The sequence below is a fragment of the Acinetobacter sp. 802_lipA genome, from assembly GCF_058242885.1.
In genome coordinates, this window is the sequence record NZ_JBZAYP010000001.1 from 1 (window position 1) to 57,671 (window position 57,671).

50 protein-coding genes, 2 tRNA genes, 3 rRNA genes, 3 pseudogenes and 1 riboswitch (1 of these 59 running past the window's edge) are annotated in these 57,671 nt (G+C 40.7%); of the genes and pseudogenes, 20 read left to right on the forward strand and 38 right to left on the reverse strand.

The features are described 5' to 3' along the window. Nucleotides 1–69 precede the first annotated feature (69 nt). From AC4CU3_RS00005 to tssM, 3 genes and pseudogenes are all read right to left on the reverse strand, one after another. Entirely contained in the window at nucleotides 70–786 is a 717-nt protein-coding gene (locus AC4CU3_RS00005; protein WP_418655282.1) for an OmpA family protein, read from the reverse strand. Between the two features lie 54 nt (nucleotides 787–840). After that, entirely contained in the window at nucleotides 841–1,797 is a 957-nt protein-coding gene (tagF, locus tag AC4CU3_RS00010; protein WP_005399434.1) for a type VI secretion system-associated protein TagF, read from the reverse strand. A gap of 36 nt (nucleotides 1,798–1,833) precedes the next feature. Then, a pseudogene (gene tssM / locus AC4CU3_RS00015) lies at nucleotides 1,834–5,424 on the reverse strand (type VI secretion system membrane subunit TssM); the annotation flags it as partial. A 3-nt stretch (nucleotides 5,425–5,427) separates the two neighbouring features. On the opposite strand from tssM, the pseudogene AC4CU3_RS00020 reads away from it, so the two are divergent. Continuing rightward, nucleotides 5,428–5,757: pseudogene (locus tag AC4CU3_RS00020) on the forward strand (M15 family metallopeptidase); the annotation flags it as partial. Here AC4CU3_RS00020 and AC4CU3_RS00025 read toward each other — a convergent pair. From AC4CU3_RS00025 to AC4CU3_RS00060, 8 genes are all read right to left on the reverse strand, one after another. Beyond that, nucleotides 5,758–6,531 carry an alpha/beta fold hydrolase gene (locus AC4CU3_RS00025; RefSeq protein ID WP_336000027.1) on the reverse strand — a complete coding sequence of 258 codons (774 nt, stop codon included), beginning with the start codon at nucleotides 6,529–6,531 and terminating at the stop codon, nucleotides 5,758–5,760. 232 nt (nucleotides 6,532–6,763) lie between these two features. Continuing rightward, nucleotides 6,764–7,633, reverse strand: a complete 870-nt coding sequence (locus AC4CU3_RS00030; RefSeq protein WP_336000028.1) for an MBL fold metallo-hydrolase — start codon at nucleotides 7,631–7,633, stop codon at nucleotides 6,764–6,766. Continuing rightward, nucleotides 7,630–8,052: a DUF6691 family protein gene (locus tag AC4CU3_RS00035; protein WP_078426329.1), complete on the reverse strand. Its 423-nt coding sequence runs from the start codon at nucleotides 8,050–8,052 to the stop codon at nucleotides 7,630–7,632. Before AC4CU3_RS00035 ends, AC4CU3_RS00030 begins: the two co-directional genes overlap by 4 nt. A 2-nt stretch (nucleotides 8,053–8,054) precedes the next feature. Beyond that, nucleotides 8,055–8,471, reverse strand: a complete 417-nt coding sequence (locus tag AC4CU3_RS00040; RefSeq protein ID WP_078426330.1) for a YeeE/YedE family protein — start codon at nucleotides 8,469–8,471, stop codon at nucleotides 8,055–8,057. Between the two features lie 473 nt (nucleotides 8,472–8,944). Continuing rightward, nucleotides 8,945–9,670 carry an ATPase gene (locus AC4CU3_RS00045; protein ID WP_336000072.1) on the reverse strand — a complete coding sequence of 242 codons (726 nt, stop codon included), beginning with the start codon at nucleotides 9,668–9,670 and terminating at the stop codon, nucleotides 8,945–8,947. Nucleotides 9,671–9,703: 33 nt separating this feature from the next. Next, a complete protein-coding gene (locus AC4CU3_RS00050; protein WP_205666668.1) occupies nucleotides 9,704–9,955 on the reverse strand; it encodes a hypothetical protein in 252 nt (83 codons plus the stop codon). Nucleotides 9,956–10,090: 135 nt separating this feature from the next. Continuing rightward, on the reverse strand, nucleotides 10,091–10,393 hold the full coding sequence (locus tag AC4CU3_RS00055) for a hypothetical protein (protein WP_336000032.1): 303 nt from the start codon (nucleotides 10,391–10,393) through the stop codon (nucleotides 10,091–10,093). Nucleotides 10,394–10,510: 117 nt separating this feature from the next. Beyond that, nucleotides 10,511–10,879: an immunity protein Imm33 domain-containing protein gene (locus tag AC4CU3_RS00060; RefSeq protein WP_004979554.1), complete on the reverse strand. Its 369-nt coding sequence runs from the start codon at nucleotides 10,877–10,879 to the stop codon at nucleotides 10,511–10,513. Between the two features lie 186 nt (nucleotides 10,880–11,065). Between AC4CU3_RS00060 and AC4CU3_RS00065 the strand changes: the two genes are divergently transcribed. The 5 genes from AC4CU3_RS00065 (at nucleotide 11,066) to AC4CU3_RS00085 (ending at nucleotide 15,217) form a co-directional block, all read left to right on the forward strand. Beyond that, nucleotides 11,066–12,010 carry an ABC transporter permease gene (locus AC4CU3_RS00065; RefSeq protein ID WP_336000034.1) on the forward strand — a complete coding sequence of 315 codons (945 nt, stop codon included), beginning with the start codon at nucleotides 11,066–11,068 and terminating at the stop codon, nucleotides 12,008–12,010. Beyond that, nucleotides 12,010–12,906 (forward strand): ABC transporter ATP-binding protein, encoded by an 897-nt coding sequence (locus AC4CU3_RS00070; RefSeq protein ID WP_336000036.1) that lies wholly within the window; start codon nucleotides 12,010–12,012, stop codon nucleotides 12,904–12,906. Before AC4CU3_RS00065 ends, AC4CU3_RS00070 begins: the two co-directional genes overlap by 1 nt. Nucleotides 12,907–12,978: 72 nt before the next feature. Continuing rightward, nucleotides 12,979–13,989, forward strand: coding sequence for an isopenicillin N synthase family dioxygenase (locus AC4CU3_RS00075; protein ID WP_336000038.1), 1,011 nt, complete (start codon nucleotides 12,979–12,981; stop codon nucleotides 13,987–13,989). After that, entirely contained in the window at nucleotides 13,986–14,870 is an 885-nt protein-coding gene (locus AC4CU3_RS00080) for a hypothetical protein (protein WP_336000040.1), read from the forward strand. Before AC4CU3_RS00075 ends, AC4CU3_RS00080 begins: the two co-directional genes overlap by 4 nt. A gap of 17 nt (nucleotides 14,871–14,887) precedes the next feature. Beyond that, a complete protein-coding gene (locus AC4CU3_RS00085) occupies nucleotides 14,888–15,217 on the forward strand; it encodes a DMT family transporter (RefSeq protein ID WP_004979541.1) in 330 nt (109 codons plus the stop codon). A gap of 111 nt (nucleotides 15,218–15,328) precedes the next feature. On the opposite strand, the gene AC4CU3_RS00090 is transcribed toward AC4CU3_RS00085, so the two are convergent. The 4 genes from AC4CU3_RS00090 to AC4CU3_RS00105 form a co-directional block, all read right to left on the reverse strand. Next, nucleotides 15,329–16,351, reverse strand: a complete 1,023-nt coding sequence (locus AC4CU3_RS00090) for an ABC transporter substrate-binding protein (protein ID WP_336000042.1) — start codon at nucleotides 16,349–16,351, stop codon at nucleotides 15,329–15,331. Between the two features lie 75 nt (nucleotides 16,352–16,426). After that, nucleotides 16,427–16,882: a CopG family ribbon-helix-helix protein gene (locus AC4CU3_RS00095; protein WP_281963666.1), complete on the reverse strand. Its 456-nt coding sequence runs from the start codon at nucleotides 16,880–16,882 to the stop codon at nucleotides 16,427–16,429. Nucleotides 16,883–16,886: 4 nt separating this feature from the next. Beyond that, nucleotides 16,887–17,009, reverse strand: coding sequence for a hypothetical protein (locus AC4CU3_RS00100; RefSeq protein ID WP_262471258.1), 123 nt, complete (start codon nucleotides 17,007–17,009; stop codon nucleotides 16,887–16,889). A 318-nt stretch (nucleotides 17,010–17,327) separates the two neighbouring features. Then, nucleotides 17,328–17,819, reverse strand: a complete 492-nt coding sequence (locus AC4CU3_RS00105; RefSeq protein ID WP_114837062.1) for a hypothetical protein — start codon at nucleotides 17,817–17,819, stop codon at nucleotides 17,328–17,330. A 329-nt stretch (nucleotides 17,820–18,148) separates the two neighbouring features. Here AC4CU3_RS00105 and AC4CU3_RS00110 point away from each other — a divergent pair, with 329 nt between their 5' ends. The 4 genes from AC4CU3_RS00110 (at nucleotide 18,149) to AC4CU3_RS00125 (ending at nucleotide 23,532) form a co-directional block, all read left to right on the forward strand. Beyond that, complete coding sequence (locus AC4CU3_RS00110) at nucleotides 18,149–19,228, forward strand: zinc-binding metallopeptidase family protein (RefSeq protein WP_336000047.1); 1,080 nt, start codon at nucleotides 18,149–18,151, stop codon at nucleotides 19,226–19,228. Between the two features lie 133 nt (nucleotides 19,229–19,361). Next, nucleotides 19,362–21,302 (forward strand): esterase/lipase family protein, encoded by a 1,941-nt coding sequence (locus AC4CU3_RS00115; RefSeq protein ID WP_336000049.1) that lies wholly within the window; start codon nucleotides 19,362–19,364, stop codon nucleotides 21,300–21,302. 173 nt (nucleotides 21,303–21,475) lie between these two features. Further along, complete coding sequence (locus tag AC4CU3_RS00120) at nucleotides 21,476–22,237, forward strand: 3-oxoacyl-ACP reductase (RefSeq protein ID WP_286406127.1); 762 nt, start codon at nucleotides 21,476–21,478, stop codon at nucleotides 22,235–22,237. A gap of 140 nt (nucleotides 22,238–22,377) precedes the next feature. Further along, the gene (locus tag AC4CU3_RS00125; RefSeq protein WP_336000052.1) at nucleotides 22,378–23,532 is read left to right on the forward strand and encodes an MFS transporter; all 1,155 of its coding nucleotides are present in this window, start codon (nucleotides 22,378–22,380) and stop codon (nucleotides 23,530–23,532) included. A gap of 55 nt (nucleotides 23,533–23,587) precedes the next feature. Here the strand turns inward: AC4CU3_RS00125 and AC4CU3_RS00130 are convergent, their stop codons facing one another. The 8 genes from AC4CU3_RS00130 to AC4CU3_RS00165 all read right to left on the reverse strand — a co-directional run bounded on the left by AC4CU3_RS00130 (nucleotide 23,588) and on the right by AC4CU3_RS00165 (nucleotide 32,615). After that, nucleotides 23,588–25,078, reverse strand: coding sequence for an amidase (locus AC4CU3_RS00130; RefSeq protein ID WP_336000054.1), 1,491 nt, complete (start codon nucleotides 25,076–25,078; stop codon nucleotides 23,588–23,590). 54 nt (nucleotides 25,079–25,132) lie between these two features. Then, on the reverse strand, nucleotides 25,133–26,563 hold the full coding sequence (locus tag AC4CU3_RS00135; RefSeq protein WP_336000056.1) for a GGDEF domain-containing protein: 1,431 nt from the start codon (nucleotides 26,561–26,563) through the stop codon (nucleotides 25,133–25,135). A gap of 254 nt (nucleotides 26,564–26,817) precedes the next feature. Beyond that, nucleotides 26,818–27,045, reverse strand: coding sequence for a hypothetical protein (locus AC4CU3_RS00140; protein ID WP_078426344.1), 228 nt, complete (start codon nucleotides 27,043–27,045; stop codon nucleotides 26,818–26,820). Nucleotides 27,046–27,227: 182 nt separating this feature from the next. Beyond that, entirely contained in the window at nucleotides 27,228–28,472 is a 1,245-nt protein-coding gene (locus tag AC4CU3_RS00145; RefSeq protein WP_005399403.1) for a D-amino acid dehydrogenase, read from the reverse strand. A gap of 132 nt (nucleotides 28,473–28,604) precedes the next feature. Beyond that, a riboswitch (glycine riboswitch) is annotated at nucleotides 28,605–28,691 on the reverse strand. Between the two features lie 246 nt (nucleotides 28,692–28,937). Next, a complete protein-coding gene (locus AC4CU3_RS00150) occupies nucleotides 28,938–29,741 on the reverse strand; it encodes a hypothetical protein (RefSeq protein ID WP_005399402.1) in 804 nt (267 codons plus the stop codon). Between the two features lie 261 nt (nucleotides 29,742–30,002). After that, on the reverse strand, nucleotides 30,003–31,094 hold the full coding sequence (gene aroC, locus AC4CU3_RS00155; RefSeq protein WP_490737884.1) for a chorismate synthase: 1,092 nt from the start codon (nucleotides 31,092–31,094) through the stop codon (nucleotides 30,003–30,005). A 15-nt stretch (nucleotides 31,095–31,109) separates the two neighbouring features. Continuing rightward, nucleotides 31,110–32,120 (reverse strand): 50S ribosomal protein L3 N(5)-glutamine methyltransferase, encoded by a 1,011-nt coding sequence (gene prmB, locus AC4CU3_RS00160; RefSeq protein WP_010326759.1) that lies wholly within the window; start codon nucleotides 32,118–32,120, stop codon nucleotides 31,110–31,112. 105 nt (nucleotides 32,121–32,225) lie between these two features. Next, nucleotides 32,226–32,615 carry a lysozyme inhibitor LprI family protein gene (locus AC4CU3_RS00165; protein WP_228254625.1) on the reverse strand — a complete coding sequence of 130 codons (390 nt, stop codon included), beginning with the start codon at nucleotides 32,613–32,615 and terminating at the stop codon, nucleotides 32,226–32,228. Between the two features lie 226 nt (nucleotides 32,616–32,841). On the opposite strand from AC4CU3_RS00165, the gene AC4CU3_RS00170 reads away from it, so the two are divergent. The 5 genes from AC4CU3_RS00170 to AC4CU3_RS00190 all read left to right on the forward strand — a co-directional run bounded on the left by AC4CU3_RS00170 (nucleotide 32,842) and on the right by AC4CU3_RS00190 (nucleotide 38,687). Continuing rightward, the gene (locus tag AC4CU3_RS00170) at nucleotides 32,842–33,147 is read left to right on the forward strand and encodes a hypothetical protein (protein WP_004979505.1); all 306 of its coding nucleotides are present in this window, start codon (nucleotides 32,842–32,844) and stop codon (nucleotides 33,145–33,147) included. Between the two features lie 157 nt (nucleotides 33,148–33,304). Further along, nucleotides 33,305–34,678, forward strand: coding sequence for an ABC1 kinase family protein (locus AC4CU3_RS00175; RefSeq protein WP_058869652.1), 1,374 nt, complete (start codon nucleotides 33,305–33,307; stop codon nucleotides 34,676–34,678). A 231-nt stretch (nucleotides 34,679–34,909) separates the two neighbouring features. Further along, nucleotides 34,910–36,196, forward strand: a complete 1,287-nt coding sequence (locus tag AC4CU3_RS00180) for an acyl-CoA dehydrogenase family protein (protein WP_490738451.1) — start codon at nucleotides 34,910–34,912, stop codon at nucleotides 36,194–36,196. A 17-nt stretch (nucleotides 36,197–36,213) separates the two neighbouring features. After that, complete coding sequence (locus AC4CU3_RS00185) at nucleotides 36,214–37,413, forward strand: acyl-CoA dehydrogenase family protein (protein WP_490737885.1); 1,200 nt, start codon at nucleotides 36,214–36,216, stop codon at nucleotides 37,411–37,413. Nucleotides 37,414–38,126: 713 nt separating this feature from the next. Further along, nucleotides 38,127–38,687 carry a lytic transglycosylase domain-containing protein gene (locus AC4CU3_RS00190; RefSeq protein ID WP_005399395.1) on the forward strand — a complete coding sequence of 187 codons (561 nt, stop codon included), beginning with the start codon at nucleotides 38,127–38,129 and terminating at the stop codon, nucleotides 38,685–38,687. 175 nt (nucleotides 38,688–38,862) lie between these two features. Here the strand turns inward: AC4CU3_RS00190 and rrf are convergent. From rrf to ftsY, 9 genes and pseudogenes are all read right to left on the reverse strand, one after another. Further along, nucleotides 38,863–38,977, reverse strand: a 5S ribosomal RNA gene (gene rrf / locus AC4CU3_RS00195). A 175-nt stretch (nucleotides 38,978–39,152) separates the two neighbouring features. Further along, nucleotides 39,153–42,046, reverse strand: a 23S ribosomal RNA gene (locus AC4CU3_RS00200). 410 nt (nucleotides 42,047–42,456) lie between these two features. Then, nucleotides 42,457–42,532 (reverse strand) — tRNA-Ala (locus AC4CU3_RS00205). A 68-nt stretch (nucleotides 42,533–42,600) separates the two neighbouring features. After that, a tRNA-Ile gene (locus AC4CU3_RS00210) sits at nucleotides 42,601–42,677 on the reverse strand. A gap of 61 nt (nucleotides 42,678–42,738) precedes the next feature. After that, nucleotides 42,739–44,276 (reverse strand): 16S ribosomal RNA (locus tag AC4CU3_RS00215). The 16S, 23S and 5S rRNA genes sit together here with 2 tRNA genes alongside, the layout of an rRNA operon. Nucleotides 44,277–44,703: 427 nt before the next feature. After that, nucleotides 44,704–45,366 carry a DUF2057 family protein gene (locus AC4CU3_RS00220; protein ID WP_005401243.1) on the reverse strand — a complete coding sequence of 221 codons (663 nt, stop codon included), beginning with the start codon at nucleotides 45,364–45,366 and terminating at the stop codon, nucleotides 44,704–44,706. A gap of 197 nt (nucleotides 45,367–45,563) precedes the next feature. Beyond that, on the reverse strand, nucleotides 45,564–46,157 hold the full coding sequence (locus AC4CU3_RS00225) for a nitroreductase family protein (RefSeq protein WP_004984621.1): 594 nt from the start codon (nucleotides 46,155–46,157) through the stop codon (nucleotides 45,564–45,566). 172 nt (nucleotides 46,158–46,329) lie between these two features. Further along, a pseudogene (locus tag AC4CU3_RS00230) lies at nucleotides 46,330–47,018 on the reverse strand (nitroreductase family protein). A 193-nt stretch (nucleotides 47,019–47,211) separates the two neighbouring features. Further along, nucleotides 47,212–48,318 carry a signal recognition particle-docking protein FtsY gene (gene ftsY, locus AC4CU3_RS00235; RefSeq protein WP_126036255.1) on the reverse strand — a complete coding sequence of 369 codons (1,107 nt, stop codon included), beginning with the start codon at nucleotides 48,316–48,318 and terminating at the stop codon, nucleotides 47,212–47,214. A gap of 195 nt (nucleotides 48,319–48,513) precedes the next feature. On the opposite strand from ftsY, the gene AC4CU3_RS00240 reads away from it, so the two are divergent. Then, nucleotides 48,514–49,893: a M16 family metallopeptidase gene (locus AC4CU3_RS00240; RefSeq protein WP_490737886.1), complete on the forward strand. Its 1,380-nt coding sequence runs from the start codon at nucleotides 48,514–48,516 to the stop codon at nucleotides 49,891–49,893. Beyond that, complete coding sequence (locus tag AC4CU3_RS00245; protein WP_490737887.1) at nucleotides 49,893–51,485, forward strand: M16 family metallopeptidase; 1,593 nt, start codon at nucleotides 49,893–49,895, stop codon at nucleotides 51,483–51,485. Before AC4CU3_RS00240 ends, AC4CU3_RS00245 begins: the two co-directional genes overlap by 1 nt. 377 nt (nucleotides 51,486–51,862) lie before the next feature. On the opposite strand, the gene AC4CU3_RS00250 is transcribed toward AC4CU3_RS00245, so the two are convergent. Further along, the gene (locus tag AC4CU3_RS00250; protein WP_004697078.1) at nucleotides 51,863–52,222 is read right to left on the reverse strand and encodes a hypothetical protein; all 360 of its coding nucleotides are present in this window, start codon (nucleotides 52,220–52,222) and stop codon (nucleotides 51,863–51,865) included. Nucleotides 52,223–52,439: 217 nt separating this feature from the next. Between AC4CU3_RS00250 and AC4CU3_RS00255 the strand changes: the two genes are divergently transcribed. The 3 genes from AC4CU3_RS00255 to AC4CU3_RS00265 all read left to right on the forward strand — a co-directional run bounded on the left by AC4CU3_RS00255 (nucleotide 52,440) and on the right by AC4CU3_RS00265 (nucleotide 53,757). Next, nucleotides 52,440–52,673 carry an SEL1-like repeat protein gene (locus AC4CU3_RS00255; protein WP_004697075.1) on the forward strand — a complete coding sequence of 78 codons (234 nt, stop codon included), beginning with the start codon at nucleotides 52,440–52,442 and terminating at the stop codon, nucleotides 52,671–52,673. Nucleotides 52,674–52,813: 140 nt separating this feature from the next. Then, entirely contained in the window at nucleotides 52,814–53,194 is a 381-nt protein-coding gene (locus AC4CU3_RS00260; protein ID WP_005401236.1) for a DUF2750 domain-containing protein, read from the forward strand. 131 nt (nucleotides 53,195–53,325) lie between these two features. Continuing rightward, nucleotides 53,326–53,757 (forward strand): CBS domain-containing protein, encoded by a 432-nt coding sequence (locus AC4CU3_RS00265; RefSeq protein ID WP_005401235.1) that lies wholly within the window; start codon nucleotides 53,326–53,328, stop codon nucleotides 53,755–53,757. Nucleotides 53,758–53,890: 133 nt separating this feature from the next. Here AC4CU3_RS00265 and trpB read toward each other — a convergent pair whose 3' ends face one another. The 5 genes in view from trpB to AC4CU3_RS00290 are tightly spaced (at most 41 nt apart) and all read right to left on the reverse strand, a layout consistent with a single transcriptional unit that may run on beyond the window. After that, nucleotides 53,891–55,099, reverse strand: a complete 1,209-nt coding sequence (gene trpB, locus AC4CU3_RS00270; protein WP_490737888.1) for a tryptophan synthase subunit beta — start codon at nucleotides 55,097–55,099, stop codon at nucleotides 53,891–53,893. Between the two features lie 41 nt (nucleotides 55,100–55,140). Then, the gene (locus AC4CU3_RS00275) at nucleotides 55,141–56,328 is read right to left on the reverse strand and encodes a vWA domain-containing protein (RefSeq protein ID WP_005401232.1); all 1,188 of its coding nucleotides are present in this window, start codon (nucleotides 56,326–56,328) and stop codon (nucleotides 55,141–55,143) included. A 13-nt stretch (nucleotides 56,329–56,341) separates the two neighbouring features. After that, nucleotides 56,342–57,193 (reverse strand): AAA family ATPase, encoded by an 852-nt coding sequence (locus tag AC4CU3_RS00280; RefSeq protein ID WP_004697065.1) that lies wholly within the window; start codon nucleotides 57,191–57,193, stop codon nucleotides 56,342–56,344. 22 nt (nucleotides 57,194–57,215) lie between these two features. Next, the gene (locus tag AC4CU3_RS00285; protein ID WP_336000658.1) at nucleotides 57,216–57,599 is read right to left on the reverse strand and encodes a hypothetical protein; all 384 of its coding nucleotides are present in this window, start codon (nucleotides 57,597–57,599) and stop codon (nucleotides 57,216–57,218) included. A 22-nt stretch (nucleotides 57,600–57,621) separates the two neighbouring features. Continuing rightward, nucleotides 57,622–57,671 carry the end of a YcgL domain-containing protein gene (locus AC4CU3_RS00290; RefSeq protein ID WP_336000662.1) on the reverse strand. It continues 259 nt past the right edge of the window, so only the last 50 of its 309 coding nucleotides appear in the window; the start codon falls outside the window, past its right edge — the gene reads right to left on this strand; it ends in the stop codon at nucleotides 57,622–57,624.

Sequence of the window (57,671 nt, forward strand, 5' to 3'; positions counted from 1 at the left end):
TATACATTATACGCAATATAAGTTATTTATAAAAAGCTACACTTGATGATGTAGCTTTTTATAAATAACTTAGATCACATCAAATTCAATTCGACGGTTTTTCTTACGACCATCTGCAGTTGCATTATCAGCAACAGGTTTGTTTGAGCCCAATCCTTCGACACTTAAGCGTTCTGCTGCAATACTTTTATTGATCAAATAATTTTTCACAGCTACAGCACGTTCTTTACTTAAAGCAAGATTCTTTGCGACGTCACCTGAACTATCTGTATGTCCGATAATTTTGACCTTTTTCCCTCCAACCTTATTTAGCGCCACCGCCATTTCATCTAAGATCTGAGTCCCACTCACAGCCAAAACTGCACTGCCAGATTCAAATTCTATAATTCTGTTTTTAAGCGCTTCATCTATGATTTGCTGTTCAGCCTGATTGACAGAAAGCTGCGCATTCAAGCGATATGGTGGCGTTACTAAACTTTGGAATAAGTTTGTTGTTGGCTGAACTTCATTTGAACTCGATATTTTTCCATTAAGTTCCATTTGCGTACCACGTACAGAAAGTTTACCTTGGTAAACTTTTTTTAACTCTGGAACCACCATATTCGCAACAGATTCACTCCAACCATTTGGAGCGCTAACTGCTTTAACCTTTATTTTATCAATCACTTGGTCAGCGCCATAAACACTATACATCTTGTTTAAAATGATTTGCTTACTGGCATCATTTGGAACAACACCTTCAACAATAATCGGTTCAGCCCAGACATTCACGCTCAAAACCAACATTAAAGTCAGCAGCCATTTATTCGACTTAAATCTATGATTTATTTTCATATTTTACTAATCTATAAAAGTTTTTTTAAAAAGTTTCACAGCTTGTATTAAGCTCAATTGCCGCTCACACAAAGCTTGCTCCAGAGTTGCCAAACCGGCATTTTGCTCTAAATATGCATCAATCCAATTGGCTTGAACCAATGAAACCCAGTGATCTGAATCTAACTTTTGCGTGAAAATTTCACTTAAGGTCATAATATCTGCCCCTTGAAAGCCAAAAAGCAGTACAGGTTTTTCGCTATGTAAAATCCCTATCAGAAGCTCAGCATTTTGATTTTGAATAAAAAAACTAATTAGATTGACCCAAAAAGCCGCAATTTCATAGCAGTAGCTAGAGTTATTAATAGGTAAAATCAACACCTTAGTTAAGCGACTAGTACCATATTGAATAACGGGTTGTAACAATAACCCGAGTCCAATCATGCTTTGTGCAAGCTCGTAACTGCTCATTCTCAGTAATTGAGCAAATGAATGTATCGTATGGTGTTCATAAAATGCCGAAACTTCGCTGTTATTAAAAACCTGTATCTCATTATTTAATTTAGATAATTTATCAAGCACGATATTGGGGTCACGTATCGAACGTATCACACGATTCTTTTGGAATAAATCGATTAAAGTTTGCTTATAGCGATATGGCGCATAAATAATATTATCAAAACTATTTTCAACCTCTAATAAGTGGCTCAAAACCATTGGAAATTGACGACCAGAACTATCGTGACTGGCTATCAAATTTGCCACAAGAAAATTATTTTCTTGTGGATTGGCAATAAAAAAGTCTAATGAAGGTAGATTTTCATACGCTTGACTAAATCCCTCTGATTGCATGGCATGTTCTAATGCTTCAGTAATCCACTGATCAATCAGTTGAATTAAGGCATACTGGCCGCGTGTTTTTAAGAAATCACCACGTGCAGGACATTTTCCATAATATAAAGCTAAGGTCCGCAGTTCATCCATCGCAATACTCCTTACAACCTAGCCACTTTCGAGAAATCATAAACGAGGCTCCTGTATACCTGGTGTTGGAGCTTTAGGACTTGCAGCTGTTGCTGAAGGTGTGGTTTGCGCTGCCACCACACGTACGGATTTATTGGTAACAATTTGATCGACCAGTTGCATACCATTGTAACTGCGCTGCCCGCCTACTCCACCATTGGCGTCCCCGCTGATTAAACGGAAATTGACTTTTACTGCAAGCTCTGGATTTTGCTGATTTCTCCAAATCATTTCATAGCTTCCGCCACGTTGCGTTCGCTCAGCACCGTCAATTAAACGATTAATGCCATATTCACCAGGCGCCTCAAAAATCGTATGCGTTTTCCCATCTAAATCAATGGCTGTAATACGTGCACCTGGAATTGCTCCGGCATTTGGCCATACAAAATTCACCCATTGTTGAATGCCGTTTTCATAAAGCATTCTTTGTCCATCAATATCAATGGTATAGGATAAAAACTTAGGATTTTCAATTGGGTAAAATTGAAAATTGGATTGCGCCGTAGCAGCAGGTGCAGACGAAGCTTGATTTAACGCTCCTGTTGCCATGCCATTACTTGGCGCAACATAGCTTTGAAAATTCATTACAAATTGTGGATTTAAACTAATCCCTAAATCTTTCCATGTCTTAGAAGTCAAGGTATAACCACGACGAATAACCAGTGGATCAAGATACTCTTTGACATAACGCGCAATACTGCCATTTTCGCCAAGAATCTGGCTAATTTCATTGCTGGTTGCTTGCAGTGTCGCTGAAGAGTTAAAAGGATATTTTTTACTCAGGTTCGTATTGAAAGGTTGGTAGACTTGCATAACCCATAGCTTATTCATCTCATCTTGTGCTGGAAGAATTAAACTTTCAAATGATTGTGTCAGTGGCGATATCAACAGTTTTTGGAGCAGTTTCTGATCAACCTCAGACAGGCCCACAGACATTTTTTCATCGACCAGCTTCTGTGTTGTATTAAAGACAGAATTTTGCTCATTAATGGTCGACTTAACCAAATTCATCGCAGATGGTCCAATATCCCCTGAGCTTTTCAAGTCATTGAATTTACTTCGGACTTGAGCTAAAGATTGCATGTATTCATCAAGCAAAGACTTATTTTGTTGGTCATCACGCTTACGCACCAACTGATAAAACATCTGGAATTCTTTAGAAATCGGGCCTTGCGCTTGATTCATGACTTTGGCATCAAGCTGAGTTTCATCTCGTCTTAATACTTTGCGTTTAAACCAAGCCACAAAACCTGTTTGCGGCGCTGCCAGCTCCGCCATTACGACTGGATTGTCCCAACTGGTTTCTTTCGCAACACGATCAAAAACACTTCGAATGGGTGAGTTTTCAGGCTCGCCTAAAACTTGAACGAAACTCGCCTGTTGTCCATAATCCTTAGCTTTTGCATAATGTATCGCACCTAAAAATTTCCGCCACTCCGCAATATATTCTTTTTTATAGAGTTCTGTGAGTTGTTTACGAATTTGATCTGGACTACCACTAAATGACAAGTCATCTGATTGTGTACTGTTAAGTACCCAGTCTTTGGTATCCGTAGGACGTTTTGCAACTTCATCGATGGCCTGTTCAACATATTCTGACCATGCCGCATGTGTAAACATACCCGGTAAAGCATAACTCCCTAAAATTGCATTTTGATTGGCATCGCCAAGCATTTGCTTTATGGTTAATGCTGGATAACGGACAGCCGCACGCATTTTTAATTCATTATAAACACGGTCTCGTGCAGGCATTCCACGAACAACAGACAGAAGAACTTGACGCGTTTGATCCACCACCAAGCTGTCTGAGCTGAGTACTGGAAATTTAGGGTCACCAGCTAAAGTCATGCTATATGACAAAATTTGCTCTGCCTTCTGGATCATTTCTCCGCGCGGCATTTGCCCACGATTATTATCTAACCATGAACGCCAGAAGCGTGTGACTTGATCACTTAAATGGCTTGCATCCATATATTGAGTATTACCCATCATTAAATAGGCTTTTAAAGCATTGTATGCATCTTGTGGATTTGCATCATTAGGCTCTAAATATTGCTGAGTTTTCGCAATAGGTGTCAGCTCTACATTTGCATGGTTTGTACGCAATTTCTCTTCATTGCTTTTCACCCGCTGTAGATATTGGGCAATATTTTGTTGTGTTGGAATCAAGACGATTTGCTCAACACCCTTTAAATATTCTGTTTTTAGCTTCTCCTGCAGCTCATCTCCCTGATATAGACCAAAACCCAGCTTTAAAGGACGATCTTCTTCAAATTGGTCCAACTGCTGCATACGTTCCTGTAAAATCAAGAGTGCACTCAGTTGTGTAGACAACTCTTGACCCGATTGCTTTTCAAGTAAAACGACTTTGTCTAAATCGGCTTGTACGTCTGCAATCAATTGTTGATTATTCCGATAAGACCACACCCATAGACTTAAAATGATGGCTACACCAAATAAAGCGGCAACAAAGGCAATATAACGCTGACGCTTTCGGCTAGGGTTAATATGTTGTTTGACGAGGTTCTTGTCTTTCAGAATAATGTCTGAAAATAAACCTTTTAAAAAATAGCCATGGTTTTGTGAAACTGAGCGCGTCGGAATGCCATTTTCATTGTCTAAACCTTTTTGCAATAAAAAGTCTTGAGCAATTTGCTCGGTCATTGGACTTTCAATAATGCCTTCTTGAAGTGCGCTGGTGAAATAAAAGCCACGAAAAACAGGTTTAAATTGGTAAGGGTTATCTTCAAACAGCGTGCCAATAAATGTCTTTAACGCAGGCTTTAAGCTCTTAAACTCTAAAGGAAATGTCATGACACTTGGAGAAATATTCTGCGAATGTCGGCGGCTGAGATGTGTCGTACTGACGCCTTTTAAACCGTCATATAAAATTGAATAGTGTTTTTCAAACAGTTCAACAGCATTATTGGCCCCATCGGTTGTATAAGGCAGTGTTGCCCCCCAAACCTGATCAAACTCACCGACTTCATAACATTCAAAAAACTCAGTAAAGCCTGCAATCAGATCCATTTTAGAGAAGACCAAATAAACAGGCGAAAAAACTTCTAGGCGCTCAGTGAGATCTTGAATCCGGGCACGTAAATTCTTTGCCAATTTGATCGACTTTTCTGGACTGTTACTCACCAACTCAGCAATACTGACAATCACGATCAAGCCATTGATTGGTGCTTTTGAGCGGTTTTTTTTCAAAATATTTAAAAAACCTAGCCACTCAAAATGATCTTCTGCATAAACAGAATAACGACCTGCAGTATCTAATAACACGCCTTCTGTTGAAAAAAACCAGTCGCAATGACGTGTTCCGCTGAGTCCAGCAGAAACTGATTTTTGATGAGTTTCTTCAAAAGGAAATTTTAAACCTGAGTTATAAATGGCCGAACTTTTACCCGCAGCAGGATTACCAATTACCATATACCATGGCAACTCGTAGAGTGCAGCATTGCCCTTTTTATCTCCCAGTTTTGATTTTCGAATCAACTGAATAGATTCTTTCATTTGTTGCTGAATCAAATGAAGTTCATCTTTGTTTTTTTGTTTGCCATATTCTGCATTGGTGTCATGTGCAATGGTAGCCCGCAGCGTCAGAATTCTTTAGCCAGCAATAAAAATACGACTTTGGCGCGTGGTTACCAAAGTTACCACCAATTTGGATTGGCGGCGGATGTCGCATTTAAGCGGGATGGAAAAGTCGTTATTTCTGAACGAGATCCATGGGCGATGCGTGGCTATCAGCTCTATGGTGAAGTTGCAGAATCTGTAGGTTTAACTTGGGGCGGGCGTTGGAAGTCGATCCAAGACTATGGCCATACCGAATTTCGAATGCCTAATTTAAAGAAAACTGCGGAAATGGCTGAAAAGCTGACCTCTGAAGGACAACTTTCAGCTGCGAATTTGAGTTAATCAGGTTGAAGGCTGACTCAAATATTGAGTGATGATTTGCAAAACTTGCGCAGTTTTCTCTGCATGTAACCAGTGTCCAGCATCTGCCACCGTCTGAATCTGGGCTTGAGAAAACTGCGATTGGATAGCTTCTATATATTCTGGCTTTGCTACATAAGGTGAGTTTCCACCACGTATAAACAATGCAGACTTATGCCATGTTTCTATATTTTCCCATGACAGAATTTGGGCATAGTTCTGATACAGTGCATCTACATTAAACAACCACTTCCCTTTGCTAAAAGATTTCAAGAGAAACTGAATCACCATTTCCTCTTTGAGATATTCACGCATGATTTCTATGGCTTGTTGACGTGTTTCAATATCTGCTTTTTGTACTGCAATGAGCGCTTTAAAAATTTGCTCATGATGATTTTCTTTATAAGCAATAGGCGTAATATCCAACACCACCAGTTGATCTAGTCGATCTCCTGCGAGTTCGGTCACTTTCATCACCAGCTTCCCCCCCATCGAATGCCCGATCAAAGAAAAGTATTCGATGTTGAGTTCATCTAAAGTTTCAATTAGATCAGCTGCCATAACCTCATAATTCATCACATTTGAATGTGACGATAACCCATGATTACGTACATCTACCTGTAATACATGGTGGCTTGAATAAAACTCCCGTGCCAACATCCCTAAATTGCTTAAACTGCCAAATAAACCATGGACAAAGACCAATGTTTTTGTAGGCGGCTGCTCATTTTGATGAAATTGATGATTTAGGATCATATGAAACTTACTTTATTTGATTGCTATAGATATTGAATTTTTAATGGAAATAAATCAAATGACTTTTTATATTGAGCTCAATTTTGCTTAGGCTATTTTGAGTAAAATATTTGCTTAGGCTAAATTTAAAGGCATGATGTACATATCTGTTTAATATCAGATTAGATTTTTGAATCAGATTTTATGCAAGTGAAAAGATGCCGAATGCCTTAAGTCTTGCTACTTTTCTATTTTAAAAATAATTCAGCGGAATTTTTAAGTAAGAAATACCATTGTCTTCTGGTTGAGGGAACTTGCCTGCAAACATATTGATTTGAATCGCTGGCAATATCAGTTTTGGCATGCTTAACGTTGCATCACGGCGATTTCGCATCTCGACAAAATCGCCCCTTTGCGTTGTAGTATTGATATGAATGTTTTCATGCTTTTGCGAATAAACCGATGTCTCATATTTGTATTGATCACGACTTTCGGGTAAGTAATCATGGCATAAGAACATCCGCGTTTGATCTGGCAATGTGTACAAAGTCTTCACTGAATCAAATAAAGCCGCCGCACTCCCTTTTGGAAAATCACAACGTGCCGTCCCATAGTCAGGCATAAACAACGTGTCCCCCACAAAAACAGTATCACCAATGACATAACTGAGACACGCAGGTGTATGCCCTGGTGTCGGAATATTATATGCTTTTATGTTACCTATCAAAAATGTCTCATGATCTGCAAAAAGATAATCAAATGACTGCGTAGCGTTTAAACTTTTAATATCTAAGTGATAAATTTCACCAAAAGTTTGTTGTACGATCTCGATCTTATGACTAATTGCAATTTTTCCACCTAGTTTTTGCTTTAAATACTGTGCAGCACTTAAATGATCTGCATGCACATGTGTTTCTAAAATCCAGTCTACGCTTAGGCTATTTTCCTGAATATAAGCAATGATTAAATCGGCCTGCTCTGTTTTGGTCGTTGCCGATGCTGCATCATAGTCCAATACACTATCAATCACGGCGCAGCGCTGAGTGTCGGGATCACTCACCACATAACTAAACGTGTTGCTCGCTGTATCAAAAAATGCTTTTACTTGAGCAATTTGCATCATGGCATTTTCTCCATTACTTTACGATGTAGCAGTACACCAACGAACATCGCAATTATAAAATAGATCGCTTGATAATAACCCAGTCCAATCAAAGTAAAGCTCGGCGCAGGACAAATTCCCGCAATTCCCCAGCCTATACCAAATAGCAGACTTCCGAAGATCAGTTTTCTGTCGATTTTCGTATTTTTAGGAAGTTGTATGGCTTCACCATAAACCGTTTTTGGATCTGGCTGACGTACAGCTTTTTGAAAAGGAATAAATGCAACCGCAATTGCACCCATCATCACAAAAGCTAAACTGGCATCCCAGTGCCCAAAAATATCTAAAAAGCCAATCACCTTCGCAGGATTCGACATTCCTGAAAGCATGAGCCCAATTGAAAATAATCCACCCCAAATGAATGCCCAAACATTTTTCATTTTTAGATTGCTCCAAGCATATGACGGACAACATACACAGTGATAAAGCCTGCGAACATAAAACCCATTGTAGCGATGATTGAACGTTTGGATAAACGACTGATACCACAAATACCATGCCCGCTGGTACATCCAGAACCTAATCGCGTTCCAAAACCTACCAATACGCCCGCAATGATTAACATGAGAGGTGTAGCTTCAATATAGATTTGTGGCTGAACAAAAGAGGCACATATAAACGGAACAATAAACAGTCCCAATAAGAACCACAGTGCAGGCGTATTTATAATCCCTTTTAAATTTAAAACTTGAGAGACCAGACCACTGATTCCTGCAATTCGTCCATTGGTATATAAATATCCAACGGCGGAGATGCCGAGTAATATTCCACCTATAAAAGACCACGCAAAATCATGCATTGGTAAGCACCCTAAAACAATATATATTTTCATAATATATTTAATTAAAAAATAATCAAGCCCCCTTTGTATCTATCGATGCTATGCACGTCTATGACCACTGTTTACGGGGCCTTGCATCTAGATTTAGATATTTGAATGGTTACTATCTGTTCGTTCTCGAAGCTTTTAGTCTTTTAGATAACACCTTAAAGCATTTCTTTTACATAGTTATTCTTCACAATAACGTAAAAAGCTTGAATATATCCCCGAGAGATTTTGTATTCAGGCCTTTTTTAGATTAGAAATACTTAACTTCTCTCGTTTTATTTCATTGTAGTTTTCATTTAAAGAAACTGAATAGAATTAGGGCACATCTCTACATCATGAGTATTATTCTGGGTTTATAAAACACATTCGCGACTTTTGAATATTTTTTTATGCGGGCAGACACATGAAAAGTGATGAAATAGCCAGCTCTTTTTCTGAGCAGATTATTGGAATTCTGATAATACGCGCTCTGCAAACCATATTGGGAGCTTAGACACGGCGGCATTCATCTTTAGGGTTTCAGCTACTTCTATTTCTGCAAGAAAAGACGCTTGTATACCGTCAGAAGAGTTATCAAACAAGTAAGCACGATCACAGCACTCTATGGCTTGCATGAGCAGATCCATACTACGGTAGTAACGTTCAATAATTTTCTGCTCAGGAACAGGATGGCCACCCACACTGACACGATACTTGACTCGGGCAATATTGATTTGTGGATCGACTGTTGAGACATAATATAGATAGGTTTTATAGCCCTGACGTTTCGCTTCCCGAAGAAATTCAACTTTAGAGATATGTGACATTACCGTCTCAAAAGTAAAACTGACTTTTAAGCGCAGAAACTCAAACCGAATATAATCAATAATGCGTGCACAGAGATAAGAATCAATTTCTTCGGTTTTAAACTCAATCTTCCATTCATCTAGCACAATTGGTTCATGCGCAAGTAAGGCCACGAACTGTCCCGCTTGAGGACGCTTCTTACTTTTTAGAAAAGTGACCAACTCTGAAGCTTTTAAGAAAGGATGATAATGCAATAAATCAATGCGTTGACTCTGTCTTAAATTTTGTTCCAGTTCATCTGCATTTAAATATGCCCCAATATGTTGGGGCAAGAGGTAATCTTTAACAGTGCTTTTACCAGAACCATTCGGCCCTGCAAACATTCTTATTCTAGGTTGTCGAGGTGGCATATCAATCTATACTGTCGCGTGTTTCTTTTTACGTGTCAAGGTCGGTAAAACACCTACATCGACATAAGCATGACTTAAGTCTTGTAAAACAGTTTCATTGCCATGAATATCGCGTTCAACCAACTGTTCAGCTTTTGCGTAAACCACAGACGAACGAGTGATTGCTTTTTGAAAAGCATCATGAAAAGCATGAATGGCAAGTTTAGGAATCATATCATCCTCATATTTGCCTACTTTAATGTCGGTATAAGCTGCCATACACCAACTCCTACTCAAACGATGGTTGATTTTTATTTATCTTAACACAATCGAGAACATTGTCTATTTATACAGCATCCTGAAACAATAAATTAGATCTTAATATCCACACTAATTCCATGCTGTCTTATTGGGTTACTTTACTTTTACTCGTCTCGTATCTTCAACATTTAAAGCTTTCGCCGTTGGGCAGAAGGCACTTTCATTCATCCCTGCATCGGTCAGGCTTTTTTCTTGCTGCTCAAGATAACGGTTGGCCACCATCAACATTACAGGCGCTGTACTTAACTCAATATTGGCTTTAGATAGCGCAGCAATTTGATGATATGTATCCATACGCTGACAAAATGCGGTTTTCATTTCTGTTGCTGTCGCTGGATTATCTTTTGCATCTAAAACGGTTTTAGTTGAATTCACAGTTGCTGTATATTCAGCCATCTTCTGATCATACTGTGTCTGAGTTAGCTTCGTTGTTTCTGCATAACTCAGGGTTGATAGAAACGATGATAAAAATAACGAAAGGCTAAGCAACGTCCATGTTTGTTTTTTCATGTATTAAGACTCATCGCCTTCTTTCCATACGTCTTCATAGTCATCACCATCAATCATAAAACGATAACCTTCACTTAAAGCCAAATATGGAAGTACATCAGGCAAGATATCTTGTAACTCACGTACAGTCATAGTTGTAAAAAAGTCTTGGCCTTCACCCAATTCACCACCATAGATGAACCAAGCAACATTCTCTTCAGTTTCTGGCTTTTTACGTAAACCGACAATGGGTTCTTGATTTAAAGTCTGCACAGCAACAGCAACGACATCATCACCTTTTACTTCAACATAAGCCGAGTCAAATTCTTCACACAGTAGTTTCTGTTCTGCAATCAATTCATTCAATGCAGATTGTTGTGACTTTTGTGCCATGCGATGCTGCCCCCTTTTGAGCGTCAATCTATCGATAGCGCATTTTAAAACATATTTAGGTCAAAGGCTGTTTTTATTTAAACAATTAGCACACAGGTGAACACTCAATATCACTACAAATTTGGCATCCATTTTGCTTAACAGTATTACGTTTTATAAAAAAAGTAATATCGGGGCTAAGCAACTATGGGTTATGTCGCACGAGAACTCAGTCCTCAAAGCAAAGTATTGCTGGGCTTTGGATCATTTCTAATACCAATCCTCATTTGGTGTGCTGTGAGTTATTTGCCCTTTATTTGGCATCCTCAAGTACAAATCACCAACTCTGGCAGTGTCTCTTTTTTACAAATCGGTAGCCGTGTAGACAAAAGTGTGTTCTATGCAGAAGCGCAAAATGCCGTCAATACAGGCACTGAACCGCCGCAAGGTAATTTGGTCAATCCTATTTATTTACCAGCACCCCACCAAGTTGCGACAGCCTTAGTGACGGCATTTACGACACCACCCACTCAAGCCGATGCACCATGGTTTCATCAAAGTCTTTGGCACAGTATCAAGATTGTATTTAGTGCTTTCTTTATTGCATCACTCGTTGGTATTCCATTGGGGATTTTATGTGGTTTTTCCAACAAAATTTCCCAGCTCACTGAACCCTTTGTTGAGTTCTTTCGCTACTTACCTGCGCCTGCCTTTGGTGCATTGGCTGTTGCCATATTAGGCATTAATGATGCACCAAAAATTGCCATCATCGTGATTGGGACGCTGTTTCAGCAAATTCTGATTATTGCCAATACTACGCGTATGGTGGACCGCGGGCTGATTGAAGCGGGTTATACCCTAGGGACGAATAAAGCAAAAAGTCTGTTTCACGTGGTCATTCCAGCGGCGTTACCCGATATTTACCGTGATTTACGTGTTTTGCTGGGCTGGGCGTGGACCTACTTAATTGTCTCTGAACTAATTGGCACCACCACAGGGATCACTTGGTTTATTACCCAGCAAGCACGCTACCAGAACTTTGACAATGTCTATGCTGCGATTTTAATTATTGGCGTGATTGGCTTGATCTGTGATGTGATTTTAATGAAGCTCGGACAACATCTGTTTAAATGGAAAGCGGGAGCAAAATAATGATAACCACAGATATAAGAACGCCAGAATTCAATGCTCGTCAATATTTTGATCACATTTATCAACGTCCTGTCATTTTAGAGGCCAAACAACTTAGTCAAGTTTTTCAGCATGGTAAAAACTCACGCACGATTTTAAATCAGCTCAATTTGAAAATTCATAAGCGAGAGTTTATTTGTGTGATTGGCCCGTCTGGTTGTGGAAAATCGACCTTTAGTCGTGTTGTTGCGGGTCTAGACCCATATAGCAGTGGCGAACTATTGGTAGATGGACAGCCCATTTCAGGCCCTAGCCCAGAGCGAGGCATGGTGTTTCAAGGCTATACCTTATTTCCTTGGAAATCGGTTAAAGAAAATGTGATGTTTGGTCCACTGATGAAAGGTGCAAGTCATGCCTCAGCCGAAGCATCTGCACGAGAATGGATCAATATTATTGGCTTAGAGAAGTATGAAAACCAATATCCGCATCAACTGTCTGGCGGGATGAAGCAACGTGTTGCGATTGCCCGTGCTTTAGTCAATGAACCAAAAATTTTACTGATGGATGAACCATTCGGTGCGCTTGACCCGCATACCCGTCAGAAAATGCAAAAACACCTAATGGACTTATGGCAAAACATTGATATCACCATCATCTTTGTAACCCATGATATGGATGAGGCTATTTTACTGGCTGATCGTATCGTAGCGCTTAAAGCCAATCCTGGAGAAATTAAAGAAATTATTGAAGTAGATTTACCCCGTCCACGAAACACTGAACTAATGTCCAGCCCTGCCTTTAAGCAACTTCGAGAGCGAGTCGATTTCTTAGTACACGCACAAGAAGAAGAACTTGACCCAGCACTGGAGGATTTACCCAAAATTCCACGTATGACCCAAGTCAGTACGCACAAGTAACTCATTGATCTAGCCTGAGGGACGACCCTTAGGTTTTATGCACTGTTGGACGGCCAACACGAGGATTTTACCATGCAAGATAAATATGTCCTTCCACTGGTGGATATCAGCCTTTTAAATAGCCCAAATCTAGATGACCGTATGCAAGTTGCTCAAGCGCTTGATCAGGCTTGTAAAGAAGTTGGTTTTCTCTACCTCAAAGGTGATCAATTTCAACCTGCATTATTTGCACAGTTATGTGACATCGCGAAGCACTATTTTGCCCAAGATGACGCACTCAAAATGCAAAACTATATTGGAAAATCGGTAAATCATAGTGGCTATGTGCCTATAGGTGAGGAACAGTTTTCGAGTAACAGCTACGATTTAAAAGAATCTTATGATGTGAATTATGACTATCAAGGGTCTGCATTAAATTATCCCTTACTTGGCCCGACGCAATGGCCAGATAATCCCACCTTTAAACGCCATGTCTCACAGTACTATCAGCACTTAAAAGCCATTGGTCATCAACTGTTTCGCTGTTTTGCGCTAGCTTTAGAGCAAAAAGAAGACTTTTTTGATGTGCATATTCAACATGCACCCAGTCAATTACGCCTCATTCACTATCCATTTAACCCTCAAGCGACAGATGCAGAAGGCATCGGGGCACATACCGACTATGAGTGCTTTACTTTATTATTACCGACAGCACCCGGTTTACAAGTTCTCACTAAGCAAGGTGAATGGATTGATATTCCTCTGCTTGAAAAGACCTTGGTGATGAACATTGGTGACATGATGGAAATATTGTCCAATGGCAAATATTTAGCCACCAAACATCGGGTCAAAAAAGTCCAACAAGAACGCTACTCCTTCCCTTTATTTTTTTCTTGTGACTATGACTATGTCATCCAACCGATTAATACAAATGAACCACCTAAATATGCGCCACTGGCAGGTGGAGAACATTTGTTTAATCAAACGGCTCAAACCTTTCATTATTTAAAACAACGTGTAGCCAGTGGTGAGTTGGTCTTAAAGAATGCCGTTCCGCTTTATTCTTTTGGTCTGACTGAGTCAAACATGGAGTACACCCCATGAATTTATTTGAAACTTTAAGTCAATTAAAACCTATCACAGCTGCTTCAGGCAATGTACCAACCTATTTAATGGGCGCATTTCGGCGTAAGAGTATTAGCTTTTACAATGGCCTGACAGATGAAAATACGATTGTGTATTGGTTTCAGTCCAAGAGTTTCACCATTGACCTACGTCTTAAATCAGTAACAGATACACCTATCGTAGAGCGTCAAGCATGGGTCGGTTATACGCATTGGGATGCACAAAATGCATCACTGTCATGGGAGCTAAGTAGTAATTATCAAAACCATACCCAGTGGCCCGAGCCTGCAACCCTGCATAGCATTGGCAATTGTATTTTGGAGTTCTCACCGAGTAATGCCTATGTTGAAGACTGGCGTCAACAAGCCAGTACGGGTTTATTTTTAGGACTACGCTTAGTCAAAGCCGTACATGTTGCCACGCAGCAAGAAATTTCACTCGATGGCGGTCTCATCATCTGCGGTGAGCATATGGCATATGCACAGTCACGTTTACCCCAGATTCAACAGAATGTAGACGCGTTAGGGGTTCTTTCTTATGTGGAGCAAAGTCCTTCTGACTTAAATCAAATTGAAAGCTATGAAGTATCAGTTTCAACTCAGGATCAGCTCATTCAATATTCAAGCTGCACTCAAGCGACTCAACAACAACTCATTCTAGACGGTTTTGAAGTCTTTGATACTGAAACCCTCATACAGCATAAATTGATCGGTGGCGAAGCATATCAGCTGGTGTTCGTCGTGGATGTGTATGAACCTGAATACACTTTTCAAAATGTAACATCTACCACGGCGGACAGTCAGCATTGGCTGAAACAAGAACAACATCACCTCATGCATCATGCAACTGTGGTTGCGTAAGGGAGCTTTAATAAGCTATGGCTTTTCTCTATTTATTAATCGCCGTGATTGCAGAAGTCCTCGCGACTTCTGCATTAAAAGCGACCAATGGTTTCACTGCACCTTTACCTATTGTTTTAACTATTGTTGGTTATGCAATTGCACTCTTTTTCTTAGGTCTAACGTTTAAATCCATCCCTATGGGACTAGCTTACGCTCTGTGGTCAGGTGCGGGCATTATTCTTATTTCTACAGTCGGTTGGATTTACTTTAAACAGCAGCTCGACTTTGCGGCGGTTGTTGGTTTAAGTTTTATGATTATCGGCATCGTGATTATTCATGTGTTTTCTAAAAGTACGCATTTATAAATACATGCCTTAAAATCTACTCTTTATTTAACATTAGATCTTTCTTTGCTTTTTAAACACACTCATACAAAAAAGCCCAAGTTAACTTGGGCTTTTAGTTTCTACGGAGTCTTACTTTAACTCTTCAACCAAAGCTGGATAAATTGCACCCTCAACATCCATTTCTTTTTTATAAATGCCATTTTCAACGTTGAATTTGTTTACGTGGTAGCTTGAGCCATAAATCGAGTCAAAACCTGAACCTTTCTTAAAGACGGTTTTATTGGCTGCCAAATCGAGTAAATGCGTCCCGCCAATAAATTGTTCATATTGTTTCGGATTGACGCCAACACGGTTAGACATAATTTTCACGGCGTCTTCATGTGTTGCAGGGTCATTAATATATTTGACTGTTTTATCCCACACTTGGATCATCTTTTTCCAATCTTCTTTATTGGCAGAAAGATGGCTCATATTCACGGTCAGCGTGTCATAAATTAAACCAGGCTTATCTTTAGAACTATAAATAATTTTAGACCCTGCAACAGACTTCAAAGCTTGATTGGCTACAGGTTGCCAGACCGCAATTGCAGTAATGTCTGGACTTGCAAAAACTTGCGGAAGCTCATTGGTCATAGAATTGACCAATTTAATGTCACTGGTCTTAATTTTTGCATCTGTTAGTGCTGTACTTAGCAATAGATGGTCAACCAAGCCTTTTTCAGTAGCAATACTTTTGCCTTTTAAATCGGCAATGCTGTTAATTCCATCTTTTGCGATAATCACGTCATTACCTGCGGAATAGTCTGTCGCCATAATCATGACACCTTGAGTGCCCCCAGAGGCTGTGACTAGATTATCTCCATTGGTCACCAGTACTGCATCTAGCTGATTGGCTGCAAAAGCAGAAAGCGATGATGAATAATCAAACCATTTAAACTCAACATTCAACCCTGCTTCTTTGAGCCAACCTTTTTCAATTGCCACTTGCCATGCAACAAAACCCGGCCAATCACTATAACCAATCATGATGGTTTTGGTGCCTGTGCTCTCAGATGCACTGTTTTTTGTTTCAGGAATTTTGGCGGTGTTATCACAACCTGCCAATAAAATAGTCGAAACAATAGATACTGATAAGAACGCTTTTTTAATCATGATACAATTTTCCCGATGCTGTAAATGTTTAAACTTGCTATGTATGGAGTGAGTCATTGAGGACGGTGAACATGGTCACGATTTCAACGCTCTCTGTTTTTCATTTTGTGGAATCGGCGGCATCACCGCATCCATCAGTTCCAAATGCCCTTTGATCACACCTTTCAAAGCAATGAATTGCTGGCTCAGCGCTTTTAACTCTGTAGTTACGCCCTGCAAAATCATCACTTCTAGAATTTTTTGCTCATCTAACTGAATATGCAGTGAACTGACCACTTGCTCTAAAAATTGTTGCTGCAAGTCCAGCAATTGGACTCTAAGTGGCGTGACACTGGCGTCATAGAGCAAGGTAAATGTCCCCACCATCACGGCGTTACGTTGCTCCTGATCCGCAATTAAATGTTTATTGATCATGTCGACAATGGCTTGAGAACGACTTTCGTAGTGCTGATCAACAATTTTCTGATCCAATGCATCGACAGTTAGTTCGGGCACAGTGATGCTAATCCGTGCCAATTTATGTTTCGGCACATGCTTATCCTTTTTCGGATGAATCTTGCTTGATATAAATGCCCGCTCTAGCGCTTAAGATGGCGACCACGAATTGTTTAAATACGGTGAAGAATGCATTTAAGTCATCTTTGAATTGTTTAGACATTTGCTACTCCTTTCGGTATTACCAAAAAAGGTTTTTGTAATACCTAGAACTAAGCAGAATACATGCCAATTTTTTTGATTAGACTGACAGCAAAAGCGCATTAAAAAGTTTATTTTTTGTGCAAAATGTATTTCTATTTTTAAAATTGATACATCAAAGTGCATTTCGGGCTATTCAGCTTGACTTTTCATCCGTCAAAGACCCAATGTTTACGTCCTTATAGACAGAATACCTTCTGAAAATGAGATCTTATGTCCTCACAGCTTTTAGTTTTCTCTCACTTATACGCAAAAAAAATCGCCAGATGGCGATTTTTTTTTATTGATAAACTTTTTGGAACTCACCCAAAATTGGAGCTGAGACGCCATCTTTATACACATATCGAGAGATAATACCTTGATCTGTATAAATATTCATCTTGATCGAATCTGTACCTTTTAACTTACTCATCAAATTTACAGGCGCTAAAATATAATTGGTCGAACGGTTGGTGCCTAACACATGATCATGCTCAGTTGGCCCTGTGACAGCAAAAGTTTGAAAGTCTTTCTCATTTGTAAACTCAACTTTATGAATCTCATATTTATTGTAAGTACTGCTCAAATGAATTTTTAACTTAAGCAGTTCTTTGTTCGATTCATTCCAGCTCACAGTGACCACTGGACAAAGCTCATTCTGCGCACAAATGAGTAAACCTGTGGTCCCTACATTTTGACGACTCGGGTCTGTAGAGCTTGTTGCACAACCTGAAAGCAACATCGCCCCCAAACTCATGAGTAGCCATTTTTTTGGCGATACGTTCGTTATCATTATATTTACTCCCAGAAACTTAAAAGGCTTTGAAATTCTAAAATGAAGCTTTGATTTTTCCCAGTCCCTATTTTTGACGAATCTGCACCTAAATCAAGCTTTATCGTTCATTTAGGTTATAAATTTTAAAATTTATATCTCTTTATACAAATATGAAAGAAAAGAACCTGCTGAAAAGCTCGCTACTAACCAAGCACATGTATTCTTTCTAATATGCTCTCAATGAATACTCAACTTTGCAAGCCAATCAAAACAGATGACAGAACATGACGAAGGGAACCGACATCCTTTATACTGGTTCTAAAAGCTCACCAAAGACATAGCCGCCGATGAAATTCTTTAGTTGCGCATCCTGTCAAAACCAAGTCTTTTTTGCCAACTCACAATGTGTGAGCTGCCAAACTACACTCGGTTATATTGCATCGGAAAAAGATATGGGAAGCTTTGAACAACATAGCCCTGTTCTTTGGTTAGCACTAAATGAAAAATACCAGACGAAGCGCTATAAGCCTTGTTATAACTATCAGCATCATCAAGTCTGTAATTGGGTTATTCCCGCAGAGAGCAACGACATCTACTGTGAGTCTTGTGTACTCACATATACCATTCCTACTCTCGACAACCCTGATCATATCGTCTATTGGTCACGGCTCGAACATGCTAAACGGCGTTTTCTGTATTTAATGCAACGCCTGAATCTTATGCCAAGGCCCAAATATAACGATGATGATCGCTACGGACTCCGTTTTAATTTTCTCATGCCTGAACCAGAGCACCCTGTGCTGACAGGACATGCTAATGGCGTCATTACACTCAATGCCAGTGAAGCAGATGTCATCTATAGGGAAACGACCCGTATTAAAATGGGTGAAAACTACCGTACGCTTTTGGGGCATTTCCGTCATGAAAGTGGTCATTATTATTTTGACCTCATTAAATCGCTACATCCTGAGCTGGTCGACGAGTTCCGTCAGTATTTTGGAGATGAGCGTCAAGATTATAATGCAGCACTACAACGCCACTATGAAGATGGCGCACCGCAAAACTGGGACAAGTTTTATGTCAGCTCTTATGCCAGCACACATCCTTGGGAAGACTGGGCAGAAACGTGGGCACACTATTTACACATGATGGACACATTGGAAACCGCTTACTATGCAGGATTAATTGTGCGTAATAATCGAAAAGATACGCATGACTTAACCTTTTACGAAAATCCAATCGGCGCTCAAGATTTTGATTTACTCCTCAAACAATGGATGACACTAACTTTTAATTTAAATGCGTTAAATCGCAGTATGGGTTTAGAAGATGCTTATCCATTTACGCTCTCAGGACCAGTCCTCGATAAATTACGATTTATACATAAACATGTTTTGGGCAAAGCCTTTGCTCGCCAAATTGCTTGAGCTGAATATAAGCGTTCTTAAGTTATGTCTAGGGACACAAAAGATCGGACCGAATTTGGATGTAACTCGTTAGAAATTATCTTAAAATGAAAGACATCTTTAGCCTATATAGATAACGTCCGTGCTAAAAACTATGCTTTTAACGAGACATCATACTTTCACGCGACCAATCATTTTAGGGCTAACGATTGTTTTACTGCCGGCCTGCCAGTTGGTCAAAGTCAAAGAAAATAACATCCATCAAGCTATTCGTAGCAAGTCTGAAAATATCTTAACCCATGACCAATTGAGTGCGGAAACCACCAGCTTACTCAAATTACTCAGCCTGACGCCACAGCAATGCAGCGCTGAATTTGAAACATGCTTGAAGCGCTTAAACACACAAACAGATATTGCTGCAGATGAACGCTATGCCGCTTTAAGTGAACTGTATTTGGCTCAAGCTTTCGAGTTTTCAAAACAACGCAACTGTGTCCAAGAACAGCCTCACAGTAAAAATAATCACTGCTTAGAACAGAGCCTTGGGGCCTTCGACCAGAGTTTACGTTATAGCTATGTGTATTTATTTAAAATGCAAGAAAGCCCAAGTACCCGTGTTTTTGATCAAAGACAAATGCATGTCCGCACTTTTTACAATGTCGCTTTGTCACGTTTAATTACCACGGCGTACCGTACACAACCTTTTTATCAAGTTCCCACGCAACTCAACGTCCAACAACGTCAATATATTGTAAATTTAGAACACTATCCTGAACTGAAAAGTAAAACCATTGATCGAGTTCAATCCAGTTATAATTTAAACTTCTCGGGTTTTTATCAAGTCAACCGTCAAGACGGTTTGGGCGCAGAGTTCGTGGTTGTGACTGAAGCGGACCCTATTCATAAAAATGATTTTATTCTTGACCCGATATCGTTTTATCAAAATCAAACCAATCCCAATATCCATCCTGCACGCTATTTGTCCGTAACCGCAACGGCACAGCCATTAAACTCTGAAAGCAGCATTGAAGATGTACTTAATGGCAAAGCCATTTTTGAGATTGAGTTATTTAATCCTTATACGCAAAAGTATGTAGACATACATCAACAAAAATATATCCTCACGGCGAATTATTCTGTGCCTTTTGCTTATTGGCTGGCAGAAAATAAACTGGGCTCTACAGGCTACTTAACCTTGCTCGATAAAACTGAGCACTTGCGTATGCCACATGTCTATATGCTTGAACCCTACCAACCGAATAAAAAAGTGATTGTACTTATTCATGGTCTCGCCAGCAGCCCTGAAACTTGGGTCAATCTGACCAATAACATTTTGGGGGATAAAGTTTTACGAGAAAACTTTCAGGTATGGCAGGTGTTTTATTCAACCAATATGCCGATTGTTGAAAGCCGCTATCAGATTCATGCACTACTTAAACAAGCCTTTGCACAAGTTCAACCTAACTCTCGCTCAGCCAGTAACGCCGTGCTGATTGGACATAGTATGGGCGGCGTTATTAGTCGCTTACTGATTAGTGAGCACGATATTTCTGAGCAAGTGATTCCACTGTTAAACTATGAGCAATACACCCGATTACAACAATACCCCGTAATCAAAGAACGTTTTCAATTTCACTCTGATTTACCCATTGGACGTGCAATTTTTATTGCCGCGCCTCACCGTGGCAGTGAACTATCTGACCGCTGGTACATGGAATTGGTGAAGAAAATGGTGAAGTTGCCGATTACTTTCTTTAACCAAGTGGATATACAACTCAATGGTAGCTCTAGCACCAAAGGCATGGTGCAATCTGGCCCAGACGACTTAAGTCCAAAGTCACGCTTTATGGCTTTGACCAGTAACATCATGCCGGTATCCACAGTTCCTTATCATTCTATTATTGGTAATCACCGTCAGACCAATGACATACATGACATAAGCGATGGTATTGTGCCCTATTCCAGTTCACATTTAGAACAGGCTGTCTCTGAAAAAATCATTAAAGGCAATCACTCTGTGCATGAGGAAGCAGAAACATTATTAGAATTACGGCGTATTTTGAGGTTACACCTTGAGCAAACTCGGGCTCAATGATCAACAGTACTAAAAATGTTCTACTACTTGGCGATTTTTATCCGAATACTCTAACTCAGCTAAATGAGCATCGAAAACTTGAAAAACAGCGGTTGTAAAATCTCAGGTACGGAAAGGTTTTGATATACTTGCTTTATCTAAAAAATACATACATTTATCTGCTCGGAAACATTATGCACATTAAAAATCAAGTTGTACTGGTCACAGGTGGCGCACGCGGTTTAGGTCTTGCGATTACACACGCCTTAATCAATGAAGGTGCTCGTGTAGTCGTGAACTATTTGAACAGCCAAGCAGCAGCACAAACCTTAGCTCAGCAGTATCCCGAACAGGTTTTTATCTACCAAGCAGATGTTACAGACAATGCTCAAGTCAAAAGTATGTTTGACGCAAGCTTTCAGCATTTTGGACAGCATATCAACGCCGTGATTAATAATGCGCTGATTCAGTTCGAGTTTAATGGCGAGGCCCGCCCAAAAGTTCATGAGCTCCGCTGGGAAACTATGCAACAACAATTTGAGGGTGCAGTTAAAGCCGCTTTGAATACTACCCAAGCAGCGCTTGAAGGTATGAAACAAGGTCAGTTTGGGCGCATTGTAAACATCGGAACCAATCTGGTGCAGAACCCTGTGGTGCCTTATCATGACTACACCACGGCGAAGGCTGCACTGTTGGCATTTACCCGTACCTCAGCGCATGAACTTGGTCAATACGGCATTAATATCAATATGCTCTCTGGCGGTTTACTACAAACCACCGATGCCAGTAAAAGTACACCCAATGAAGTTTTTGATTACATCGCGAGTGCAACACCACTGCGTCGTGTAGTTACACCTGAGGAATTTGCTTCAGCCATTTTAATGTTCTTATCGCCATATTCTTGTGCTGTGACAGGTCAAAACTTGATTGTGGATGGTGGTTTAGTCAAAGGCTAATGAGCTTTAATCCCTAAACTCTGAATAAGCATGATTTAAACAATCCATTTTAAAATTCTTGAAGCTTCATCGACTTGAAGCTTTGTTTTAGGTTCAAGTCTTCTTCAGAATCTGCTCACCCTAGCAAGGAATACAGTACGATGCTTTCTTTTCCCATTCGGCACCGACTGGCTGGCTTTTACTTTTTTTATTATTCCATTGTGGGCACGTTCATGCCGTTTTGGAGCCTGTATCTCGAAGATCAAGGCTTTAACTACAGTGAAATCGGTATCCTTTCCTCAATTGCGATCATTACCCGTTTTTTTGCTCCTTTTATTTGGGGCTGGATTGCAGATAAATCAGGGAAACGGATGCTCTTGGTCAGAGTCGCAACGTGGATGGAAGCCTGTATTTGGTTCATGATTTTTATCATTCCAAACTCCTTTCAGGCGATCGCCCTGCTTATGCTGATCTTTAGCTTCTTCCAAAACGCCATTCTGGCTCAGTTTGAAGGCGTAACTCTATTTTGGCTCGCGGAACAACGCAGTGCTTTATATGGAAAAGTTCGAAAATGGGGCTCGGTCGGTTTTATTGTCGGAGTTTTTGGTATCGGAGCCTTATTAGAAATTTTGCCCATCTCTATGCTGCCAGTTTTATTGCTGTGCATTTCTTTTTTGGCCTTTATTTGGTCATTTAGCATAAAAGAACCGACCACTGCACCCCATTCACAAGGGCAACTCGAGCCATTGTTACCTATTTTAAAAAAACCCGTTGTAGCGGCATTTTTCGGTATCGAGTTTATTCTGCTTTTTTCGCATGCGCCCTTTTATAGTTTTTATAGCAACTTCTTAAAACAAGCTGGTTACTCAACCACAGAAATTGGTTTTTTGTGGGCTGTCGGTGTCATGGCAGAAATTATTATGTTTGCCATTGCTCACGTTTTTTTCAAACGTTTTTCATGGCGACTCATGGTGTCTATTTGTCTGATCCTCACGGCGCTACGCTGGTTTATGGTCGGTTCTTTTCCACAAACCTTCGCGATCCAGTTCTTCGCACAAACCATCCATGCCTTTAGCTTTGGTTTATTTCATCTCATCGCCATGCGTATCATTTTCCAAAACTTTAGTTTAGGACAACAAGGACGTGGTCAAGCCCTGTATAGCACCATGTGGGGACTGGGTGTAGCATCTGGAAGTATTCTTGCAGGACATTATTGGCACAGCCTGTCAGGCGAACTTATTTTTATTTTGGCAGGCTGTGCTGTGCTACTGGGTTTAGGTTTTGTTCGGTACTTACCCAAAGAAGTTCAAGCTTAAAAAGTTCTCTTCTGATCTGTCCGCATAAACTACAACAATTTAATTAATCAGCTTTCTAAACCTTGATTTCACTATATTTATGAAACCATGGCTGGGCTTGTTCAAGCTGACTAGCCAACTGTAATAACAGATCTTCACGGGCAAAAGGTGCAATTAACTGTGAACCAAGCGGAAGATTGTCAGCATTCCAATACAAAGGTACAGACATCGCAGGTAAGCCAGTGATGTTAGCTAACTGAGTAAAAGGCACCCAACGCAAATTATCTTTCACAATTTTATCGACCAGTTTTCCTTGCGCCAGCAAATGTGCTTTGCCGACTTTTAGTAAGCTTTTTAAAATTGGTTTTTGCCATGATGGGGTAGAAATTTGCCCATTTTTGGGTGCGACTGAAGCTGTAGCAGGAGTCAGATAAAGATCATAATGATCAAAGAATTGGTTCATTTTGGTGACATACACACCCCAATTATTCAGATTATGAATATATTCTAGCGCAGTCGTTTTCGCACCAAAGGCAGCCAAAGCTAAAGAATCCAGCTCAAAATCTCCTGCTGTGGTCGGAACGTGTTGCTTGATCTGCTCTAACATATAAGAAAATTGACTAAACCACGTCGTGATAAAGTCTCTGGCCAAAGACATACCATCTATCTCAGGTTGTGCTTCGACCACTGTATGCCCTAAAGACTCCAACAAACGTGCAGTATGGTGTACAGCATCAATTGCATCTTTAGACACTGTGGTTCCGATAGGCGACTGAGTATTAAATGCAATTTTAAGTTTTTTTACAGGCTGCTGTAGACAGGCCAAATAGCTTTGGCTGGGTAGTTCAATTTTAAATAATGAACTATGCTCTGCACCCTGCGTTGCATCTAACATCGCTGCACTGTCTCTTACACTTTTACTCAATACATGCTGTATCGCAGCGCCGTGCATTGCCTCACTCATATCTGGACCCCACGGCGTACGTCCACGACTCGGTTTTAAACCAAATAAACCGCAATACGATGCAGGAATTCGAATTGATCCACCGCCGTCACCAGCACCCGCAATGGGAACAATTCCTGCGGCCACCGCAGAAGCGGAACCACCCGATGAGCCACCACTGTTATGTTTTAAATTCCAAGGATTATGACAGGCTCCCCAAGCATCTGATTCTGTAATGCCTTTGATACCAAACTCAGGGGTATTAGTACGGCCAAAAGTTAAAATGCCTGTGTTTTCCCAACGGTTTACAATTTCTGCATTGTGTTCTGCAATATGGCCCGTACGTTTAAATGCTTGGCATCCGTAAGAAGTTGGATAACCTGCATATTCTTGAAATAAATCTTTTACTAAAAATGGCACCCCAGCAAATGGGCCAGACAATGCATTTTGCGCTCTGTTCTTGGCATAATCATGCATCGGAATAATAATCGCATTTAAAGCAGGATTGGTTTGTTGGCTACGCTCAATTGCAATTTGTAATAATTCGGCGGGATGGATTTGTTTTTGTGCAACCAACTCAGCCAAACCCAGCCCATCATAACGAAGGTATTCAGAAAAATTCATTTTTATCCAAGTATCTATAGTTTTTATTGTTTTATACTTTTACTAAATTTTAACCTATGAGGCAAGTTGTACTTGATTGCGTCCTAAAGTTTTGGCTTGATATAGCGCCCGATCAGCACGATTTAACAAGCTCTGTAGACTATTTTGCGTTGGTAAAACTTGATGCACCACACCAAGACTCACCGTCATACTCAAAACAGCATGTGCCACTTGGGTTTTTGAAGTAGCAACAGCACGGCAGATACGTTCTGCAATGATTTGCGATTCAATTTCAGTGGTATTATTTAACACCACCACAAATTCTTCACCGCCCATACGCGCAAATAAATCCTGTTCACGCAAATTACTTTTCACCGTCGTGGCAAAGCTTTGTAGCAATACATCACCAATATATTGACCATATTGATCGTTCATTTTCTTAAAGTGATCAATATCCAGCACAATGATACTCATCGATTTAACCAGATTTTCCTTCAATAAGTTTTCAGTTTGAGTGAAGAAAAAACGGCGATTTCCCACATGAGTTAAGGGATCATGGTTGGCCAGATAGAGCACTTCTTTATACAGATCATGACGATTACGACTCACAATACATAAAAGCAAAGGTGCAATCATCAACATGCACAGCCCTATACGCACCGAAATAGAAGTGGCCAAGAAGTTGTCTGCTGTACGTGAAATATAATAGGTCGTTAAACTATGATACGTCACAAAACAAACCAAACTGTTAATGATACTCACATAAAATAAGTTGTAACTCAAAGCCGCCCAAATCAGCCCTGCTAAAGGGAAAAGTAAGGCACCAGGACCAAAGAACAGATGAGTACATGCCACAGAAATTAAAACTGAGAGTAAGGGTAAAACATCGACAAACTGGGTTTCACACTGTCTACGGTTATTCCAAAGATACTTTAATTTCTTCGCTGCCGGAAAGGTTAAAATGAGGGGTAAAAGTGAAATACAATTTAGTACTTCCCCTGTCCACCAAATATAAAAATCAGCCCACAAGTCTTGCGTGCTCATAAAGGTGTGTGGCATATACGGAACGACCGCAACGGCAAATATCGCACTGGAAAAACATCCAAGAAAAGCACAAACCAAGAAAAGATAAAGAAAATTTAAGCCTTTGTTATATGCACGATAGTCAATTTGTAAATAATGGATAAAAAATAACGAAACGCCTACCGTCATAAAATTGGCGATCGTTAAAGCCAAAGTCAGCTCAAGATGATTCCCTGTGACTAAGTCTGCCGACATATAACCAATAAATGCGCCCAACCAACCACCAGCATTTCTGAGTGGCTTAAACCGTAAAAATAAGCCGATCAGTACAGCATTAGCTGGCCAAAAATAAGCGAAATATGCAATCGGTCGAGTGAAAATACCAAACAAGCAGCAGACAAAAATCACCGCAGCAACAATCAAACATGCTCGGCCATGCTGTTTAAAATTCAACGATACTTCTGTGAGCTTAACTGCGTACAAAATATTCCCTCATTTTTACATGAGTTATGATTAAACATCATGTTTTCTACTGTCCATTTGCTTGCAAAGGATGCATTGATGAAAACCATCACAGATTGACAATATTTACTAAATAAACTCTATCGATTGTTCGTTATGGTTTCAATATGATTTTTTGATTTATATCCTGAATCTAGATATTTACGATTAAATGCTGATATCACTCTCACCCATAAAAAAAGCCTCCACATCGGGAGGCTTTTTGATCTTTGGACTTATTTTGCTTCAGACGCTGCCACTGGTGCTGATGCACCTGCTGCTTCAGACTCTAAAGGTGCAGCATCAATCATCTCTGGACTAACTTCAATATTGGTTACTGGTGTTTCAGCCGCTGAACTTTCCACTGGCGTTTGTTCAGTCTCTTGTTTTTTGTCACTACACGCAGCAAGCGACAGCATTGTTGCAGAAGCTAAAACCACCAAAGCCATTTTCATGTTAATCATTATTCACCTTCACATTAGTCATCAATTGCTTGAAACAATACTACTTATTTTTGCTCAAGTTTAAAGTATTCATTTGTGAGCAATCTTTTGAAATTAAGGCAGAATTATAACATCATTAAACAGAAATAATAAAAACAAGCTCGAAGCAAACTTGTTTTTATCTATCCAAGAATACACTCGAATTAAACAGGATACGCTGTCGCGACTTCCTGACTAATCATTGCCGCAGTTGCTGCAGATAGCGTCCAACCTAAGTGCCCATGTCCTGTATTAAAGAACACACGTTCTAGCTTTCCACGGCGAACTACAGGCATCATATTCGGCATCATGGGGCGAAGACCTGCCCAAGGGACCGCATGCTCTGTCGAAACTTTAAAGTTACGATTGGTCCAGTCAACAAGAGGTTGAATCCGATCTGCACGGATATCACGGTTATAGCCATTAAACTCAGCAGTGCCAGCGACACGGAAACGATCTTTACCTAAACGTGAAGTTACAATTTTCGCGCTTTCATCCAGCAAGCTCACCCACGGCGCATTTTGCTGACTCTCTTCGTCATTTAACATCACAGTAATCGAATATCCCTTTACAGGATAAACATTGACGCGTTCTTGAACCAATTCAGCCAATTGATAGCTACCCACACCTGCACAAACCACAACAGCATCGGCAGCCAATATCTCCACTTCATTTGGAAGCAGTTCAACATTTTCTGAACTTGGTTGTAACTTCACTTCAACACCTGAGCTTAAGTGCTGAATATCTGTCACATCCATACCAAAACGATACTTCACACCTAACTTTTTGGTGACTTCAGCCAAACCTGTGGTGTACTTATGAATATCACCCGTCGCATCACCTTCACAATAAAATCCAGCATAATAGTCGCCGGTCAATGTCGGCTCAATTTGCTTAATTTCTTCATTGCTTACGCCACAACGTTCAAGGCCACCTTTATTGAGTAAATCATTAACTCGAATAGCAACGTCATAATCTTGTTTATTATGATAAAAATGCAAAATACCACGTTTTTCTAAATTGAAGTCGATTGACTCTTTATCCGCAATTTCGAACAAGCGTTGTCGAGCCAATAAAGCCAAACGTACTGTTTCGTGGGTATTGGCCTCATAATGTTTAATATTGCCCAGAAACTCCATCAGCCATGCATATTTATGCACACTAAACGCAGGATTGAGCAATAAAGGGGCAGATTTTTGAGACATCCATTTCATGCCTTTCAGCACTGTCGATTTTTGGTTCCAAACTTCCGCATTACATGCAGACAGTTGTCCACCATTTGCAAAAGAAGTTTCCATGGCTGGAAATAAATGACGATCAACAACGGTCACTTGATAACCCAATTGACTTAATTCATATGCAGTAGTTACGCCTGTAATTCCAGCACCAATGACAACGACATGACACATAGACACCTCCTTTTTATTGTTTGATGTCAACCCCATCTGTCATGTGTACCTGAGAGCTTCGACCTAAAACATCCCATGATATTTTAAACCATCCCCTTCGGTGAGTGATTGAACACTTCTCTCCAGAGTTTTTTCATTATTACAGTCCTTTTGCCTGAGAGTTTCCGGGGTCGTTGCTCCTTCGGCGAATGCAGAACATTTCTCTCCTGCAATAATGCTTATTATTCTATGAGCAATTTATATACCATGTAATCATCCGGTTGGAAACTGCTCTTAAAGTATTATCTTTCGTTTATTTTTATACAGCACAACCTCAGCTTAGGGCAAGCGTTGCACTATACTGATCAAAATTGCGCTGTTACTGCTTTAAAATAGGACATATCTATCGCGCACATCTGAGCTATGCTGAGGTCATCTAAACATCTTTGAGCATAGGTACGGTCTATACTCTTCGGATGTTTCATTTTATTTTTTCTCAACCTTAAAAGAATGAATAAGTTGTTCTGCATCTTGATAAATTTCTTGCCAATGTGGCAGTAACTCACTATGAAATTTTATAGTGATATAACTCGTATTAAACCCATAATTGGGCTGATGTGTATTAAATTCACATTTTGTTGCCCCATCCTTAAAATAAAGGCACTTAATGGTTAGGCTTACCCCTTTACCTTTACGCTCCTGCCAATACACCTTTTTTCCAACACCATCATCACTTTTTACCTCTATTTCGTAGAGTCCCAAATCTGAATTAAATGTTTTTGTTTCATCTATCCATACTTCACTTACCTCTTCTCCACCAGAAGACATTCCTTTTCTTAAGTATAGTTTTAAAAGCAAAAACTCATTAAAAAAGTCTTTACTTCCCTGCTCCTCTTTCCAAACGGAACGTTGGTTTAATGCAATTGTGATATCATTTTTAAACTCAGAACCTAATCTAAAGCCTTCTCTAGATGCTGTCATTTCGGGCCATCTCACTTTCAAAGCAATATGTTGAATTTGATCACCACAACCTTTGGCCTCGTGTTCTTCTTTTATATTTTTCCCCCAATAATTCACACCTTGATAAGTCACTCTGCCAAAAAGTAAATACTGCTTATCAATGAGCATGTGCTGATCACCAAATTTTCCACAAGCATATAAGCGCGCTTTAACTTTTTCAGGGTCATGCATACTGTCGTAGCCGTATATCAACAATGAAATAACCAAAACTGTGAGTAATGATAAAAATATAATGGTGCCTCGTCTGACTGTGCTTATTTTTTTATTCATATCCCCCTTCCTTTTTTCTTTTAAAAATGAACTCTCTAAATTTTCTTACTCAGTAAGACCGAATGAAGATTCATCAACGTTTGGCCTACTTTGGCACTTAATAGGTAAGATGCCGTTTTCTGAGTATCGTGATAACCATAACGTGCATAATATGCCAACAGCTCTTTTCTTATATTTAAGATTAGCTTTCATACGTAAATAAAAAAAGTCAGACCGAAGTCTGACTTTAATATGTATTCTCTTAAATATAAAGAGAATTTTCTAGTATTCAATCGGTGCAAATGGTGCAACGACGTCTGCATTTTGAGCACGATGACGCAGAAAGTGATCCATTAAAACAATCGCAAGCATTGCTTCTGCAATCGGAGCCGCACGCACACCCACGCAAGGGTCATGACGACCTTTGGTTAATACATCCGTGTCTTCACGATTAATATTGATCGTTTTACCCGATGTGGTAATAGATGCTGTTGGTTTAAGCGCAATTGCAACACGAATAGTTTGACCACTCGAAATACCGCCCAAGATACCCCCTGCATGGTTCGCAAGGAAGCCATCAGTGGTTAACTCATCTCGGCTTTCATGTCCAAACTGACCCGCAACGGCAAAACCATCACCAACTTCAACGCCTTTGACCGCGTTAATAGACATCATAGCATGGGCAATGTCAGCATCTAGACGGTCAAAGACAGGCTCGCCCCAACCGACAGGTACTTTTTCAGCCAAAATTTCAAGCTTTGCGCCGCAACTGGTACCTTGTTCACGCAATGAAGTCACCAGTGCTTCAAAACGCGGTACGGCATCGACATCGCCACAGAAAAATGGATTATTAGGTACTTCATTCCAATCCAATTTTTCCGCAATTTCAGTCCCAATTTGGGTTACATGACCACGAATTAAAATACCAAACTTTTCAGCCAAGTATTTTTTCGCAATTGCACCCGCAGCCACACGCATAGCTGTTTCACGCGCACTTGAACGGCCACCACCACGATAATCACGGAAACCATACTTTTGTGTATAAGTATAATCTGCATGTCCCGGACGGAAGCTTTGTGCAATATTGCCGTAATCTTTGGATTTTTGATCGGTGTTACGGATCAATAAACCAATTGGTGTGCCTGTTGTTTTACCTTCAAACACACCTGAAATGATTTCAACTTCATCAGGTTCTTTGCGCTGCGTCGCAAATTTAGAAGTGCCCGGCTTACGACGGTCTAAATCTTTTTGTAAATCGTCTGCTGTAAGCTCAAGGCCCGGTGGAACACCATCCACAATCGCCATTAAGCCTACACCATGAGATTCACCACAAGTCGTTACACGGAAGAGTTGCCCTATACTATTACCTGCCATGTCTAACGACTCCTTTTATGCTTGAACAGATTGAATGAATAAATCACGGAATTGACGGCATTGAGCAGCGGTCAATGCAAAGATTCCTGTACCGCCTTTTTGGAACTGTAACCAGTAAAAATCAACAGTATTAAAGTTTTGGCGCATTGCCCATTCAGAATTACCCACTTCAATCACGATGAGACCATCTTCAGTTAAGTAATCTGGCGCTTGAGCTAACATTTTACGAACCAAATCTAAGCCATCTTGACCTGCTGCCAGAGCCAATTCTGGTTCATGGTGGAATTCTTCAGGTAAATCTGCCATGTCTTCAGCGTCCACATAAGGTGGGTTCGACACGATAAGATCATATTGATTTTCAGCAGGAATTTTGGAGAACAGGTCAGACTCAAGTAAAGCCACTTGATACTGTTTGTCGTGGTGTTCCGAGTTAATTTGAGCCACTTCTAAAGCTTCTTTAGAAATATCTGTTGCATCTACTTCGGCATCTGGGTACGCATAAGCCAGAGCAATCGCGATACAACCTGAGCCCGTACACATATCTAAAATACGTTGTGGCGTTTTTGGATTCGGGTTTTCTGGCAAGTTATTGACTGCTTCACCCATTTGTCCATTTTCACCTAAGCAATAAGGTGCAAAACGGTTTTGAATCAATTCTGCAATCGGTGAACGTGGAATCAGTACACGTTCATCGACATAATATGGCTTGCCATCAAAATATGCCAAATTAAGCAAATATGAAGTCGGTACTTTTTCATTAATACGACGTTCTAATAAGCTTAAAACTTCTGTCTTTTCGCTTGGTAGTAGCTTCGACTCTAAGATTTCAGCATCCGCATTCCAATCTAAAGATAAAGTTTGTAAAACCAAAGCTGAGCTTTCAGCAAAATAGTCTTCTGTACCTTGACCTAAATGTGCATCGTATTGACGTAATGCTGTCACTCCAAAACGGATAAAATCACGAATTGTGCTTAAGTTTTCAGCGGCTTCCTGTATATGTTCAGGGCTAATAGTCGGGCGATCCACTAAAGGCGTCTCCAAGGTCATAATAAAAACGCCTTATGATACCCTGTTTTTCTATGATTTATAATGTTTTGATGCACAGCAAACACATTTTCATACGCTTTGCTCTTATTTGCTTATACGGCCTGTACGTGCTTCATACATATCTGCACGGGTTTGCGTCATTTGCATCAGACACGAAATACGCTGTAATTCAGTCTTTTCATTTTTCACGATAGGTTTGTTATTACAAATCTGATCACGCTGCGCCAGCCATTGCTGATGAGACTGTTTAACCAGTCCTTGCTCTTCTGCAGGAGCCTTCGCTAAATACGGCTTAAATACTTTCTTTAAGCGTTTCTTTTGTACTTTATATTCTTTACTCATGCATGCATCAATTTCACTCAAGACATTGCCAGTTTGCTTCATGCATGCTTCATATTTTTTAGTTGGGCCCATTGCATAGGCTGAACCACTGAATAATCCCACAACAAGCAACGCACTGAATATTTGTTTCAATTCCTTTCCCCAAAGCAAATTTTCTTCATTGATTTTTTAATCTAATCATTCACAGCATCTGCGTGCTGCAGCGCTTTAATATAACATCCTATTTTGTATGAACATACTAGCCCTCTATAAAATTTCCACCGCACAGCTTTTTACATGAAGTCACAGGCTTTGCATTGAAACCTGATCAAACAGCCTTATTATAAGGTGAGTTCTTCTGCCAATATTCCCCAAATTTATGAGTTATAAACACAACAATTTAATGGCGATGCGTGAACGCTATTGGAATGACACCGAAAACAATCATGTCGCCACTGAAAAAGCCTATTTCCAAAAGCTGTTACAGCAACAAGGGATCTATGAATGTGCAACTATTGAAGATGCTCGATACTTCTTTTTTAGCCTACCGAGCATCATCATTGTTAAAGGTTATGCACATGGGTTTATGCACCAACCGGTACAAGAAATGATCCTGCAACACATACAAATGCATAAAGATGAATTGATTCAGAAAAATACGCTTAAAGTAAAATTTCGCATGTAACAATCCCGATTAGGCTTTATTTAGATGGTTGCTTAACACTTATGGCCTTTTTTAACTCTAGATTCAGCAAGTTGAACTTTTTTAATACGTGAATACACGATATTATCCGTTACAATCTAAAATGCTGCCCTTGCTGATGAAAGGATTTTACTGAATTATGTCAGATCACAACGATAAGCTTAAACAACTGAAAACCTCCTCTATGGATCGTCGTTTATCGATTGCCAAAGCTTCGTTGCTTGCTGGAACACGTTGGGCTGCTTCTAATGCGACAACTATGTTTTCTAGCGAAGAAGAAAAAGAAAAGAAACGCAAAAAAGCAATGAAAGAACAGGCCGATTATCTTGTTTCTGAAATAGGTAAACTTAAAGGTTCTATCGTCAAAATTGGCCAAATGATGGCGCTTTATGGTGAACACTTTCTACCTGAAGAAATCACGCAAGCCTTAAATACTTTAAATAATCAAACAGTCGCTTTAGCGTGGCCTGCGATAAAACAGCAACTGCACAGCCAGTTGGGTTCTAAACTGGATGATTTGACCATCGATCATGAGCCACTGGGCACTGCATCACTGGCACAAGTCCACCGTGCAACGCGCAAGTCTGATGGTTTAGAGATGGTATTGAAAATTCAATATCCAGGCGTTGCTGAAGCCATTGACTCAGACATGAGCCTGTTTAAAAACATGCTTAAACTGACACGTATGGTGCCGCAAACACGCGAGTTCGACCAATGGTTCGATGAAGTTCGTGAGATGATGCACCGTGAAGTCAATTATAAAATTGAGGCTGCTACCACACGCCGCTTTGCTACTCGCTTAAAAGAAGACCCTCGCTACATCGTGCCACAAATTATAGATGGCTACTGCACAGACCAAGTATTGTGTATGACATTTGAACGTGGTGTGCCGATTAACAGCCCTGTCATGCTGTCTCTTCCGCAAGAACGTCGCAACAAACTTGGCGAAGCATCACTTGAAATTGCGGTACGCGAGATTTTTGAATGGGGTGAAATGCAGACCGACCCGAACTTTGGTAATTACCTCGTTCGCTTAGGTAATGGTAATGACATCTTGGACAAAATCGTTTTGCTTGATTTTGGCGCAATCCGACAGTTTGATGAACACTTACTCGGTGTTGCACGTAAGCTCATTCACGCTGGGTTTAATCATAGTAGTGAAGAAATGGTTCAAGCAATGACAGGCTATGAGTTTTTCGACTCTATCCCTCAAAGCATTAAACCCGATATGGCTAAAGTCTTCTTACTTGCAACTGAAGCATTCAGCAGCCCAAGCAATAACCCTGACTTACCTGCTGGTGTTATGGATGAACACTTTGCTTATGACTGGAAAGCAAGCCAACTTCATAGCCGTGTAATGCAGCAAGCTTCTAAGTCGATGGCATCTCGTTATTTCAGTGTTCCACCCAAAGAGTTTATGTTTATTAGTCGTAAATTTATTGGTGCTTATACCTTTATGACTGTGATTGAAGCGAAAACCAATGTTCGTGCAATGGTGAAAAAATTTATCTAAAGGCTCATTGACCAAAATGACATTGCTTCACTTTGGTCAATTGATCAATCATTTCAATTCCAAATGATTCAATAAAGAACTTAAAAAACAAAATATTAGAATAATTTAAAATACACCACATACCGTTTATCTTTGACAATACATCATGTCAGTCATGACATAGTTATTCGTGTGTCGCTATGTCAGCATAAAACCACAGAATAATTCTGCTGGATGAAAATAATGACAAATATGGTAAATAAAGCGCAGGGATTTGGCTTATCACTGATCACAAAAATGGCAAGTAGCGATGTACTTGACCAATTAAAACTTAGAAAATTTATCGAGAAATCGCTTTATCAAGGCTCAAAAGCTGGCTATAAGACTCTATCAAAAACACAAAAAGCCTTTAAAGCAAATAAAGATCTACATAAACAGCGGCTTAACAATCAAGAAAAATCATTATTTGATCTGAGCTATTCAGAAGATCAGCAAATGGCCATCGACAACATGTCACAGTTTGCCGCCGATATACTTTACCCATTAGCCGCAAGTGCCGATCAAAATGAAACTTTTCCAACAGAACTTTGGCAATATATTGAAGAGCTAGGTCTGAACTTTTATGCTTTGCCTGAGGCGCTTGGTGGTGTCGCTGCTGAGAAAAATATTCTGAGTAATGTACTTATTGCAGAGCATCTGGCCAAAGGTGATTTTAGTTTAGCCGCGGGTATGCTCTCTACCTTTAGTGTGATTAATGCCATTACACAATGGGGTTCTGAGCAAGTACAAGCTTTATATTTAAATAGTTTTGCGCAAGACAGTAGCATTCGCGCTAGCTTTGCAATTCAAGAAGTTACGCCTGCTTTTAATCCTTACCAGTTAAAAACCAAAGCCATTTCACGTGATGGTCAATATTTTATTCAAGGTGAAAAGACACTAGTACTATTGGCTGAAAGTGCAGATATTTTCCTTGTCAGTGCTGAACTTAATGGCCAAGCTGAAGTTTTTATTCTCAGACGGGATGAAAGTATTCAGTTTAAAAAATCTCCCGCTATGGGGCTCAAAGCAACCGAAACAGCAACTTTAATTTTTAATCAAACCCCTGCTTTACGCTTAGGTGATGAAGATTTCAACTACACGGCATTTTTAGACCTCGGCAATTTAATGTGGTGTGCAATGGCGGTTGGCACATGTGAAGCGGTCAAAAAATATTGTATTGAATATGCCAATGAACGCACCGCCTTTGGTGAACCAATTTCTCACCGTCAAAGTGTTGCATTTATGATTGCCGATATGGCCATTGAAATTGATGCCATGCGTATGCTCATTCTAAATGCCGCAAGTCTCGCTGAATCTGGGCAGACATTTCACCGTGAAGCCTATTTAGCACGTTTATTTTGTGCCGAAAAAGCCATGAAAATTGGCACCGATGGTGTACAGATTTTAGGTGGGCACGGATTCACCAAAGAACATCCTGTTGAGCGTTGGTATCGTGATTTACGTGCAACAGCAATTGTTCACTCTGGTCTACATGCATAATAAAAAGGAAAACTGGCATGAATTTACAAAACCCTAAAAAATTTAAATTACTGATTGATCAAGCCCACCAAGTGGCCATCAATGTACTTCGTCCCATCTCCCGAAAATACGACAAAGCTGAACACAGCTATCCTAAAGAACTGGATATGCTGGCATCTTTAGTCGATGGTATGAATGAGGGTGGTGAAGGTATGAATGCGGGGGCTGCTGTCGGCAAGCGAGGTACAAATGAACAAGGCAATAAAAATGGAGTGAATCTCTCTACCGCTTTAAGTGTAATTGAAATGTGTTATGGAGACACAGCTTTACTCCTATCGATGCCCCGCCAAGGTCTAGGAAATTCAGCGATAGCAGCTGTTGCCAATGAAGAGCAGTTAGAGCGTTTCAAAAACACATGGGCAGCCATGGCAATCACTGAACCGAACTGTGGCTCGGACTCTGCCGCTATTCGCACCTCGGCAATAAAAGATGGTGAAGATTACATCTTAAATGGTGAAAAGATTTTCGTGACTTCAGGTGACCGTGCCGACGCTATCGTCGTTTGGGCAACTCTGGATAAAAAATTAGGCCGTTCAGCGATCAAATCTTTTGTGATTCCTAAAGGGACTCCTGGCATGACAGTAGAACGTTTAGAACATAAACTAGGAATCAAAGCCTCTGATACCGCAGTTATTCGTTTAATCGACTGCCGAGTGCCTGCCAATAACCTATTGGGAAATGCGGAAATTGACATTGCTAAAGGCTTTGCTGGCGTGATGGAAACTTTTGATAATACCCGTCCGCTCGTTGCAGCGATGGCTATAGGCTGTGCCAAGGCCTCACTAGAACGGATTAAAGAGATCTTCAACGATTATTTGGATCCTCAATATATAACGCCATACTTACAAACGACTCATATTGCGAGCCAAATTTATCGCATGGAAGCCGAATGGGAAGCGGCTCGTTTACTGGCCTTAAAAGCTGCATGGATGGCAGATAACAAAAAGCCAAACTCAAAAGAAGCCTCTATCTCCAAAGCCAAAGCTGGTCGAATTTGTAATGAAATTACCCTTAAGTGCGTCGAACTTGCATCAACAGTCGGTTACAACGAAGATGAGCTTTTAGAAAAATGGGCAAGAGATTCTAAAATTCTAGATATTTTTGAAGGTACGCAACAGATTCAGCAACTCATCATCGCACGCCGTGAACTCGGAAAGTCATCAAGCGAATTGAAATAATATAAAACGTCCCATTCGGACATGTTGAAGCCATGGTTTCTCTAAATAAAGAATCATGCTTTCACATTGAAAGTAATGTAAAATAAGAAATCGTTGGACTTAAATTCATGCTAACTAACAACGCCTGAACTTATTTATTGCGCTTCAAAAAACGTATCGCTATCACAGAACTTAGATTTATTGAGCAAATTTAATATTAGATAAAAGCCTTTAATTTTCTATATATGCCTATTCTATTTTTTTAATAATATTGATGAGTATCATCATAAAAAAATAGCCGATGCTGTTTTCTGTTGCGTGTAAATCACTCTTTTTTGAAATTTAAAAGTTTTTTATCAACGTCAGTCATGTCTTTACATTAGGTCTTACATCTTCCTAATTTCCACCCTAATATTTGGAGAATAGCCAGTCTTACAAATTTAGATGCCTAGAAGCTACTTAGGCTATTTATTATAAGCAAGAGGAATTTCTTTGACTGGTCCATACGATCAGGTATGGTAAATTTAAATACTCTGTATTTATGTGACAAAACTGTCTTTGCAAGTGGTTCTACTCACCGCATAAAAATATAGACTTTTGATTAATCACATCTATTTCGCTTAAATAAAGTACGGATTTAACAAAACCATAAAATAGTACCTTCTGTCTCAACTTGACTGTAATTGCACAGCTCAATATGATCTTCTCAGACATTATACCAATGGATATACAGTTTGCTGAATTATCAACGATACTTGCCAACATCTCATATTAAAGCTAAATCTGTTTTAATTTTAACAATAACTTTAATATTTACTGGTTGTGCATCACTAGGTGGCGGTTCGGTTGAAAAGCGTTCAGCAAAATTAGCCAATGGCATTCAAAAGGCATACGCTGTTGAGCCCAATACAGCACTACGTATTGCACCCATGATTGTACAAAGTGCCGATCGCTATAATGTCGATCCATTACTAGTTGCAGCCGTCATAAGACAAGAGTCTAGCTATAGAAATTATGCTGTTTCCCCTGCTGGTGCTATTGGACTTACTCAAGTTATTCCACGCTATTGGCAACAAACCTGCCCTGGCGATTTATTTGAAGAGATTAATAATATTAATTGTGGCACCTATATTCTCGCTAACTATAACCAAAAAGCAGAAAGTTGGCCCAAAGCTTTGGCTTATTATAATGTCGGTCCAACAGGCTACCATTCCAGCTGGAAGATGAAGCGTCAAGGTAAGAAATATGCCAAACAGGTTAAAGCACATCAAGAAAACTTAAAAGATGCTCTATAACCTCTTTTAAATAAGACATAAAAACCAGAAAATGCTGGCTTTTTACCATTTATGCCCTTATAGATAAGCTATTTCACTCGTTCTCTATCTCTTTTTTTATTATCTAACATTATTCAACCTTCCTTGCATAAAAAAATCCCCCTCAGCCTTAAGCGGAGGGGGATTTGAATTAATGAGCTGGCGATGACTTACTCTCACATGGATAACTCCACACTACCATCAGCGCTAAGAGGTTTCACTTCTGAGTTCGGGAAGGGATCAGGTGGTTCACTCTTGCTATTGTCGCCAGCACAACTGTTTATGACTATTCGTTGGGTCTAACCTCAGAGCAGTGCTCTTCGTGCCTAACTTTCATCAAATGAGTTATTAACAGGTATATTTGAGTTGGATATTTTATCTAGCTTTATAACTAAATCAAGTTGTTTGCAGTGATTTGAACCACAACACCAACTGTTTGGGTGTTGTATAGTCAAGCCTCACGAGCAATTAGTATTGGTCAGCTTCACATATCACTATGCTTCCACATCCAACCTATCAACGTCGTAGTCTTCAACGGCTCTTTAGAGGACATAAAGTCCTAGGGAAATCTTATCTTGAGGTAGGCTTCCCGCTTAGATGCTTTCAGCGGTTATCCCTTCCGAACATAGCTACCCGGCGATGCGACTGGCGTCACAACCGGTACACCAGAGGTTCGTCCACTCTGGTCCTCTCGTACTAGGAGCAGATCCTCTCAAATTTCCAACGCCCACGGTAGATAGGGACCGAACTGTCTCACGACGTTCTAAACCCAGCTCGCGTACCTCTTTAAATGGCGAACAGCCATACCCTTGGGACCTGCTTCAGCCCCAGGATGAGATGAGCCGACATCGAGGTGCCAAACACCGCCGTCGATATGAACTCTTGGGCGGTATCAGCCTGTTATCCCCAGAGTACCTTTTATCCGTTGAGCGATGGCCCTTCCATACAGAACCACCGGATCACTAAGACCTACTTTCGTACCTGCTCGACTTGTGGGTCTCGCAGTTAAGCGCGCTTTTGCCTTTATACTCTACGCGTGATTTCCGACCACGCTGAGCGCACCTTCGTACTCCTCCGTTACTCTTTAGGAGGAGACCGCCCCAGTCAAACTACCCACCAGACATGGTCCTCGTCCCGGATAACGGGACAGAGTTAGAACCTCAATATTACCAGGGTGGTATTTCAAGATTGGCTCCACCGAAACTAGCGTCTCGGTTTCAAAGCCTCCCACCTATCCTACACAAGTAAGATCAAAGTTCAATGTCAAGCTGCAGTAAAGGTTCACGGGGTCTTTCCGTCTAGCCGCGGGTACACCGCATCTTCACGGCGAATTCGATTTCACTGAGTCTCTGCTGGAGACAGCGCCCCCATCATTATGCCATTCGTGCAGGTCGGAACTTACCCGACAAGGAATTTCGCTACCTTAGGACCGTTATAGTTACGGCCGCCGTTTACTGGGGCTTCGATCAAGAGCTTCGCTTACGCTAACCCCATCAATTAACCTTCCAGCACCGGGCAGGCATCACACCCTATACGTCCACTTTCGTGTTTGCAGAGTGCTATGTTTTTAATAAACAGTTGCAGGGGCCTGGTTTCTGTGGCTGCCAATAGCTCAAGGAGTAAATCCTATCACCGTCGGCAGCGTACCTTCTCCCGAAGTTACGGTACCATTTTGCCTAGTTCCTTCAGCAGAGTTCTCTCAAGCGCTTTGGTCTACTCGACCTGACCACCTGTGTCGGTTTCGGGTACGATTCCTATGTAACTGAAGCTTAGAGACTTTTCCTGGAAGCATGGTATCAGCCACTTCACTGTACAAGTACAGCTTGCTATCAGTTCTCAGCATAGAGTACCCCGGATTTGCCTAAGATACATGCCTACAACCTTCCACCTGGACAACCAACGCCAGGCTGACTTAACCTTCTCCGTCCTCTCATCGCATTACATAGAAGTATTGGAATATTAACCAATTTCCCATCGACTACGCCTCTCGGCCTCGCCTTAGGGGTCGACTCACCCAGCCCCGATTAACGTTGGACTGGAACCCTTGGTCTTTCAGCGTGCGAGTTTTTCACTCGCATTGTCGTTACTCACGTCAGCATTCGCACTTCTGATACCTCCAGCATACTTCTCAATACACCTTCATCGGCTTACAGAACGCTCCCCTACCACTTGCAATAAATTGCAAATCCGCAGCTTCGGCATATAGTTTTAGCCCCGTTACATCTTCCGCGCAGGCCGACTCGACTAGTGAGCTATTACGCTTTCTTTAAAGGGTGGCTGCTTCTAAGCCAACCTCCTAGCTGTCTATGCCTTCCCACATCGTTTCCCACTTAACTATAATTTTGGGGCCTTAGCTGGCGGTCTGGATTGTTTTCCTCTTGACTACGGACGTTAGCACCCGCAGTCTGTCTCCCGGATAGTACTCATTGGTATTCGGAGTTTGCATCGGTTTGGTAAGTCGGGATGACCCCCTAGCCGAAACAGTGCTCTACCCCCAATGGTATTCGTCCGAGGCGCTACCTAAATAGCTTTCGGGGAGAACCAGCTATCACCGAGTTTGATTAGCCTTTCACCCCTATCCACAAGTCATCCCCTGGCTTTTCAACGACAGTGGGTTCGGTCCTCCAGTTAGTGTTACCCAACCTTCAACCTGCTCATGGATAGATCACCCGGTTTCGGGTCTACACCCAGCAACTAAACGCCCTATTAAGACTCGATTTCTCTACGGCTCCCCTATGCGGTTAACCTCGCTACTGAATGTAAGTCGCTGACCCATTATACAAAAGGTACGCAGTCACCGAACAAGTCGGCTCCCACTGCTTGTATGCATGCGGTTTCAGGATCTATTTCACTCCCCTCACAGGGGTTCTTTTCGCCTTTCCCTCACGGTACTGGTTCACTATCGGTCAGTCAGGAGTATTTAGCCTTGGAGGATGGTCCCCCCATATTCAGACAAGGTTTCACGTGCCCCGCCCTACTCGACATCATCATATCAGCCCTTTCGTGTACAGGACTATCACCCACTATGGTTGCACTTCCCAGAGCATTCCACTAAAACTGATATGACTTAATGGGCTTTTCCCCGTTCGCTCGCCGCTACTGAGGGAATCTCAATTGATTTCTTTTCCTAAGGGTACTGAGATGTTTCACTTCCCCTCGTTCGCCTCGTATGACTATGTATTCATCATACGATACCTGCCTTATGACAGGTGGGTTTCCCCATTCAGAAATCTCCGGATCACAGGATATTTGCCGCCTCCCCGGAGCTTATCGCAGGCTATTACGTCTTTCATCGCCTCTGACTGCCAAGGCATCCACCACATGCACTTAATTACTTGACTATACAACCCCAAACAGTCGATCGTTCCTACAAGTGAGAACGTTCAACATTACAGTTTGAAGTACTGTGCACTTAAGCACCGTACAGCTTCAATTCAATTCACATACCAAAACGCTTGATTCAGTTAATTTCGCTAGTAACTCATTTCTTCAACCTTCATCAATCAGTAATAAATCACTGTTAATGTCGATCTTAAAAACGAGTATGAACAAATTATTTCAACTCAAATATATTCTGTTAATGATTTTTCCAGCCTTCGTCAGGTCAGGAAACTGTGATAAATCACAGAAGTTAATAAGCTTCAACTTACTAAATTCTATAATCCAACCTATCTGCGCGAAGCATAGCTTCTTGCTTAAATTTCAAGGAAAAGCCTTAAAGCAGTGCTTTAAGTTTTCTTGTCTTGAAATTTGGTGGAGACTAGGAGAGTCGAACTCCTGACCTCCTGCGTGCAAAGCAGGCGCTCTACCAACTAAGCTAAGTCCCCAGCTTATCAATAAGTCAATGTTTCTGTTTTTCTGTATTCAGCATTTAATAATGCTTGTTAGTCAGATTTGGTGGGTCTGACAAGACTTGAACTTGTGACCCCACGCTTATCAAGCGTGTGCTCTAACCAACTGAGCTACAGACCCTCAGATACATCGTCATGAAGAACAACTTGTTGTGGATTCTTACCAATCGTCAATCTTTCGTTAAGGAGGTGATCCAGCCGCAGGTTCCCCTACGGCTACCTTGTTACGACTTCACCCCAGTCATCGGCCACACCGTGGTAAGCGTCCTCCTTGCGGTTAGACTACCTACTTCTGGTGCAACAAATTCCCATGGTGTGACGGGCGGTGTGTACAAGGCCCGGGAACGTATTCACCGCGGCATTCTGATCCGCGATTACTAGCGATTCCGACTTCATGGAGTCGAGTTGCAGACTCCAATCCGGACTACGATCGGCTTTTTGAGATTAGCATCCTATCGCTAGGTAGCAACCCTTTGTACCGACCATTGTAGCACGTGTGTAGCCCTGGTCGTAAGGGCCATGATGACTTGACGTCGTCCCCGCCTTCCTCCAGTTTGTCACTGGCAGTATCCTTAAAGTTCCCGGCTTAACCCGCTGGCAAATAAGGAAAAGGGTTGCGCTCGTTGCGGGACTTAACCCAACATCTCACGACACGAGCTGACGACAGCCATGCAGCACCTGTATGTAAGTTCCCGAAGGCACCAATCCATCTCTGGAAAGTTCTTACTATGTCAAGACCAGGTAAGGTTCTTCGCGTTGCATCGAATTAAACCACATGCTCCACCGCTTGTGCGGGCCCCCGTCAATTCATTTGAGTTTTAGTCTTGCGACCGTACTCCCCAGGCGGTCTACTTATCGCGTTAGCTGCGCCACTAAAGCCTCAAAGGCCCCAACGGCTAGTAGACATCGTTTACGGCATGGACTACCAGGGTATCTAATCCTGTTTGCTCCCCATGCTTTCGTACCTCAGCGTCAGTATTAGGCCAGATGGCTGCCTTCGCCATCGGTATTCCTCCAGATCTCTACGCATTTCACCGCTACACCTGGAATTCTACCATCCTCTCCCATACTCTAGCTTCCCAGTATCGAATGCAATTCCTAAGTTAAGCTCAGGGATTTCACATCCGACTTAAGAAGCCGCCTACGCACGCTTTACGCCCAGTAAATCCGATTAACGCTCGCACCCTCTGTATTACCGCGGCTGCTGGCACAGAGTTAGCCGGTGCTTATTCTGCGAGTAACGTCCACTATCCTAGAGTATTAATCTAAGTAGCCTCCTCCTCGCTTAAAGTGCTTTACAACCAAAAGGCCTTCTTCACACACGCGGCATGGCTGGATCAGGCTTTCGCCCATTGTCCAATATTCCCCACTGCTGCCTCCCGTAGGAGTCTGGGCCGTGTCTCAGTCCCAGTGTGGCGGATCATCCTCTCAGACCCGCTACAGATCGTCGCCTTGGTAGGCCTTTACCCCACCAACTAGCTAATCTGACTTAGGCTCATCTATTAGCGCAAGGTCCGAAGATCCCCTGCTTTCCCCCGTAGGGCGTATGCGGTATTAGCATTCCTTTCGGAATGTTGTCCCCCACTAATAGGCAGATTCCTAAGCATTACTCACCCGTCCGCCGCTAGGTCAGGTAGCAAGCTACCTTTCCCCGCTCGACTTGCATGTGTTAAGCCTGCCGCCAGCGTTCAATCTGAGCCATGATCAAACTCTTCAGTTAAAAATCATTAGTAGCTTATGGCTACAAATCTTGGCTCATCAATTTTCTGACAAATATTTCTCAAATAAACTTCGAGTAATTTTTACCATTCAATCAATGAAATATTTTCGATCGATCAATCAGTAAAAATCCACACAAGTTGTTCTTCATAATCTCTTAATGATCTTCTTACTGATTCGTCATCAGCAAGACCTTCGCTTTAAGTTATTCACTACATTGCGTTGGTGTCTGCGTATTCTATACAGTTTTATTTGCAGCACAAGAGCATTTAAATAAATAATTTAAAAAAACCATTCGACTGGTTATTTTTAAAGCAAAAAATACGTTTTAGGTTAAATTATGGTCAACATTATCAAGTTATCCACCATATAAATGCGCTATCTAAATAAAAAAAACAGCTAACGCTGTTTTTTTTAGAATGTACCAGCTACTGTGCTTGTTCAGCAAGCCAAGCCATAAACGCTTGGCGTTCAGATTTAGATGCACTTTTCCAAGTATTAATTAATTGTTGAGCATTGCCAGAACTTGTTAAATCTTTTTGTTTATCTGTCCCAGCTTTCGCAACAACAGCTTGTGACGTATAGACCGGTGCAGGTTGTACCACTGTCGTTGCTTTTTGAGTTAGATCGGTTGGTGCATCGCTAAATAAATTTTGAAGAATGCCTGCATTTTGAGTTTTACTGCCCTTTTGCTCAACCAGTAACTGATTTTTGGCATTGTATAGACCAAAGATCGGCTGCTTAGCATAAGCTTTGGCATCATCATGGTTTTGCGGAGGATTGATCAGTGCCAAACGGTAAGACTGTTGGTCTTGTAAAATTGGGGTCTTAATATTTACAATCCCTGAGCGAACGATATCGTGGGAGCCAATACCCGGATGCTCTTCAAAAAACTGGGTATAGCGAACACTGATAATATTTTCACCAGCATCAATATTATATTTATTGTCAGAACTGAATAAACGACTCTTAACCTCTTGCCCATTTAAGCCTTCAATTTTTATTTCCTCTGGAGCAGTAATAGTCACCGCTGAAAATACTGAAGTACTCAACATCAATGCTGCTGTTGCAAGGGTTATGCGTAAGGTCATTTTTACACTCTATCGATGGTTTATTAAAGTTTAGTTGCACTATGCAGTGTATAAATGACAATTTTATGACAATTTCTGAGCTTAGAACCAATTCGCAACTACAATATATATTGCTAAGCTTTGATATTTTAAAGATAAATCCTTAAACAAAAAAAGAGCAGATCTACTCTGCTCTTTTTCATTTTAATGACTAGCGATTAATTGAATGTTTTAAAGCGATCCGCTTCCGCCATAAATGTTTTTTCACCCGCAGGCGCTTCAATCGAACCAAAAACAAGTTGTGCACGAAGTTTCCAATTCGCAGGGATATCGAAGATCTCTGCAATCTCAGCATCTACGATTGGATTGTAATGCTGTAATGACGCACCAATATTTTGTTCAGATAACGCAGTCCATACGGCAAATTGAGCAATTGCAGAAGAATGTTCAGACCAAACTGGGAAATTATCTGCATAAAGCGCAAATTGTTCCTGCAATGATTTTACAACATCTTGGTCTTCATAAAATAAAACCGTACCATAGCCTGCAGCAAAGCTATTAATTTTTGCATTTGTGCCTTCAAAAGCAGCGTCTGGAACAATTTTACGTAAAGTTTCACGCACCACATTCCAAAACTGTAAATGCGACTCACCAAACAAAGTCACAATACGAGAAGTCTGTGAGTTAAATGCAGAAGGACTGTGATTTACCGCTTCTTTAATTACAGATTCAATTTGTTCTGGTGTTAATGCTACATTTTTACCAACAGCATAAATGGTACGACGTTGTTTGATGTGGTCTAAAAATGACATATTATTTTCCTCAGCGATCTCACGATCTTGTTATATGTGATTCATATTCATCATAGCTATAATTTCAAATTTGAACATGCTTAATTCAGCGACATAGTGTCTTAAAAATAGAACAATATGCCATAACATTACAAAACTTGATCTAGAAATCACTAAAGATTATTCCGTGTCATTATGCATAGATCATAAAGCGCTCTTCATCTTTATAATGTTCTTTTTCAGCGGCTTTTTCCTCTATCGAACCAAAGACCAATTGCGCACGTAACAGCCAATGTTTTGGAATCTCAAAAACCTTGGAGATATCAGCATCAATACTCGGGTTATAATGTTGTAATGACGCACCCAAACCTGCATCTGCTAAACAAGTCCATACAGCATATTGGGCCATACCTGAAACTTGCTCTGACCAAACTGGAAATTCTGCCGCATCAAAAGGAATTTTCTTTTGTAATTTTTGAATGATCTGCTGATCTTCATAGAATAGAACTGTACCAAATCCTGCCGAGCATTGATCAACCTTCAGTTCTACACCAGCAAAAATATGCGCGGGGACTAACTTGCGCTGCACTTCTTTTACGACATTCCAAAAGTGATGATGTGAATCGCCCATTAAAATCACAATACAAGTACTTTGTGAATTATGTGCCGAAGGACAACTTCGCACAGCCTCTTGGATCAATTCAGCTAAATACACCTGACTTAAATGTACACGCTTCCCTAAAACATAAATACTACGTCACTTTTTTAGTTGATCGATACAATGTGGTTTGTTTTAGGTCTTCTTCGTGATTTTTTTTTAAATTTTAAATCTTTGGTTAAATCCGTTGTTAGAACTTGTCCAATTTTATGTAATAAAGCCATACCGTGTTCCCCAAAATGTACAGTGATGCCTATTGTATTAGGTGCTAGTGTAATCTCAGGAGAATCACTTATATTCATTACGTGATTTCTAAATGCTTGTTTTTAAAACAAACAAATTGAATCAAAAAATAAACTCCGCATTTAGCGGAGTTTATGTGACTGATCTAACACTTTAAAATTGTGCTGTTCAATCTTATTTCTCTGTTTCGAACAAAGCAGCAACAAAGGATTTTGCAGAGAAAGGACGTAAGTCGTCAATTTTCTCACCGACACCAATGAAGCGAATTGGAACATGCGTACGACTGGCAATATTAAATAGTACACCACCTTTCGCAGTACCATCGAGCTTGGTAATCGTCAGGCCTGTCAAGCCAACTGCCTCATCAAACATTTCTACTTGATTAATCGCATTTTGACCTGTTCCTGCATCGACCACCAACATAACTTCGTGTGGCGCGGTCGCATCGATTTTTTGCATAACACGTTTTACTTTGGTCAACTCTTGCATGAGATGACCTTTGTTATGTAAACGACCTGCGGTATCTGCGATCAAAACATCAACACCTTTCGCGCGTGCACTTTCAAACGCATCGAAAATGACAGAAGCGCTATCAGCACCATGGCCTTGGGCTACTACGGCAATATTATTACGTTCACCCCAAATTTGAAGCTGCTCAGTCGCTGCCGCACGGAAAGTATCTCCCGCAGCAAGCATCACTTTCTTGCCTTCACCTTGTAAACGTTTTGCCAATTTACCAATGGTTGTGGTTTTACCCACACCGTTTACACCCACCACCAAAATTACATAAGGTGTTTTATTCGGATCGATATGTAAAGGTTTCACACGTGGTGCTAGTAAAGCCACCAACTCTTCCTGAAGTGCTTTATATAGTGAGTGCGAGTAAATTAAATCGCCACGTGCAGTACGTTCAGTTAAGTTGGTAATAATGGTTTTCGTTGCATCTACACCGATGTCGGCTACTAGAAGCTGTTCTTCAACTTCTTCAAGCAGTTCGTCATCAATTTCCTTACCACCGATCAAAATATTGACCATACCATCGGCAAGGTTTTTACGGGTTTTGGTTAACCCTTCTTTCATGCGACTAAAGAAACCGCCTTTTGCAGATGCATCTGCTTCTTCTGCACTTGTTTCAGCAACCACAACTGGACTAACAACTGTTTGCTCTTTTGTTTCAACGATTGGCACATTGACCACAGGTAAACTTGGTAGTGTGACATCGTCATCCCCGATATCAGCATCAATCAAAAATTTGTTCTGCTCATTAGATTGCTGTTGCATGCCGAATCCTTGAAAAGCACTGCGTTAAAAAAGACGGATTCTACCATAAAAGATAGGCTTTCGCTTAGCAACAATACTTTATGTAAACACTTAACAAATCAATACTTCTGGCGCTTGATCTACTTCGCATTTTTCTTAAGAATGGTTATTTATTGAAATGCTTTAACTTCACTTCAACCTGAGCCCAAATTTTATATGCATCACTTATTAGTCACGCATTCTTATAAAAAAAGTTTAGTTGCACTGGGTTTAACTCTACTTTGTTTACCTATAACTACCCATGCACAAATACGCAGTGAACTTACCCGCAGTAGTTTTGAAAACACTTTAAGCAATGGCTTGCAGGTGATTATCCGTGAAGATCACCGCTCCCCAATGGTCATGACCCAAATTTGGTACAAAGTCGGCAGTACCGATGAGTCTGGAAATATAACGGGTATTTCGCATGTGCTGGAACATATGATGTTTAAAGGCACATCCAAAGTCCCCAATGACGAATTCAGTCGCTTAAGTCGAATCTATGGCGGTACAGTAAATGCCGCAACATTTACCAATTACACCAATTACTATCAGCTTTATCCTAAAACTTACCTCCCAATGGCTTTAGAGCTTGAAGCAGATCGTATGCGCAATCTCTTACTACGGAAACAAGACTTTGACCCTGAAATTAAAGTCGTGATGGAGGAGCGACGCCTACGTACCGATGACAACCCCCGCTCACTCGCTTTCGAACGCTTCAAATGGATTTCTTATCCCACGAGTCACTATCGTCAACCCGTCATTGGGCACATGAAACACTTGCAAAATATAAGTCTAGATGACGTGAAGCAGTGGTATCAAAAATGGTATAGCCCAAACAATGCGATCTTGGTGATTGTGGGTGATGTCAATGCAGAATCTGCCTTAAGACAAGTTCAAAAATATTTTGGCGACATCAAAAGCCATCCAACACCTGTACGCAATGATGTGACTGAGTTTGAGAACATTGGCTACCGTCACATGGAGCAAAATACCAATGTTGAGGTGCCAAATTTATATATGGCTTGGAATGTGAAATCACTTGCAACAGCAAGCAATCCAGAAGATGTTTATGCACTCACACTTATTCGAAGCTTATTAGATAGCGGGATCAGCTCTCGATTACAACAGCGCCTTGTACGCGACAAAAAATTAGCGACCGCACTGAGTGTCAGTTATGACCCTTATAACCGTGGAGACAGTCTATTTAGTATCTCCGCACTTCCAGTCACTGGCGTGGAACTTCCTGAGCTACAAAAAGCCATTGAATATGAAATTGAGCGACTCAAAACAGAACTTGTTCAACCACAAGAGCTTGAACGGATTAGCACACGCTTTGTTGCAAACTTAATTTATGGTCAAGATGACATAGTCGGGCAAGCAAAGATGATTGGAAACTTAGCCGTGAATGGCTTGAATTATCGACTAATGGATCAGCTTCCACAGCATTTTGAAGCGGTTACACCTGAAGATATTCAGCAAGTTGCTAAAACTGCTTTTGTACGAGATAACTTAAGTACGTTGTACCTTCAACCAGAAAAGAAGGCCACAAAATAATGAAAAAACAAAAGACCATCTTTCACCTGTTATTTATTACCATGTCTACCTTTTGCACTACCAATGTAATTGCAGATGTAAGTACAAGTAGTATTAGCAATGATGACCCACGTACATTACAGTCTATTGCTTCTCTACAAAGCTTAAAACAGGTTCAAACCAGCGACCTTCATACAGCACCACATGTACACGAACTTAAGAACAAATACAAAGTTCGAAGTCTATTTGTTGAGTCACCCGCCTTACCTATGGTGGATATTCAACTTACCTTTAATGCAGGCTCTGCACGAGATGTAGAAGTAGAAAAAGGCCTATATGGTGTTGCCAATATGGCAGCACAACTCATCGATGAAGGCACTACGCAACATGATGCAGTTGAAATCGCGAATGCCTTTGAACAAGTCGGGGCTCGTTTTAGTGTAGCTGCACACCGTGACATGTTTGTGGTTCGACTGCGTTCGTTGTCTGACCCTAAAAAACTAGATGCTGCGGTAAGTACGATGCTTGAAGTATTAAAAGACTCTACTTTTAAAAATAACAGTATTAGTTTGATGGTGAGCAATACTCAAGTAGGTCAGAAGCAATTGAAAGAGAGCCCGAGTCGATTGATGAGCATTCGTTTCTATCGTGCGCTCTACGGTTCACACCCTTATGCGGAACCGATTACGGGAACCAATGGCAGTATTAAAAAAATTACGACTCAGCACTTAAAAAAATTCAGAGATGAATTTCTGGTTAGTCAAAATATGAATATTGCACTGACAGGCCAACTCAGTGTTAAACAAGCGCAGAAACTGGCTGAACGAATAAGTGCAGCCCTTCCGCAAGGTAAAGAAGCAAAGCCACTTGCTGTACCACAAGATAAACCTAACTTTGATATTCAACATATTGTATTTAATTCAACTCAAGCCCACGTCACCATGGGACATCTATCAACCACGCGGGATGATCCTGATCGTTTGGCGCTCGAACTGGCTAACCGTATGTTGGGTGGGGGTGGATTTAGCTCCATTTTAATGAAAGAACTACGCGTTAAACGTGGATACACCTATGGAGCAAACAGTGCTTTTACATTTAGTCAAGCGGCTGGAAGTTTTAGTCTAAGTTATTCAACCCAGCAAGATCAGCTCATGGACAGCATACAAGTGGCGCATAAAGCCCTAGTTGACTTTGTCCATCAACCAATTGATGCACAGCAGTTAGAAGAAACTAAAGCCGGTATGTTACGCAGCCTACCTAACAGCTATAGCAGCAATGCAAACATCAATGCACAACTCGGCTCTATAGGGTTTTATCAGCAAGATGCGAATTATTTAGCAGACTACCCAAAACGTTTAGCTACAATCACGCCTTTAGATGTTCAAAATGCGATACGTAAACATATTCACCCTGAGAGTCTTACCCTTGTGATTGTCAGTAACGCCTTAGATAAAGAGCAACTTCGACATATTTTAGAATTGAATCTTGATCCGAACATTAAGCAAAGCATACCGCATCCTGATCAAATTCCTGCGATTATTGAACCTCCGGAGCCAATGCCGGAAGCTGCTTCGCCCGATTCTGTTCAAACTGATGAGCCTGCATTAATCTAAAGTAATCAATATAGGAAATCTGGTTTTCCAAAACCAGATCTTGTGCCATCTCTTGTGTTTCTGGGAAAGTCGCTTGATGAGATAAGCGACTTACATTTTCAAATTGGCTTGGAGAAATGGGTCGAGATAAGGCAATACTCGATAAAATGACAATAAGCATAATGATCGATGCCATCAGACCATTATAAATTTGTACAAGCGTAATCTGTGATTTTAATTTAAGAATTTTTTGGATCGCAATGTGCATAACCTACCTCTAGTGAAACTAGTGTAAGTAGCGAATTGCATAATCACAAGTTGAAATGCTGAAAAATGCCCCCCATTAATGCTAAAGAGGACATAATTTCAGCAAGTCAGATTGTTTGTAAAGCAAAAGTCTAACCAACAATGCTACGAATAACTGCAAAATAGAGCACCAAGGCAATTACCCCCAATGCAATCATAATGGCGAAAGCCCCAACACCATTTTCTGCATCTGCAGGGTGTGCAGGATCGTCATCGGCAATACGTCTTAGCTCCCCATTGTATGTTTCATAAAAATCAGCCCGTTGATTTTCATCAAGCTGACGTGTGAAATCATAAACTCGTTTACGTTGTGCCAAACAAAAATCCCCAAGATGAATTTCTTGATGGAAAACTGCTTCATCTAATAGCGTTCGGTGATATTGCGCCAACGCTACAATTTGAGAAACAGTTGGAGGCATATCAAAATCAAAACCGTCTAATGTATTTGTCATGTTATTCTCCTTATAAAATACAGTTTCCTGTTTTATTATCATATTCAATCTTTTGATTGTTCATTGTTTAATCATGTAAACAAAATAAGATGAAGAATACTCGACAATATATTTGACAATTCCAGCAATTTGTAATAAATATTTAACATTAGCGTGATATTTATATCTAAAGGTAAAATTACCTTTAAGTGATCATAATTAGAATAAGGAGCTTAATATGATTCAACAAATCTCTCATCATGACTTAGAACATGCGTATGCGGATGCAGTAAACACCATTCAATCACAAATGAACTTCGTAGAAGCAGTACAACAGTTAGAAAGCGTTGCACGCGCTGGCCACGGTAAAGCAGCACTGTTTTTGGCAGAACTTTATTATCAAGGTTTCCGCGTAGAGCGCGACTCGCTTAAAGCACAATACTGGCAACAGCTTGCCACCATGAAAGCATAATAAAACGTCACCTAGGTGGCGTTTTTTTTAAGCCTAACATTTTGATATGACATATTTATTTACATAGTTATGCAAAGCTTACACTGAACTTTCATCTTAATTATTTAAAATAGCGTCATGTTCCTTAATGACATAACGCTATGTACAAAATTTTGAAACTACAACCGATTTCAAATCATTTATATTTAAAAATCAATATTCTAAGAGGCATGATGTACTGCGGTATTCTTTGGGGGCTTTACAACGCTGAACAGCAAGGCTGGGCGATGACCTCAGATCACGATGACTATGTTTTCCCCTTTTGGCTCAATGGTTTACACGCACACCAATATGCTCAATTGCACTGGCCAAACTATATTCCTAAAAAAATCACGCCGCAGGATTTCCAAAGCGCATTATTGCCTACTCTGTCACGCTTAAAAGTCACCCCTGCGCTATGTAATGGCACAAAGCGCATGAAGCTCAGTACGTCTCAAATGCGTCACTTTTTCTTCAATGACCATATTCTAGCACCAGCTTAAGGCCCATTAAGAACAATAAAGCTCAATTAACTTGTTATTTTATTGAGAGCTATGACTGTAAAGTATTTGCTTTTTTTTTAAATCGCGCTAATTTAAATATAAAACAATAACCACAACCGAGGATATGCCCTATGACCAATGTTGCTCAAGTATTAAAAGATAAAGTACATCAAGCAATCTACACCATCAGCCCTGAAGCCACCGTTTTTGAAGCAATTTCACTTATGGCAGATAAAGGCATTGGTGCACTTGTGGTCACACACGAAGAACGCGTTGTAGGTATATTGTCCGAACGTGACTACATGCGCAAAGTCATGTTGATGGAACGTACTTCAAAGCAAACCACAGTCAATGAAATTATGACAGCAAAAGTACTGACGGTCACAACAGCAGTTACGGTTGAAGAATGTTTAGACCTTATGACAGATCGCCATCTACGTCACTTGCCCGTGGTTGAACAAGATAAATTATTGGGACTCATTTCTATTGGTGACTTGGTGAAAGCGGCAATGGATGATCAAAAGAAACTGATTGAGCAACTACAACAGTATATTTCAGGTTAAGTTTTAATGGTGAGGTGTTCAATAATGAACGTATACTCAGCATTGGCTACTAATGATAAAAAATAAAGTTGAAACCATATAAAAATCCCTGCACTAAGCAGGGATTTTTATATAACTATGAAAGGCTTAAAACTTAGTTCAGACCTAATTTTGCAGCGACATAGTCTGCATCTTTGTCGCCACGACCAGATACATTCACCACAATTTTAATATCTTTGGCCAACTTTGGAGCTTCACGAAGCACCCACGCCACGGCATGTGAACTTTCAAGCGCAGGTACAATTCCTTCAACTCGCGACAACCGCATAAACGCATCCAAGCACTCTTGATCAGTCGCTGTAGTGTATTCAACACGACCTAAATCTTTCAGCAGACTGTGCTGAGGCCCGACGCCAGGATAATCTAGACCTGAAGCAATCGAGTGTACTGGTAACGGTTCACCTTGATCATTTTCAAGTACATAACACGCCATACCATGAATTTGACTTGGTTTACCTAAAGTTAAGGTTGCCGAGTGCATGTCGGTATCAAGACCATGACCAGCAGGCTCTACACCAATTAGTTTCACATCTGCATCGTTTAAAAATGCGGTGAAAGCACCCATAGCATTTGAACCACCACCCACACATGCAACCACATAATCTGGGTTCGCACCAAAGCGCTCATAGGTTTGTTCTTTAATTTCTTTACCAATAATCGACTGGAAGTCGCGCACCATCATTGGAAATGGATGTGGCCCAACAACCGAACCAATAGCATAGATATAATTGGTTGGATCTTTTAAATACTCTTCAAAAGCACTGTCCACAGCATCTTTCAATGTTGCAGTACCACGTGTCACTGAAATGAGTGTTGCTCCAAGGATTTTCATTTTGACGACATTGGGATGTTCTTTTTCAATATCCACCTGCCCCATATGAATTTCACACGGAATCCCGACCAAAGCACAGGCGGTTGCTAGTGCAACGCCGTGTTGGCCCGCACCCGTTTCTGCAATCACTTTGGTTTTACCCATATATTTTGCAAGCAGCGCTTCACCCAAACAGTGATTAATTTTATGTGCGCCTGTGTGGTTTAAGTCTTCACGTTTAAGATAAATCTGTGCCCCGCCCAACTGTTCAGATAACCGTTTTGCATAAAACAACGGACTTGGACGACCAACATAGTGCGCAAACAGTTCAGCAAGTTCAGTTTGAAATTCTTCTGTTACACGAATTTGCTCGTAAGCGACTTTAATGTCATCCATTGCCGCTTTTAAGTGAGGCGGGATAAACTGACCACCATAGCTCCCAAAAAAGCCCGCGTCATTAGGCAAAGCAATACCATTAATTTGATGATCCATTTTTATGATCCTTATTCTTAAAATGTGCTTTCTTTCCAGCTTTATCGTGCTAAATACTTAGTCATATCCTCAACGCCTTTGAGGGTCATTGGGTACATATGGTCTTCAAAAATTTGCTTAATCAAACCAATCGTATGGGTGTAATGCCAATAACGATCTTCTTCTGGGTTCAACCATGCTGTTTTTTCAAAATGGTTGCGTAAACGCTGTAGCCAGACATTGCCTGCTTCATCATTCATATATTCAACCGAACCACCCACAGAATTGAGTTCATAAGGTGCCATAGAGGCATCTCCAACCACAATTACACGATAGTCGCGTCCATAGGTATTGAATAAATCCCATGTATTCATACGGGTGCTTGAGCGACGCACATTGTCTTTCCAAACATAGTCATATAAACAGTTATGGAAATAGAAATACTCTAAGGTTTTAAACTCAGTTTTCGCCGCACTAAACAGTTTTTCGCATTGTGCAATATGTGAATCCATCGATCCACCCACATCAAACAACATCAGCACCTTAATACGATTACGACGTTCAGGCACGAGCTGCACATCAAGTATGCCTTGCTTCGCTGTTTCGCGAATTGTACCATCGATGTCTAACTCTTCAGCCGCACCTTGTCTGGCAAATTTACGTAAACGACGCAATGCCATTTGCATTTGGCGCGTTCCGAGAATTTGATCATCATCCAAATTCTGATATTTACGTTGTTCCCAAACTTTTACAGCAGAACGTTTACGTCCTGGCCCACCAATACGCACCCCTTCAGGATGATCACCATAAGCACCAAATGGAGACGTTCCTCCAGTGCCGATCATCTTGTTTCCACCCTGATGTTTCTTATGCTGCTCGCGTAAACGTTCTTCCAGCATTTTCATGAGTTCTTCTAATGAACCTGCTTTCTTTAATTCTTCACGCTGCTCAGGGCTTAGATGCTTTTCTAAGAGTTCTAAATCGAACCAGTCTTTCGGTAACTTTTGAACTTTATTGAGTAAATCATCTAAATCAAAAGTTGAAATCCCATCAAAATAGTCCTTCATGCCTCGGTCAAATTTGTCAAAGAAGCGTTCATCTTTCACCATAATCGTTTTGGCGAGTTGATAGAACTCTTCTTGATCGGCAAAGACCAGACCTGAAGCAACAGCTTCATTCAGATCGATCAGTTCACGCGTCGAGACGGGAACACCGTATTTGCGTAAGGTATAAAACAAGCGCACAAACATGCGTGTTTCTCCTTTAACGACGAGACATGAAGGCTAAACGTTCAAGCAACTGTACATCTTGTTCGTTTTTAATGAGTGCGCCATATAAAGGTGGAATGGCTTTAGACTTATCATGATTACGCAGTACATCTTCTGGCATATCATCGGCCATCAGCAAGCTTAACCAGTCAATCAATTCAGAAGTTGATGGTGGTTTTTTTAGACCCGGAACTTGACGTAATTTGAAGAAAACTTGTAATGCTTCATTGACCAATGCAGTTGAAATTTGCGGAAAATGAACATCAATAATTTCACGCATGGTTGCGTCGTCTGGAAATTCAATATAGTGGAAGAAACAACGACGTAAGAATGCATCTGGAAGTTCTTTTTCATTATTTGAAGTAATAATCACAATAGGACGTTGTGATGCAGTAATGGTTTCGCCTGTCTCATATACATAGAAAGACATCTTATCCAATTCATGCAACAAGTCATTTGGAAACTCAATGTCTGCCTTATCAATTTCATCAATCAATAAAACACAACGCTCTTCACTGGTGAACGCTTCCCACAATTTACCCGGTTTAATATAGTTTTTAATGTCATAAACACGGTCGTCACCCAGTTGGCTGTCACGTAGACGTGAAACCGCGTCATACTCATATAAACCTTGCTGGGCTTTTGTGGTTGACTTAATGTGCCAAGTCAACAATTTTAAGCCTAAGCTTTCAGCCACTTGTTCAGCCAGTAAAGTTTTACCCGTACCTGGCTCACCTTTGACCAATAAAGGCTTTTGTAAGCTACGTGCAGCTTTTACAGCAAGTTTTAAACTATCGGTAGCGATGTACTGATCTGTACCCGTAAATTGTTGTGTTTCAACAGACATGATTAAACCTTATTTTTATTAATTACAGCGGTGAATGATTGTTATTGACAACTACTTTGGTTTTATTAGCCACATATTTTGACCAAAAGAAACCGATCACAAGCCCCACACCCATGACAAAGAGAATCAGTGACAAATTTGACCAAATGAGTGCTGATTCTTTCGTTAACACACCGAAAAGCAAGCCAAAAATAGCGGGTGCAATCGATGAGTTTGGACCTTCGGAAACCGTTGGTGTCAATAAAATGGCAAAGATCATCATCCATGTGATGCCACCCAACAGCTTCGGCAGGCGTGTAGCAATGGAATACCAACACCACAAAATTAGCAAACTGCCCAAAAGGTAAACTGTGACAGCAATACTGTCTTCAGGAATTGAATCGAGCATTGAAAGAAAACTATCCACGGTGCAACTCCTGAATTATGCTTTATGCGCCACGAAGGCCTTCTGGTGCCGCAGCGTTCGGATTGATTAATC

Bases quoted from the DNA above. Each gene is read 5' to 3' on its own strand.
- AC4CU3_RS00005 (WP_418655282.1), bottom strand. From the start codon at position 786: ATGTTGGTTTTGAGCGTGAATGTCTGGGCTGAACCGATTATTGTTGAA.
- tagF (WP_005399434.1), bottom strand. From the start codon at position 1,797: ATGGATGAACTGCGGACCTTAGCTTTATATTATGGAAAATGTCCTGCA.
- AC4CU3_RS00025 (WP_336000027.1), bottom strand. From the start codon at position 6,531: ATGATCCTAAATCATCAATTTCATCAAAATGAGCAGCCGCCTACAAAA.
- AC4CU3_RS00030 (WP_336000028.1), bottom strand. From the start codon at position 7,633: ATGATGCAAATTGCTCAAGTAAAAGCATTTTTTGATACAGCGAGCAAC.
- AC4CU3_RS00035 (WP_078426329.1), bottom strand. From the start codon at position 8,052: ATGAAAAATGTTTGGGCATTCATTTGGGGTGGATTATTTTCAATTGGG.
- AC4CU3_RS00040 (WP_078426330.1), bottom strand. From the start codon at position 8,471: ATGCATGATTTTGCGTGGTCTTTTATAGGTGGAATATTACTCGGCATC.
- AC4CU3_RS00045 (WP_336000072.1), bottom strand. From the start codon at position 9,670: ATGTTTGCAGGGCCGAATGGTTCTGGTAAAAGCACTGTTAAAGATTAC.
- AC4CU3_RS00050 (WP_205666668.1), bottom strand. From the start codon at position 9,955: ATGGCAGCTTATACCGACATTAAAGTAGGCAAATATGAGGATGATATG.
- AC4CU3_RS00055 (WP_336000032.1), bottom strand. From the start codon at position 10,393: ATGGCTGAATATACAGCAACTGTGAATTCAACTAAAACCGTTTTAGAT.
- AC4CU3_RS00060 (WP_004979554.1), bottom strand. From the start codon at position 10,879: ATGGCACAAAAGTCACAACAATCTGCATTGAATGAATTGATTGCAGAA.
- AC4CU3_RS00065 (WP_336000034.1), top strand. From the start codon at position 11,066: ATGGGTTATGTCGCACGAGAACTCAGTCCTCAAAGCAAAGTATTGCTG.
- AC4CU3_RS00070 (WP_336000036.1), top strand. From the start codon at position 12,010: ATGATAACCACAGATATAAGAACGCCAGAATTCAATGCTCGTCAATAT.
- AC4CU3_RS00075 (WP_336000038.1), top strand. From the start codon at position 12,979: ATGCAAGATAAATATGTCCTTCCACTGGTGGATATCAGCCTTTTAAAT.
- AC4CU3_RS00080 (WP_336000040.1), top strand. From the start codon at position 13,986: ATGAATTTATTTGAAACTTTAAGTCAATTAAAACCTATCACAGCTGCT.
- AC4CU3_RS00085 (WP_004979541.1), top strand. From the start codon at position 14,888: ATGGCTTTTCTCTATTTATTAATCGCCGTGATTGCAGAAGTCCTCGCG.
- AC4CU3_RS00090 (WP_336000042.1), bottom strand. From the start codon at position 16,351: ATGATTAAAAAAGCGTTCTTATCAGTATCTATTGTTTCGACTATTTTA.
- AC4CU3_RS00100 (WP_262471258.1), bottom strand. From the start codon at position 17,009: ATGTCTAAACAATTCAAAGATGACTTAAATGCATTCTTCACCGTATTT.
- AC4CU3_RS00105 (WP_114837062.1), bottom strand. From the start codon at position 17,819: ATGATAACGAACGTATCGCCAAAAAAATGGCTACTCATGAGTTTGGGG.
- AC4CU3_RS00110 (WP_336000047.1), top strand. From the start codon at position 18,149: ATGAAATTCTTTAGTTGCGCATCCTGTCAAAACCAAGTCTTTTTTGCC.
- AC4CU3_RS00115 (WP_336000049.1), top strand. From the start codon at position 19,362: ATGCTTTTAACGAGACATCATACTTTCACGCGACCAATCATTTTAGGG.
- AC4CU3_RS00120 (WP_286406127.1), top strand. From the start codon at position 21,476: ATGCACATTAAAAATCAAGTTGTACTGGTCACAGGTGGCGCACGCGGT.
- AC4CU3_RS00125 (WP_336000052.1), top strand. From the start codon at position 22,378: ATGCTTTCTTTTCCCATTCGGCACCGACTGGCTGGCTTTTACTTTTTT.
- AC4CU3_RS00130 (WP_336000054.1), bottom strand. From the start codon at position 25,078: ATGAATTTTTCTGAATACCTTCGTTATGATGGGCTGGGTTTGGCTGAG.
- AC4CU3_RS00140 (WP_078426344.1), bottom strand. From the start codon at position 27,045: ATGATTAACATGAAAATGGCTTTGGTGGTTTTAGCTTCTGCAACAATG.
- AC4CU3_RS00145 (WP_005399403.1), bottom strand. From the start codon at position 28,472: ATGTGTCATGTCGTTGTCATTGGTGCTGGAATTACAGGCGTAACTACT.
- AC4CU3_RS00150 (WP_005399402.1), bottom strand. From the start codon at position 29,741: ATGAATAAAAAAATAAGCACAGTCAGACGAGGCACCATTATATTTTTA.
- aroC (WP_490737884.1), bottom strand. From the start codon at position 31,094: ATGGCAGGTAATAGTATAGGGCAACTCTTCCGTGTAACGACTTGTGGT.
- AC4CU3_RS00170 (WP_004979505.1), top strand. From the start codon at position 32,842: ATGAGTTATAAACACAACAATTTAATGGCGATGCGTGAACGCTATTGG.
- AC4CU3_RS00175 (WP_058869652.1), top strand. From the start codon at position 33,305: ATGTCAGATCACAACGATAAGCTTAAACAACTGAAAACCTCCTCTATG.
- AC4CU3_RS00180 (WP_490738451.1), top strand. From the start codon at position 34,910: ATGGTAAATAAAGCGCAGGGATTTGGCTTATCACTGATCACAAAAATG.
- AC4CU3_RS00185 (WP_490737885.1), top strand. From the start codon at position 36,214: ATGAATTTACAAAACCCTAAAAAATTTAAATTACTGATTGATCAAGCC.
- AC4CU3_RS00220 (WP_005401243.1), bottom strand. From the start codon at position 45,366: ATGACCTTACGCATAACCCTTGCAACAGCAGCATTGATGTTGAGTACT.
- AC4CU3_RS00225 (WP_004984621.1), bottom strand. From the start codon at position 46,157: ATGTCATTTTTAGACCACATCAAACAACGTCGTACCATTTATGCTGTT.
- ftsY (WP_126036255.1), bottom strand. From the start codon at position 48,318: ATGCAACAGCAATCTAATGAGCAGAACAAATTTTTGATTGATGCTGAT.
- AC4CU3_RS00240 (WP_490737886.1), top strand. From the start codon at position 48,514: ATGCATCACTTATTAGTCACGCATTCTTATAAAAAAAGTTTAGTTGCA.
- AC4CU3_RS00245 (WP_490737887.1), top strand. From the start codon at position 49,893: ATGAAAAAACAAAAGACCATCTTTCACCTGTTATTTATTACCATGTCT.
- AC4CU3_RS00250 (WP_004697078.1), bottom strand. From the start codon at position 52,222: ATGACAAATACATTAGACGGTTTTGATTTTGATATGCCTCCAACTGTT.
- AC4CU3_RS00255 (WP_004697075.1), top strand. From the start codon at position 52,440: ATGATTCAACAAATCTCTCATCATGACTTAGAACATGCGTATGCGGAT.
- AC4CU3_RS00260 (WP_005401236.1), top strand. From the start codon at position 52,814: ATGTACAAAATTTTGAAACTACAACCGATTTCAAATCATTTATATTTA.
- AC4CU3_RS00265 (WP_005401235.1), top strand. From the start codon at position 53,326: ATGACCAATGTTGCTCAAGTATTAAAAGATAAAGTACATCAAGCAATC.
- trpB (WP_490737888.1), bottom strand. From the start codon at position 55,099: ATGGATCATCAAATTAATGGTATTGCTTTGCCTAATGACGCGGGCTTT.
- AC4CU3_RS00275 (WP_005401232.1), bottom strand. From the start codon at position 56,328: ATGTTTGTGCGCTTGTTTTATACCTTACGCAAATACGGTGTTCCCGTC.
- AC4CU3_RS00280 (WP_004697065.1), bottom strand. From the start codon at position 57,193: ATGTCTGTTGAAACACAACAATTTACGGGTACAGATCAGTACATCGCT.